The organism is Amycolatopsis sp. NPDC088138, from assembly GCF_044741685.1.
Lineage (GTDB): Bacteria > Actinomycetota > Actinomycetes > Mycobacteriales > Pseudonocardiaceae > Amycolatopsis.
Genome location: NZ_JBIUTB010000006.1, coordinates 308,976 through 363,552 on the forward strand (window position 1 = coordinate 308,976; position 54,577 = coordinate 363,552).

Annotated in this window: 55 protein-coding genes and 1 riboswitch (1 of these 56 running past the window's edge); of the genes, 30 read left to right on the forward strand and 25 right to left on the reverse strand. The window is 71.6% G+C overall.

Going from position 1 to position 54,577, the window contains the following annotated elements; genetic code table 11:
- Positions 1-219 precede the first annotated feature (219 nt).
- Positions 220-1,026 (forward strand): ABC transporter permease, encoded by an 807-nt coding sequence (locus ACIOD2_RS33175; protein WP_392760895.1) that lies wholly within the window; start codon positions 220-222, stop codon positions 1,024-1,026.
- Positions 1,026-1,856 (forward strand): ABC transporter permease, encoded by an 831-nt coding sequence (locus tag ACIOD2_RS33180; protein WP_400547065.1) that lies wholly within the window; start codon positions 1,026-1,028, stop codon positions 1,854-1,856. Before ACIOD2_RS33175 ends, ACIOD2_RS33180 begins: the two co-directional genes overlap by 1 nt.
- 72 nt (positions 1,857-1,928) lie before the next feature.
- Here the strand turns inward: ACIOD2_RS33180 and ACIOD2_RS33185 are convergent, their stop codons facing one another.
- Positions 1,929-3,359: a S8 family peptidase gene (locus ACIOD2_RS33185; protein ID WP_400547068.1), complete on the reverse strand. Its 1,431-nt coding sequence runs from the start codon at positions 3,357-3,359 to the stop codon at positions 1,929-1,931.
- A gap of 540 nt (positions 3,360-3,899) precedes the next feature.
- Between ACIOD2_RS33185 and ACIOD2_RS33190 the strand changes: the two genes are divergently transcribed.
- The 5 genes from ACIOD2_RS33190 (at position 3,900) to proB (ending at position 10,404) form a co-directional block, all read left to right on the forward strand.
- Entirely contained in the window at positions 3,900-6,950 is a 3,051-nt protein-coding gene (locus ACIOD2_RS33190; protein ID WP_400547071.1) for a translation initiation factor IF-2 N-terminal domain-containing protein, read from the forward strand.
- Positions 6,951-7,113: 163 nt separating this feature from the next.
- Positions 7,114-7,428 (forward strand): 50S ribosomal protein L21, encoded by a 315-nt coding sequence (gene rplU / locus ACIOD2_RS33195; RefSeq protein WP_003067132.1) that lies wholly within the window; start codon positions 7,114-7,116, stop codon positions 7,426-7,428.
- Positions 7,429-7,469: 41 nt separating this feature from the next.
- On the forward strand, positions 7,470-7,730 hold the full coding sequence (gene rpmA, locus ACIOD2_RS33200) for a 50S ribosomal protein L27 (protein WP_155545674.1): 261 nt from the start codon (positions 7,470-7,472) through the stop codon (positions 7,728-7,730).
- A 107-nt stretch (positions 7,731-7,837) separates the two neighbouring features.
- A complete protein-coding gene (gene obgE / locus ACIOD2_RS33205) occupies positions 7,838-9,298 on the forward strand; it encodes a GTPase ObgE (protein ID WP_400547075.1) in 1,461 nt (486 codons plus the stop codon).
- A complete protein-coding gene (gene proB / locus ACIOD2_RS33210) occupies positions 9,295-10,404 on the forward strand; it encodes a glutamate 5-kinase (protein ID WP_400547078.1) in 1,110 nt (369 codons plus the stop codon). Before obgE ends, proB begins: the two co-directional genes overlap by 4 nt.
- 533 nt (positions 10,405-10,937) lie before the next feature.
- Here the strand turns inward: proB and ACIOD2_RS33215 are convergent.
- Positions 10,938-11,651 carry an SDR family oxidoreductase gene (locus tag ACIOD2_RS33215; protein ID WP_400547081.1) on the reverse strand — a complete coding sequence of 238 codons (714 nt, stop codon included), beginning with the start codon at positions 11,649-11,651 and terminating at the stop codon, positions 10,938-10,940.
- 58 nt (positions 11,652-11,709) lie between these two features.
- Here ACIOD2_RS33215 and ACIOD2_RS33220 point away from each other — a divergent pair, with 58 nt between their 5' ends.
- A complete protein-coding gene (locus tag ACIOD2_RS33220) occupies positions 11,710-12,291 on the forward strand; it encodes a TetR/AcrR family transcriptional regulator (protein WP_400547084.1) in 582 nt (193 codons plus the stop codon).
- Here the strand turns inward: ACIOD2_RS33220 and ACIOD2_RS33225 are convergent.
- From ACIOD2_RS33225 to ACIOD2_RS33240, 4 genes are all read right to left on the reverse strand, one after another.
- Positions 12,278-12,679: a PPOX class F420-dependent oxidoreductase gene (locus ACIOD2_RS33225; RefSeq protein ID WP_400547087.1), complete on the reverse strand. Its 402-nt coding sequence runs from the start codon at positions 12,677-12,679 to the stop codon at positions 12,278-12,280. The genes ACIOD2_RS33220 and ACIOD2_RS33225 overlap by 14 nt on opposite strands.
- 12 nt (positions 12,680-12,691) lie before the next feature.
- A complete protein-coding gene (gene argS / locus ACIOD2_RS33230; protein ID WP_400547090.1) occupies positions 12,692-14,413 on the reverse strand; it encodes an arginine--tRNA ligase in 1,722 nt (573 codons plus the stop codon).
- A 71-nt stretch (positions 14,414-14,484) separates the two neighbouring features.
- Entirely contained in the window at positions 14,485-15,756 is a 1,272-nt protein-coding gene (locus ACIOD2_RS33235; protein ID WP_400547093.1) for an MFS transporter, read from the reverse strand.
- A gap of 376 nt (positions 15,757-16,132) precedes the next feature.
- Positions 16,133-18,244 (reverse strand): RecQ family ATP-dependent DNA helicase, encoded by a 2,112-nt coding sequence (locus ACIOD2_RS33240; protein ID WP_400547096.1) that lies wholly within the window; start codon positions 18,242-18,244, stop codon positions 16,133-16,135.
- Positions 18,245-18,440: 196 nt separating this feature from the next.
- Here ACIOD2_RS33240 and nadD point away from each other — a divergent pair, with 196 nt between their 5' ends.
- The 7 genes from nadD (at position 18,441) to ACIOD2_RS33275 (ending at position 24,909) form a co-directional block, all read left to right on the forward strand.
- On the forward strand, positions 18,441-19,010 hold the full coding sequence (nadD, locus tag ACIOD2_RS33245; RefSeq protein ID WP_400548866.1) for a nicotinate-nucleotide adenylyltransferase: 570 nt from the start codon (positions 18,441-18,443) through the stop codon (positions 19,008-19,010).
- 59 nt (positions 19,011-19,069) lie between these two features.
- A complete protein-coding gene (gene rsfS, locus ACIOD2_RS33250) occupies positions 19,070-19,465 on the forward strand; it encodes a ribosome silencing factor (protein WP_323335992.1) in 396 nt (131 codons plus the stop codon).
- The gene (locus ACIOD2_RS33255; RefSeq protein WP_400547101.1) at positions 19,462-20,076 is read left to right on the forward strand and encodes a histidine phosphatase family protein; all 615 of its coding nucleotides are present in this window, start codon (positions 19,462-19,464) and stop codon (positions 20,074-20,076) included. The genes rsfS and ACIOD2_RS33255 overlap by 4 nt, the downstream gene beginning before the upstream one ends.
- Positions 20,077-20,079: 3 nt before the next feature.
- Positions 20,080-20,808, forward strand: a complete 729-nt coding sequence (gene octT / locus ACIOD2_RS33260) for a diglucosylglycerate octanoyltransferase (protein ID WP_400547103.1) — start codon at positions 20,080-20,082, stop codon at positions 20,806-20,808.
- Between the two features lie 4 nt (positions 20,809-20,812).
- Positions 20,813-21,676, forward strand: a complete 864-nt coding sequence (locus ACIOD2_RS33265; RefSeq protein WP_400547106.1) for a DegV family protein — start codon at positions 20,813-20,815, stop codon at positions 21,674-21,676.
- A 141-nt stretch (positions 21,677-21,817) separates the two neighbouring features.
- Positions 21,818-22,531, forward strand: coding sequence for a helix-hairpin-helix domain-containing protein (locus ACIOD2_RS33270; RefSeq protein WP_400547109.1), 714 nt, complete (start codon positions 21,818-21,820; stop codon positions 22,529-22,531).
- Positions 22,528-24,909, forward strand: a complete 2,382-nt coding sequence (locus ACIOD2_RS33275; RefSeq protein ID WP_400547112.1) for a ComEC/Rec2 family competence protein — start codon at positions 22,528-22,530, stop codon at positions 24,907-24,909. Before ACIOD2_RS33270 ends, ACIOD2_RS33275 begins: the two co-directional genes overlap by 4 nt.
- A gap of 314 nt (positions 24,910-25,223) precedes the next feature.
- On the opposite strand, the gene thrC is transcribed toward ACIOD2_RS33275, so the two are convergent.
- Positions 25,224-26,489, reverse strand: a complete 1,266-nt coding sequence (gene thrC / locus ACIOD2_RS33280) for a threonine synthase (RefSeq protein WP_323335983.1) — start codon at positions 26,487-26,489, stop codon at positions 25,224-25,226.
- Between the two features lie 12 nt (positions 26,490-26,501).
- Positions 26,502-26,635, reverse strand: a riboswitch (SAM riboswitch).
- Between the two features lie 136 nt (positions 26,636-26,771).
- Here thrC and holA point away from each other — a divergent pair.
- Positions 26,772-27,752: a DNA polymerase III subunit delta gene (gene holA / locus ACIOD2_RS33285; RefSeq protein ID WP_400547115.1), complete on the forward strand. Its 981-nt coding sequence runs from the start codon at positions 26,772-26,774 to the stop codon at positions 27,750-27,752.
- A gap of 55 nt (positions 27,753-27,807) precedes the next feature.
- Here holA and rpsT read toward each other — a convergent pair whose 3' ends face one another.
- Positions 27,808-28,068, reverse strand: a complete 261-nt coding sequence (rpsT, locus tag ACIOD2_RS33290; protein WP_400547118.1) for a 30S ribosomal protein S20 — start codon at positions 28,066-28,068, stop codon at positions 27,808-27,810.
- A 353-nt stretch (positions 28,069-28,421) separates the two neighbouring features.
- Between rpsT and ACIOD2_RS33295 the strand changes: the two genes are divergently transcribed.
- Positions 28,422-29,303 carry a DMT family transporter gene (locus ACIOD2_RS33295; protein ID WP_400547121.1) on the forward strand — a complete coding sequence of 294 codons (882 nt, stop codon included), beginning with the start codon at positions 28,422-28,424 and terminating at the stop codon, positions 29,301-29,303.
- Between the two features lie 23 nt (positions 29,304-29,326).
- Positions 29,327-29,701, forward strand: a complete 375-nt coding sequence (locus ACIOD2_RS33300) for a VOC family protein (protein WP_400547124.1) — start codon at positions 29,327-29,329, stop codon at positions 29,699-29,701.
- On the opposite strand, the gene ACIOD2_RS33305 is transcribed toward ACIOD2_RS33300, so the two are convergent.
- On the reverse strand, positions 29,698-30,318 hold the full coding sequence (locus ACIOD2_RS33305) for a class I SAM-dependent methyltransferase (protein WP_400547127.1): 621 nt from the start codon (positions 30,316-30,318) through the stop codon (positions 29,698-29,700). The two genes, ACIOD2_RS33300 and ACIOD2_RS33305, sit on opposite strands and share 4 nt — an antisense overlap.
- A 115-nt stretch (positions 30,319-30,433) precedes the next feature.
- Between ACIOD2_RS33305 and lepA the strand changes: the two genes are divergently transcribed.
- Complete coding sequence (lepA, locus tag ACIOD2_RS33310) at positions 30,434-32,284, forward strand: translation elongation factor 4 (RefSeq protein ID WP_400547129.1); 1,851 nt, start codon at positions 30,434-30,436, stop codon at positions 32,282-32,284.
- Between the two features lie 132 nt (positions 32,285-32,416).
- Positions 32,417-32,986, forward strand: a complete 570-nt coding sequence (locus ACIOD2_RS33315) for a Uma2 family endonuclease (RefSeq protein ID WP_400547131.1) — start codon at positions 32,417-32,419, stop codon at positions 32,984-32,986.
- On the opposite strand, the gene ACIOD2_RS33320 is transcribed toward ACIOD2_RS33315, so the two are convergent.
- The 3 genes from ACIOD2_RS33320 to ACIOD2_RS33330 are packed head-to-tail and all read right to left on the reverse strand — an operon-like array spanning position 32,966 to position 34,563.
- Positions 32,966-33,487 (reverse strand): PH domain-containing protein, encoded by a 522-nt coding sequence (locus tag ACIOD2_RS33320; protein WP_400547133.1) that lies wholly within the window; start codon positions 33,485-33,487, stop codon positions 32,966-32,968. The genes ACIOD2_RS33315 and ACIOD2_RS33320 overlap by 21 nt on opposite strands.
- Before the next feature lie 20 nt (positions 33,488-33,507).
- On the reverse strand, positions 33,508-34,089 hold the full coding sequence (locus ACIOD2_RS33325; RefSeq protein WP_400547135.1) for a hypothetical protein: 582 nt from the start codon (positions 34,087-34,089) through the stop codon (positions 33,508-33,510).
- A 27-nt stretch (positions 34,090-34,116) separates the two neighbouring features.
- Positions 34,117-34,563 carry a pyridoxamine 5'-phosphate oxidase gene (locus ACIOD2_RS33330; RefSeq protein WP_400547137.1) on the reverse strand — a complete coding sequence of 149 codons (447 nt, stop codon included), beginning with the start codon at positions 34,561-34,563 and terminating at the stop codon, positions 34,117-34,119.
- 95 nt (positions 34,564-34,658) lie between these two features.
- Here ACIOD2_RS33330 and ACIOD2_RS33335 point away from each other — a divergent pair, with 95 nt between their 5' ends.
- A complete protein-coding gene (locus ACIOD2_RS33335; RefSeq protein WP_400547140.1) occupies positions 34,659-35,204 on the forward strand; it encodes a hypothetical protein in 546 nt (181 codons plus the stop codon).
- A 127-nt stretch (positions 35,205-35,331) separates the two neighbouring features.
- Here the strand turns inward: ACIOD2_RS33335 and ACIOD2_RS33340 are convergent, their stop codons facing one another.
- Together ACIOD2_RS33340 and ACIOD2_RS33345 are read right to left on the reverse strand one after the other, a co-directional pair.
- Positions 35,332-35,697, reverse strand: coding sequence for an HIT family protein (locus ACIOD2_RS33340; protein WP_400547143.1), 366 nt, complete (start codon positions 35,695-35,697; stop codon positions 35,332-35,334).
- A 238-nt stretch (positions 35,698-35,935) separates the two neighbouring features.
- Positions 35,936-37,711: a family 20 glycosylhydrolase gene (locus ACIOD2_RS33345; protein ID WP_400547146.1), complete on the reverse strand. Its 1,776-nt coding sequence runs from the start codon at positions 37,709-37,711 to the stop codon at positions 35,936-35,938.
- A 106-nt stretch (positions 37,712-37,817) separates the two neighbouring features.
- On the opposite strand from ACIOD2_RS33345, the gene ACIOD2_RS33350 reads away from it, so the two are divergent.
- The 3 genes from ACIOD2_RS33350 to ACIOD2_RS33360 all read left to right on the forward strand — a co-directional run bounded on the left by ACIOD2_RS33350 (position 37,818) and on the right by ACIOD2_RS33360 (position 39,827).
- The gene (locus ACIOD2_RS33350) at positions 37,818-38,327 is read left to right on the forward strand and encodes a MarR family winged helix-turn-helix transcriptional regulator (RefSeq protein ID WP_400547149.1); all 510 of its coding nucleotides are present in this window, start codon (positions 37,818-37,820) and stop codon (positions 38,325-38,327) included.
- Positions 38,328-38,390: 63 nt separating this feature from the next.
- On the forward strand, positions 38,391-38,747 hold the full coding sequence (locus ACIOD2_RS33355) for a nuclear transport factor 2 family protein (RefSeq protein ID WP_400547152.1): 357 nt from the start codon (positions 38,391-38,393) through the stop codon (positions 38,745-38,747).
- Between the two features lie 30 nt (positions 38,748-38,777).
- Positions 38,778-39,827 (forward strand): nitronate monooxygenase, encoded by a 1,050-nt coding sequence (locus ACIOD2_RS33360; protein WP_400547155.1) that lies wholly within the window; start codon positions 38,778-38,780, stop codon positions 39,825-39,827.
- On the opposite strand, the gene ACIOD2_RS33365 is transcribed toward ACIOD2_RS33360, so the two are convergent.
- The 3 genes from ACIOD2_RS33365 to ACIOD2_RS33375 form a co-directional block, all read right to left on the reverse strand.
- On the reverse strand, positions 39,824-41,278 hold the full coding sequence (locus ACIOD2_RS33365) for an amino acid permease (protein WP_400547158.1): 1,455 nt from the start codon (positions 41,276-41,278) through the stop codon (positions 39,824-39,826). The genes ACIOD2_RS33360 and ACIOD2_RS33365 overlap by 4 nt on opposite strands.
- Positions 41,279-41,367: 89 nt before the next feature.
- A complete protein-coding gene (locus tag ACIOD2_RS33370; protein ID WP_400547161.1) occupies positions 41,368-42,417 on the reverse strand; it encodes an alpha/beta fold hydrolase in 1,050 nt (349 codons plus the stop codon).
- A 150-nt stretch (positions 42,418-42,567) separates the two neighbouring features.
- Positions 42,568-43,533 carry a zinc-binding alcohol dehydrogenase family protein gene (locus ACIOD2_RS33375; RefSeq protein ID WP_400547164.1) on the reverse strand — a complete coding sequence of 322 codons (966 nt, stop codon included), beginning with the start codon at positions 43,531-43,533 and terminating at the stop codon, positions 42,568-42,570.
- A gap of 58 nt (positions 43,534-43,591) precedes the next feature.
- Between ACIOD2_RS33375 and ACIOD2_RS33380 the strand changes: the two genes are divergently transcribed.
- The 3 genes from ACIOD2_RS33380 to ACIOD2_RS33390 are packed head-to-tail and all read left to right on the forward strand — an operon-like array spanning position 43,592 to position 44,645.
- Positions 43,592-43,795 carry a hypothetical protein gene (locus ACIOD2_RS33380; protein ID WP_400547167.1) on the forward strand — a complete coding sequence of 68 codons (204 nt, stop codon included), beginning with the start codon at positions 43,592-43,594 and terminating at the stop codon, positions 43,793-43,795.
- An 11-nt stretch (positions 43,796-43,806) separates the two neighbouring features.
- Positions 43,807-44,280 (forward strand): ribonuclease domain-containing protein, encoded by a 474-nt coding sequence (locus tag ACIOD2_RS33385; protein ID WP_400547170.1) that lies wholly within the window; start codon positions 43,807-43,809, stop codon positions 44,278-44,280.
- Complete coding sequence (locus ACIOD2_RS33390) at positions 44,277-44,645, forward strand: barstar family protein (protein ID WP_400547173.1); 369 nt, start codon at positions 44,277-44,279, stop codon at positions 44,643-44,645. The genes ACIOD2_RS33385 and ACIOD2_RS33390 overlap by 4 nt, the downstream gene beginning before the upstream one ends.
- On the opposite strand, the gene ACIOD2_RS33395 is transcribed toward ACIOD2_RS33390, so the two are convergent.
- On the reverse strand, positions 44,620-45,597 hold the full coding sequence (locus ACIOD2_RS33395) for an Lrp/AsnC family transcriptional regulator (RefSeq protein ID WP_400547176.1): 978 nt from the start codon (positions 45,595-45,597) through the stop codon (positions 44,620-44,622). The genes ACIOD2_RS33390 and ACIOD2_RS33395 overlap by 26 nt on opposite strands.
- 102 nt (positions 45,598-45,699) lie before the next feature.
- Between ACIOD2_RS33395 and ACIOD2_RS33400 the strand changes: the two genes are divergently transcribed.
- Positions 45,700-47,004, forward strand: a complete 1,305-nt coding sequence (locus ACIOD2_RS33400; RefSeq protein WP_400547179.1) for an MFS transporter — start codon at positions 45,700-45,702, stop codon at positions 47,002-47,004.
- Here the strand turns inward: ACIOD2_RS33400 and ACIOD2_RS33405 are convergent.
- Positions 47,001-47,774: an enoyl-CoA hydratase family protein gene (locus ACIOD2_RS33405; protein WP_400547182.1), complete on the reverse strand. Its 774-nt coding sequence runs from the start codon at positions 47,772-47,774 to the stop codon at positions 47,001-47,003. The two genes, ACIOD2_RS33400 and ACIOD2_RS33405, sit on opposite strands and share 4 nt — an antisense overlap.
- A gap of 101 nt (positions 47,775-47,875) precedes the next feature.
- Between ACIOD2_RS33405 and ACIOD2_RS33410 the strand changes: the two genes are divergently transcribed.
- Positions 47,876-48,454, forward strand: a complete 579-nt coding sequence (locus ACIOD2_RS33410; RefSeq protein WP_400547185.1) for an ArsR/SmtB family transcription factor — start codon at positions 47,876-47,878, stop codon at positions 48,452-48,454.
- 87 nt (positions 48,455-48,541) lie between these two features.
- On the forward strand, positions 48,542-49,822 hold the full coding sequence (locus tag ACIOD2_RS33415; RefSeq protein ID WP_400547188.1) for an alpha/beta hydrolase family protein: 1,281 nt from the start codon (positions 48,542-48,544) through the stop codon (positions 49,820-49,822).
- 1 nt (position 49,823) lies between these two features.
- Here ACIOD2_RS33415 and ACIOD2_RS33420 read toward each other — a convergent pair whose 3' ends face one another.
- The 6 genes from ACIOD2_RS33420 to ACIOD2_RS33445 form a co-directional block, all read right to left on the reverse strand.
- Positions 49,824-50,336 carry a DUF3291 domain-containing protein gene (locus ACIOD2_RS33420; RefSeq protein WP_400547191.1) on the reverse strand — a complete coding sequence of 171 codons (513 nt, stop codon included), beginning with the start codon at positions 50,334-50,336 and terminating at the stop codon, positions 49,824-49,826.
- A 54-nt stretch (positions 50,337-50,390) separates the two neighbouring features.
- Entirely contained in the window at positions 50,391-51,023 is a 633-nt protein-coding gene (locus tag ACIOD2_RS33425; protein ID WP_400547194.1) for a cyclase, read from the reverse strand.
- A gap of 193 nt (positions 51,024-51,216) precedes the next feature.
- Positions 51,217-51,960: a sirohydrochlorin chelatase gene (locus ACIOD2_RS33430; protein ID WP_400547197.1), complete on the reverse strand. Its 744-nt coding sequence runs from the start codon at positions 51,958-51,960 to the stop codon at positions 51,217-51,219.
- The gene (locus tag ACIOD2_RS33435) at positions 51,957-53,219 is read right to left on the reverse strand and encodes a sulfate adenylyltransferase subunit 1 (protein ID WP_400547200.1); all 1,263 of its coding nucleotides are present in this window, start codon (positions 53,217-53,219) and stop codon (positions 51,957-51,959) included. The genes ACIOD2_RS33430 and ACIOD2_RS33435 overlap by 4 nt, the downstream gene beginning before the upstream one ends.
- Positions 53,219-54,139 carry a sulfate adenylyltransferase subunit CysD gene (cysD, locus tag ACIOD2_RS33440; protein WP_328451114.1) on the reverse strand — a complete coding sequence of 307 codons (921 nt, stop codon included), beginning with the start codon at positions 54,137-54,139 and terminating at the stop codon, positions 53,219-53,221. The genes ACIOD2_RS33435 and cysD overlap by 1 nt, the downstream gene beginning before the upstream one ends.
- Positions 54,140-54,158: 19 nt before the next feature.
- Positions 54,159-54,577 carry the 3' portion of a phosphoadenylyl-sulfate reductase gene (locus tag ACIOD2_RS33445; protein ID WP_400547204.1) on the reverse strand. The gene runs 277 nt beyond the window's last position, so 419 of the gene's 696 nt are visible here — the last part of the coding sequence; its start codon lies beyond the right edge, outside the window — the gene reads right to left on this strand; the stop codon is at positions 54,159-54,161.

The following is a 54,577-nucleotide window of genomic DNA, read 5'->3' on the forward strand; positions in this document are numbered from 1 at the left end:
GGTCGCAGCCGGCGACCGCGGCTTCGTTCACCTGAGCCATCCAGGGCTGATTCGTGTGGATCGCAGGAGCGCGGCCAGTCGGCCTTGGTCGTGGCCGCTCCCGTGGCCGGGTTCGCCGGTCGCAGCCGGCAACCGCAGCCTCGCTCACCTGAGCCACCCAGCGCCGAACCCCCTACCTCGTCCCGCCCCGAACCTCCGGAACTGCGCAGGGAGGCGGCCATGACCACCGTCGAGTCCTCCGGCCGGGTGGTCGGCCGGTGGCACGGCGCCTGGCTGCGCGTCGAAGGGCACTGGACCTGGTACCGCCGGCACTGGCTGACGACCCTCTACTCCACCGGCCTGCAGCCGGTGCTGTTCCTCGCCGCCATGGGGCTGGGCTTCGGGTCGCAGGTGCGGCCCGGCGCGGTCACCGGCGGGCTCTCCTACCTGCAGTACATCGCGCCCGCGCTGCTCGCCGCCGGTGCCGCGCAGCAGGCGGTCGGCGAGTCGAGCTACCCGGTGCTGTCCGGGTTCAAGTGGCAGAAGGACTACCTGGCCGTCACCGCCACGCCGGTGTCACCCGGGCAGGTGCTCGGCGGCCACCTGATCTGGTCGGCGCTGCGGCTGACGCTGGCCGGCGCGATCTACGCGTTCGTCGCGGTGTTCTTCGGCGCCTGGACCGGGCCGGGCGTGCTGCTGGTGATCGTCGCCGGCACGGTCACCGGGCTCGCCTGCACCACGCCGATGACCGCGCTGGCGGCCCGCACGTCCGACGAGGGTCAGCGGTTCGGCCTGATCTTCCGCTTCGTCGTGATGCCGATGACGTTGTTCTCCGGCACGTTCTTCCCGATCTCCCAGCTGCCCGCGGCGATCCGCTGGCTGGCCTGGCTCTCCCCGCTGTGGCACGGCTCGCAGCTGGCCCGCGGCGTGAGCGTCGGCGGGGTCGGCGGCTGGGCGATGCTCGGCCACTTCGCCGTGCTCGCGGCGCTGTTCGCGGCCGGGTGGGCGCTGGCGCACCGGGCGTTCTACAAGAGGCTGGTGGTCTGATGGTGAGCGTCCAGGCCCCACCGCGGCGCGTCGGGCTGCTGCTGCGGATCCTCCCGCCCGGGCTGTACGCCGGCCGGGCGAGCGCGCTGATCGAGCGCGCGACCATGGTCTACCGCAACAGCTGGCTGATCTTCCTGTCCGGCGCGGCGGAGCCGTTCCTCTACCTGCTGGCGTTCCAGCTGGGGTTCGGCAGGCTCGTCAGCGAGGTCACCGGCCCCGACGGCCGCCCGATGAGCTACGTCGCGTTCGTCGCCCCGGCACTGCTGGCGACGTCGGCGATGAACGGCGCCGTGTTCGAATCGACGTTCAACCTGTTCTTCAAGCTGCGCTACGCGAAGCTGTACGACGCGATGCTGGCGACCCCGATCGGCCCGCTGGACGTCGCACTGGGCGAGATCGGCTGGGCCATCCTGCGCGGTGGCGTCTACGCGGTGGCGTTCCTCGGCATCGCGGCGGCGATGGGCCTGCTGGCGTCGTGGTGGGCGCTGCTGATGGTCCCGGCCGCCCTCCTGGTGGGGCTGGCGTTCTCGGCGATCGGCATGGCGCTGGTCACGTTCGTGAAGTCGACGGCCCAGTTCGACTACATCCAGCTGGTGCTGATGCCGATGTTCCTGTTCTCGACGACGTTCTTCCCGCTGACGGTGTACCCGGAGCCCCTGCAGTGGGTGGTCCGCTGCTTCCCGCTCTACCACGCGATCGAGCTGATGCACGGCCTGGCGACGGGCTTCCTCTCGCCGAGCATGCTGGGCAACCTCGCGTACCTGCTGGTCCTGGGCGGAGTGGGCCTCTGGGCCTCGACCCGCCGCATCGCGAAACTGCTGCTCACATGACGCCGTGTCGACCCTCCGATCACGAGAGTCGACCGCTCCCGTCCATGATCACGCGAGAACCGGGTGGTGACGTCAGCGAGCCGGGTCCGGCCGCCCGCTCCGCGGCGCCACCGCCGCCATCGCGTCCACCATCCCGTGCCCGTAGAAGCCGTTGAACCCCTCGTACCCCGCGCAGTACGCGTCCTGGGTGCCGTCCCCGGTCAGGTCGTAGTCGGCCGGGCACGGCATCGGCGTCGCCTGCCCGTCCAGGATCCGCCGCAGCTGCCGCGGGCCCGCGCCGGGATGCGACGACGCCAGCAGCGCGAGCACCCCGGCGACGTGCGGGGCCGCCATCGACGTCCCGCACAGCGGCGCGTACCCGCCCGGGATCGTCGAGAGCACGCACTGGCCGGTCTCGCCGCCGGGAGCGGTGACGTCGATCACGCCCAGCCCGTACGAGCTGTACCCCGCCTTCACCCGGTCCGCGCCGACGGCCGACACCGCGACGACGTCCCGCAGCCCGGCGGGCAGGGCCTCGCAGCCGGTGCCCGCGCCGGGGGTGCCCGAACGCGCGGAGGGCGTCAGGTCGACGGCCTCGTTGGTCGCCGCCGCGACGTTCAGCGTGCCCGCCGACGTGCTGTACTCCACCGCCCTGGCCAGCACTTCGTGCACCACCCCGCGGTCGTCGCCGCGGATGCACGACAGCGACCACGGGTTGACGAAGAAGCTGCTGTTCGTCAGCTGCATGTGCCGCGAAGCCGCCCACATGAGCCCGCACACGGCGGCCTCCGGGTCGGCGTAACCGCGGTCGTCGATCACCTTGACCGAGGCGACGCGCACACCGGGCGCCACACCCGTGACGCCGTGGCCGTCGTCGGCCGCCGCGATGATCCCGGCCACGTGCGTGCCGTGCACCGACGTCGTCGGTGCCCACGCGCCGCGGTCCTGGTCGGGGGCGCCGGTGAGGCAGCCGGCGGAGTCGTCGCGGTCCAGCGCCGCGGTCAGGTCCGGGTGGGCCGGGTCGATGCCCGAGTCGAGCACGCCGACGACGACGTCGCGGCTGCCGTCGGACACCTTGTGCGCCCAGCCCGCGTTGATCGCCTGCATGTCCCACTGCCGGTCGCTGAGGTCCGCATCGGGGACGCGAGCCGGGTCGGTCGCCGGCAGCGCGGCCCGCGCGGGCTGCGGCTTCACCGGGTCGGTCGCGTGCTGGGCGGCCAGCCGCTCGCCCTGGGCGCTGAACGTCCGGTCCAGCCCGATCCGCGACCCGAACCCCGGATCGCCGGAGGTGGCCACGGCGACGGCGATCTGCGGGTAGTACACGGTCGTGGCGCCACAGGCGCCGGAAATCTCCGAACGTGCGGCGGTCTCGGCCGTGCCGCGGTCGAAGGTGACGACGTAGCGGAGGGTCCGCCCGTGGGCGCAGGACGACTCGCCGGCCGCCGCCGGACCGGCGGTGACGCATCCCGAAAGCACCAGGACGGTGCACACGGCCGCCCGCAGCGGCCGCGCCAGCAGGGACACCTGACCTCCCACCGGATACCGGAACCGCGGGTGCCGGCGCGTGCGCGCCCGGCCACCCCGAGCCGCACGCTAGCCACCGCGCGCCCGGCGGACAAGCTCTTCGGCCAAGTTCGCCCGGCCGGTGCCCTCGCGGCGCGCCCGGGCGGCCTGCCGGAGGTACCGAGTACACCGGCGCAGTCACCGGGTGTGGGATACTGCGGGTGGCCGCTGGGCCGCGGGGCGCACGTGAGAGGTGCTGCCTGCGGAGTGGTGGCCCGGTGAAGTGCATGAATCAGCACCACGCGCGTCGCCGCCCGCGAGCCGGGTGGCTGGACGACGTGGCGGGCGGCCCGGGGGCCGTGAGGCCTGGGCACGCACGCCGCCGAGCAGACCTTTGACCGGGTTGCGCGCCATCGGGAGTCGATGGTGCGGCGCCCGGTCGTCGGGCAAGGATTCCCGCCGCTGGTGACCACCACGGCGGAACGAACAGAAAGGGGCCCCTGCGCGGCCGCGTCCCTGCCGGGTTGAACCGGCAGACGCGCCCGGGGGCGGAGGAGACACATGTCGAACGCGGAAACACCCGCCGAGCACACCGGCGGGAATCCCGCCACACCCACGACCGGGCCGCTGGCCGACCTGCCCGCCCGGATCCGGGTGCACGCACTGGCCAAGCTGCTCGAGTCGCACAGCCGGGACGTCCTCGCGAAGCTGGCCGAGCTGGGCGAAAGCGTCCGCAGCGCGCAGTCGAGCGTGACCAGGGAAGTGGCGCTCAAGGTCGCCGAGGCCTTCTCGGGCGGCGACGTCGAAGCGGCCCCGGCTTCCGGCGGTGACGTCGAGGTCGCGCCGGCTTCCGGTGGCGACGTCGAGGTGGCCCCGGCCGGGCGGACCAAGGCCGAGCCGCAGCGGTCCGCCGCCCCGGCCGTGCCCGAGGTGCCGGCCGCCGAGGCCGAGAGGCCGCGGCCGCGGCAGAAGACCCGCGCGCACCTGCCGGTGTTCGCCGCGCCGTCGCCGGTCTTCCTGCCGCCCGAGCCCGCCGCGACCAAGCCGGCCCGCAAGCCGGCCGACCCGTTCGCGGAGCCGCCGGCCCCGGTGAAGCAGAGGCACCCGCAGCCCGAGCCCGAGGTCGCCGAGGAAGAGGAGGCCGAGGACACCACGCCGGCCACCGACTCCGGTGACGACGACGGTGACGACGCCAACAGCCGCCGCCGTCGCCGCCGTGGCCGCCGCGGCCGCGGCCGCGGCAAGGGTGCCGACGGCAGTGACGAGAACGACGGCGACGACGCCCAGGCCGAGGAGGAGGAGCCGCAGCAGCAGCCCGCGCGCCGCCGCTCCCGCAACGGCAACGCGGACGAAAAGGCCGTCAAGGACGAGCCGGACACCGCGGAGGAGCCCGAAGACGACTCCGACAACGACAGCGACAACGACGGTGAAGGCGGCAGCAAGCGCCGTCGCCGCCGCCGTCGCCGCAAGGGCTCGGACGGCGACGACAGCGGGGACACCGGCACCGACGACCCGCCCAACACCGTCACCCACGTCCGCCAGGCCAAGGCCGAGCAGGCCGAACGCGCCGAGCGCGAGCGCCCGGCGCGCGACGAGGTCCGCAGCGTCCGCGGCTCGACGCGCCTGGAGGCCAAGCGCCAGCGCCGCCGTGACGGCCGCGAGGCCGGCCGCCGCCGTGCTCCGATCCTGTCCGAGGCCGAGTTCCTCGCCCGCCGCGAGGCGGTCGAGCGCACGATGGTCGTCCTCGAAAAGGGCGAGTCGACGCAGATCGGCGTGCTCGAGGACGGCGTGCTGGTCGAGCACTTCGTGACGCAGTCGGGCTCCGGCTCGATCGTCGGCAACGTCTACCTCGGCCGCGTCCAGAACGTGCTGCCGAGCATGGAGGCCGCGTTCATCGACATCGGCCGCGGCCGCAACGCCGTGCTCTACGCCGGTGAGGTCGACTGGGACGCCGCCGGCCTGGAGGGCAAGGCCCGCAAGATCGAGCAGGCGCTCTCCACCGGCGACTCCGTGCTGGTCCAGGTGACCAAGGACCCGGTCGGGCACAAGGGCGCCCGGCTGACCACGCAGATCTCGCTGCCCGGCCGCTTCCTGGTGTACGTCCCCGCGGGCGGCGCCACCGGCATCTCCCGCAAGCTGCCGGAGAACGAGCGCCGCCGGCTCAAGGACATCCTCAAGCGGATCGTCCCGGAGGACGCGGGTGTCATCATCCGCACCGCCTCCGAGGGCATCGGCGAGGAGGAGCTCGGCCGCGACGTCGACCGCCTGAAGGCCCAGTGGGACGTCATCAAGGAGAAGGCCGACGCCGGCTCCGGCCGCAAGGGCGGCGCGCCGACCATGCTCTACGAAGAGCCGGACCTGCTGGTCAAGGTCGTGCGTGACCTCTTCACCGAGGACTTCGCCAAGCTGGAGATCCAGGGCAACCGGTCGTGGGAGACCATCAACGACTACGTCCGGCACGTCGCGCCGGAGCTGGCCGAGCGGGTCAAGCGCTACACCGGCACCGGTGACGCGTTCGCCGACCACCGGATCGACGAGCAGATCACCAAGGCCCTCGACCGCAAGGTCTGGCTGCCCTCGGGCGGCTACCTGGTGATCGACCGCACCGAGGCGATGACGGTCATCGACGTCAACACCGGCAAGTTCACCGGCTCGGGCGGCAACCTCGAGGAGACGGTGACCCGCAACAACCTGGAGTCGGCGGAGGAGATCGTCCGCCAGCTGCGGCTGCGGGACATCGGCGGCATCATCGTGATCGACTTCATCGACATGGTGCTCGAGTCCAACCGCGAGCTGGTGCTGCGCCGCCTCACCGAGTGCCTCGGCCGCGACCGCACCCGCCACCAGGTCGCCGAGGTCACCTCGCTGGGCCTGGTCCAGATGACCCGCAAGAAGATCGGCACCGGGCTGCTCGAGGCGTTCTCGACGCCGTGCGAGCACTGCAAGGGCCGCGGCGTGGTCGTCTCGACCGAACCGCAGCGCACGGCCGGCAGCACGGGCCACTCCCACGGTGGCAACGGCGGCGGCAACGGTGGTGGCAACGGCGGCGGTGGCGGCGGGGAGAAGAGCTCCCGCCGGTCGCGCGGCCGTGGTGGCAAGGGCGAGGAAGCCGCGCCGCAGCCGGCCGAAGCGGTCAAGGACGAGGTGCACGTCGTTCCGCCGCCGGAGAAGCGCGAGTCGATCGCGTCCGCGGTGGCGGCCATGGCGAACGCGTCCAAGGCCGTCAAGGACCAGCCCCACGAGCACGGCGCCCTGAACGGCAACGGGCCCGTCCCCGAGGTGACCGACACGGCGGAAGCCTCCCAGGCCACCGAGACGCCGGACGAGGCCGTCGTGGCCCCGGAACCGGCTGTGGAGGTCGCGGACACCCCCGTGACCACCGAGGCGGACGAGACGCCGGCACCGCTGGAGGAGCCGGCCGTCGAGCGTTCGTCGGCACCCGAGCCGGCGGAAGAGCCCGTCACACAGTCTTCGGAGGCCGCTGAGGCGGTCGCCGAACCCGAGGTCAGCGTGCCCGAACCGGCTGGACGCGCCACCCGGCGCCGTCCGCGCCGGGCCGCGTCCCGCCCGGCCGGTCCGCCGGTCAAGGCCTCGGAGCAGAGCGCTAACTGAACACCAAGGGGACCCCGGTGGTAACGCACCGGGGCACCCCACGTAACCTGTAGTACGGCCTACCACCAGAGTAGGCCGCCTGCGTGAGAGCAGGACCGCCTTTCCGGAGGCGGGCCGATCGCGCGGGGCCCCCACCCATTGTCGAGTAATGCAGGAGACTTCCGTGTCGGCGTACGCGATCGTCAAGACCGGCGGCAAGCAGTACAAGGTTGCCGTCGGCGACGTGGTCGAGGTCGAGAAGCTCGAGGGCGAGCCGGGCACCGAGCACATTCTCCCCGCCGTTTTGTACGTCGACGGTGGCGATGTCACCACGGACGCCGACGCGCTGGCGAAGGTCTCGGTCACCGGCAAGGTCGTCGAGCAGACCAAGGGTCCGAAGATCCGGATCCACAAGTTCAAGAACAAGACGGGCTACCACAAGCGTCAGGGTCACCGGCAGAAGCTGACCCGCGTCGAGGTCACCGCCATCTCCCTGTAAGAACTTCTCCGGATCTGCTTTTTCAGAAAGAGGGCTGAGCCATGGCTCACAAGAAGGGTGCGTCCAGCTCCCGCAACGGTCGCGATTCGAACGCGCAGCGCCTCGGCGTCAAGCGCTTCGGCGGCCAGGAAGTCAACGCCGGCGAGATCCTGATCCGTCAGCGTGGCACCAAGTTCCACCCGGGCGTGAACGTCGGCCGTGGCGGCGACGACACGCTGTTCGCGCTGGCCGCCGGCGCGGTCCAGTTCGGCGAGAAGCGTGGTCGCAAGACCATCAACATCGTCGTGCCGGTCGAAGCCTGAGTTCCGGCTTCGACGAAGACCTTCTGACGAGGGGTGGAGCCGGAATATCCGGCGCCACCCCTCGTTTGTTTTGTGTATCCCCTGCTCGCGAATGAAAGAGGCAAGTCATGGCGTCCCGTTTCGTGGACCGCGCGGTGATCCACCTGACCGCCGGTGACGGGGGCAACGGCTGCGCCTCGGTGCACCGCGAGAAGTTCAAGCCCCTCGGCGGCCCGGACGGCGGCAACGGCGGCAACGGCGGCGACGTCCTGCTGGTCGTCGACCCGAACGTGCACACCCTGCTCGACTTCCACTTCCGCCCGCACGCCAAGGCGGGCAGCGGCAAGCTGGGCCAGGGTGGCGACCGCGCGGGCGCGGCGGGGGAGACCCTGGTGATGAAGGTGCCGTCCGGCACCGTCGTGTTCACCGAGGACGGCGAGATGGTCGCCGACCTGATCGGCCCGGGCACGACGTTCGTCGCGGCGCAGGGCGGCCGCGGCGGCCTCGGTAACCGTGCGCTGTCGTCGAAGGCCCGCAAGGCACCCGGGTTCGCGCTGCTGGGCGAGCCGGGTGAAGCCCGCAACCTCGTGCTGGAGCTGCGTTCGGTCGCCGACGTCGGGCTGCTCGGCTTCCCGTCCGCCGGCAAGTCGTCGCTGATCTCGGTGCTGTCCGCGGCGAAGCCGAAGATCGCCGACTACCCGTTCACCACGCTGGTGCCGAACCTCGGCGTGATCACCGGCGGCGACACCGTCTTCACGATGGCCGACGTCCCCGGGCTGATCCCCGGCGCGTCCGAAGGCAAGGGCCTCGGTCTCGACTTCCTGCGCCACATCGAGCGCTGCGCGGTGCTGGTGCACGTCGTCGACTGCGCGACGCTGGAGCCCGGCCGCGACCCGGTGTCCGATGTGGACGCGCTGGAGCTGGAACTCTCGAAGTACACCCCGGGCCTCGGCGGGAAGCTCGAAGAGCGCCCGCGCGTGGTCGTCCTCAACAAGATCGACGTCCCGGAAGCGGCCGAGCTCGCCGACTTCGTCCGGCCGGAGTTCGAGGCCCGTGGCCTCCAGGTGTTCGAGATCTCCACGGCGTCGCGCAAGGGCCTGCGCGAGCTGACCTTCGCGCTCGCCAAGGTGGTCGAGGAGTACCGCGAGATGCAGCCGGTGCTGGAGCCGGAGACGATCGTGCTGCGGCCCCTCGCCGTCAACGACGAAGGGTTCACCGTCGAAGTCGACCCCGAGGAAGAGGGCGCCTTCATCGTGCGCGGCACGCGCCCGGAGCGGTGGATCCGCCAGACGAGCTTCGGCAACGACGAAGCCGTCGGCTACCTCGCCGACCGCCTCAACCGCCTCGGCGTCGAGGACAAGCTGGCGAAGCTCGGCGCGCGCCCGGGCAGCCCGGTCACGATCGGCGACGTCCAGTTCGAGTGGGAGCCGTCGACGCCGAGCGTCGCGATGCACCTGTCCGGCCGCGGCACCGACGTCCGCCTCGAGAACCACGACCGGATCGGCGCGTCCGAACGCAAGGAAGCCCGCCGGATCCGCCGTGACGGCCCGGACGAGCCGGAAGGCGCCGACGGGGACCTGGACGCGTGAGCGGCACGCGGGAGGCCATCGCCGCCGCCCGGCGGCTGGTGGTCAAGGTCGGTTCCTCGGCGCTGACCACCGCGGGCAGCGGCCTCGACCCGGTCCGGCTCGGCGCGCTGGTCGACGCGATCGCTGCGCGGGTCGCGGCCGACACGCAGATCGTGCTGGTCTCTTCGGGCGCGATCGGCGCCGGCCTCGCTCCGCTGTCGCTGGGTAAGCGCCCGAAGGACCTCGCCACCCAGCAGGCGGCGGCGAGTGTCGGGCAGCTCGCGCTGGCGCACGCCTACGCCGAGTCGTTCGGGCGGTACTCGCTGACGGTCGGGCAGGTGCTGCTCACCTCCGACGACGTCGTGCGGCGGTCGCACTACCGCAACGCGCAGCGGACGTTCTCGCGGCTGCTGGCGCTCGGCGCCGTCCCGGTCGTCAACGAGAACGACACGGTGGCCACCGAGGAAATCCGCTTCGGCGACAACGACCGGCTGGCCGCCCTGGTGGCGCACCTGATCGGCGCCGACGCGCTGATCCTGCTGTCCGATGTGGATGGTCTCTACGACGGCGACCCGCGCGAGGGCGCCACCCGCAAGCTCACCGAGGTCCTGTCGGAGTCCGATGTGGACGGTATCTCGGTCGGGATCTCCAGCTCCGGCCTCGGCACCGGCGGCATGGTGTCCAAGCTGGCCGCCGCCCGCACCGCGGCCGGCGCCGGCATCCCGGTCCTGCTTGCGGCGGCTTCGGAGGCGTCGGCGGCCTTGACGACGGCGTCGCCGGGCACGGCCTTCGCCCCGGCCGACACCCGCCTGTCGGCCCGCCGGTTCTGGCTGGGCTACGCGGCGGACACCACCGGCAAGCTCCGCATCGACGACGGCGCGGTGGCGGCGGTGGTCCGCCGCCGCCGTTCGCTGCTGGCCGCCGGCATCACCGGCGTCGACGGCGACTTCCAGGCCGGCGACGTGGTCGACCTGGTGGACGCGAACGACCGCGCGGTGGCCCGCGGCGTGGTCGCCTTCGACGCCACGGAGCTGCCAGACCTGATCGGCCGCTCAACCCCCGAGCTACCGGCAGAGCAGCGACGCGAGGTAGTCCACGCCGACGACCTAGTCCCCCTACGCCGCTAACCACCGCCCCGCCCCCACCACGCAAGCCGACCCCCCAGACACGCAAGCTGCCCCCCCCAGACACGCAAGCCGCCCCTCCAGGCACGCGACCCGTCCACCTGGGCACGCGTGTCGTCCATCCAGGCACGCGAGCCGACCCCCAGACACGCAAGCCGACCCTCCAGGCACGCGAGTCGTCCATCTGGGTACGCGTGTCGTCCCTCAGGTACGCAGCCGACCTTCCGGGCACGTGAGCCGACCGCCAGGTACGTGAGCCGACCGCCCAGGTACGCGAGCCGACCTTCCAGGTACGCGTGTCGTCCGTCCGGGTACGCAAGCCGACACGTCCAGGTGCGCGTGTCGTCCGCCCAGGTATGCGTGTCAACCGTCCGGGTACGCGAGCCGACCGTCCAGGTGCGCGAGTCGACCGTCCGGGAACGTGAGCCGACCTTCCAGGTACGCGTGTCGTCCGTCCGGGTACGCGTGTCGTCCATCCCGGTACCCGTGTCGTCCGTCTGATCACGCGAGATGCCCCGCGGATCACGCGATCCGGCTCAGCCCACCGAAACCAGGTGCGCCCCGCCGTCGGCCTCCAGGACGGTGCCGCTCAGGTTGGCGTTGGTCGCCGCGAGCGCGACCACCTCGGCGACGTCGTCGGCGGTCGCGACCCGCCGCACCGGCACCTGCGCGGCCGTCTGGGCGAAGAACCCCGCCCGCATCTCGTCCGGGAACCCGCTCCACCACGCCGTGTCGACGACGCCGGGGGAGACCGCGTTGACCCGCCGCGGTGCGAGCTCGACCGCCAGGGGCCTGACCAGGGCTTCGACCGCCGCGTTGAGCGCGCCGATCCCGGCCGTGCCCGGCATCGAGGCCCGGGCGCTGATCGCACCGAGCAGCGTGATCGAACCGTCCGCGGCCAGGTGCGGCAGCACGGCCTGGATCGTCGTCAGGTGCGCCCAGAACTTCGCGTCGAAAGCCCGGCGCAGCATCGCCAGGTCCAGCTCGGCGATCGGCCCCATACCTTCGGCGCCGGACAAGCTCACCACCAGCACGTCGACCGTGCCGAGCGACTCGGCGAGCGCGGCCATCGCCGCCGCGTCCCCGCCGTCGGCCCGGTGTCCGGTCAGGTGCGGGTCGCTCGCGGCGACGTCGTCGAGGCGTTCCTTGCCGCGCCCGGTGATGTGGACGTCGTAGCCCCGGGTGTGCAGCCTCCGCGCGGTCGCCAGGCCGATGCCCGAGGTGCCGCCGGCAACAAGAGCGATACTCATGTTTCCCCATTTCGAACCGGTACGTCTCGTTTCGAAATCGACGGTACCATCGGATCCCATGACCGACCAGTCCCGTCCCGGGCGCAAGCGCAGTGAGCAGAGCAGGCTCGCGATCCTCACGGCGACGCTCGAACTGGCCGCCGAAGCGGGCTACGGCGCGCTGACCGTCGAGGGGATCGCGGCACGCTCCGGCGTCGGCAAGCAGACGATCTACCGCTGGTGGCCGTCGAAGGCCGACGTCCTGCTCGACGCGCTCGCGACGAAGGCGGACCTGCAGGTCCGCATCCCCGACGAGGGGTCGTTCCGCGCCGACCTCGCGCTCTTCCTCGACCGCACCTACGCGATGGGCACGAAGTCCCAGGTCGCGGACACCCTGCGGGCCCTGATGGCGCAGGCGCAGATCGACCCGGAGTTCGGCAAGCGGTTCCGCGAAGACTTCCTGTTCCGCCGCCGCGACGCACTCGGCGAGATCGTCGGACGCGCTCGCGAGCGCGCCGAACTCCCGGCCGGGGTCGGCCCCGGCACGGTGATCGACGTCGTGTTCGGCACGCTCTGGTACCGGCTCCTGGCGACCCGTGAGCCGATCGGCCCGGAGATGGCCGAAGAACTGGTAGCGCTGCTGGCGCCTATGTCGGGTTGATCCGGTCCGGCTTGATCGTCAGCAGCAGCCGCGTCTGGTCGCGCCCGCCCCACCACGGGTACGGGCCGCCGAGGTAGCGCTGCGCCAGCTTCTCGATGTGGTCGACGGCGCCGTCCTCGGTCATCTCGACGACCTGCCCGCGGAACGCGTAGTAGCGCGACGGCCGCTCGCGGTCGGCGACGTTGAGCGCCACCCGCGGGTCACGCTCGATGTTGCGCTGTTTCTGGTGGCCCAGCACGGTGTTCACCAGGATGTGCGTGCCGTCGGTGTCCACCCAGGTCTGGGTGAGCTGCGGCGAGCCGTCCGGCATCGAAGTCGCCAGGAAGCAGAGGCTGGGCTCGCGCAACAGGGCGAGCAGATCGCCGGGCAGTTCCACAGTGGTCTCCAAAGCGGTCTCTCACTACAGCTGGTCGGGCGCTGCGATACCGAGCAGGGAAAGCCCGAGCGCGAGCGTGTTCGCCGTCAGCGTAGTCAACCGCAGCCGGGACGCGCGCAGCTCGGGGGTCGGCGCCTTGAGGACCGGGCAATCGTCGTAGAACCGGGAAAAGGCGACCGCGGCCTCGTAAAGGTACGTACAGAGCTTGTGCGGTGCGTAAGCGTTCGTCGCGGCGTCGAGGGCCTCGCCGAACCGCAGCAGCTTCAGCGCGAGCGCGCGTTCCGCCGGCTCGTCCAGCAGGATCCGCGTGCCGTCGGGCTCGCCACCCGCCTTGCGCAGGATCGACCGCGTCCGCGCGTGCGCGTACTGGAGGTACACCGAGGTGTTGCCCTCCTTCGCGAGCATCCGGTCCCAGGCGAAGACGTAGTCGCGCTCGCGGTCGCCGGAGAGGTCGGCGTACTTGACCGCGCCGATGCCGACGGCCCGGGCGACCTCGGCCTGCCCCGCCGCGTCGAGCTCACTGCGTTCGGCGACGACCACGGTGGCCTGCGTCACGGCTTCGGTGAGCAGGTCGACCAGCTTGATCGTCTCGCCGGCCCGGGTCCGCATCGTCTTGCCGTCGGCGCCCAGCACGGTGCCGAAGCCGACGTGCTCGGCGTGCCCGGTCAGCCAGCCGGCCTTGCGGCAGGCCGAGAACACCATCGCGAAGTGCTGCGCCTGCGGCGATCCGACGACGTAGAGCAGGTCGGTCGCGCCACGCTCGGCCGTCCAATACCGGACGGTGGCCAGGTCCGTGGCAGCGTAGCCGTAGCCGCCGTCACGCTTGCGGACGATCAGCGGCAGCCGGTCGCCGTCCCGGTTGCGGAACCCTTCGGGGAACACGCAGACGGCGCCGTCGCTGACTTCGGTCAGCCCGGCCGCCTCCAGGTCGTCGACGACCGTGGCGAGGTACGGGTTGTAGAAGCTCTCGCCGTAGATGTCCTTGTCCGTCAAGGATATCCCGAGCAGGGCGTAGACCTCGTTGAAGTGCCGGGTCGACTCGTCGACGAGGGTCTGCCACACAGCGAGCGTCTCTTCGTCGCCGCTCTGCAGCAGCACGACGCGGGTGCGCGCCCGCGTCGCGAACGCCTCGTCGCTGTCGAACTTCCGGCGTGCTTCGCGGTAGAAGGCGTCGAGGTCGGCGATCGCGCGCTGGTCGGACGGGACGTCGAGCAGGTGCTCGATGAGCATGCCGAACGGCGTGCCCCAGTCGCCGAGGTGGTTGTGCGGCAACACTTCGTGGCCCGCGAAGCGCAGCAGGCGCGCGAGGGCGTCGCCGATCACGGACGAGCGCAGGTGCCCGACGTGCATCTCCTTCGCGACGTTCGGGCTGCTGTAGTCGAGTGCGATCGTGCGCGGCTCGGCCGTCCGCGGCACGCCGAGGCGTGCGTCGCCGAGCACCGATTCCACCCGGGTTTCCAGCCAGTCCTTGCGCAGCACGAAGTTGAGGAACCCGGGCCCGGCGACCTCGGGCGTCTCGGCGATCCCGTCCAGCTCCAGGGCTTCTGCGATGAGCGTGGCGACCTCGCGCGGTGGCCGGCCGAGCTTCTTGCCGAGGCTCATCGCGAGGTTGGCCTGGTAGTCGACGCCGTCACGCGGCGACGCCTGGATCAGCGCCTGCTCCGGCGTCAGTTCCACGTCCAGGGCCCGGCCGGCGGCGGCGACCACGCGGCGCGCCAGCTCCTCGGTAACGTCGGCGGTGTGCACGGTGTCCCTCCTTCGGGCTCGGTCAGCGGAGCCCGCAGCCTAGCGAGCGGCGCCGGCCGGCGACGAAGGGATTACCCCAGCTCGCTGCCCTTGGTCTCCGGCAGCGTCAGGATCACGGCGAACGCGATCGCGGCACCGGCGGCGACGTACCAGAAGTAGAGCGTCGGCGAGATCGCGCCGAACACGGTGATGAGCAGGGGAGCGGTCCCGCCGAAGATCGCGACGGTCAGGTTGTACCAGGCGCCGATCCCCAGCCCGCGCAGCTCGGTGGGGAACAGCTCGCTCATGATGGCCGGCGCGATCGACGTCATCGCCGTGTACAGCCCGAGCCCGACGCAGAACACGACGAGCAGGCCGCCGAGGTTCGGGCCGATCAAAGTGGACAGTGGCACGATGACGACCGCGGTGGCACCGGACCACACGAGCAGCTGCGGCTTCCGCCCGACGCGGTCCGCGAGCGCGCCCATCGGGTACTGCAGCGCGATGAACAAGGCCGTGCCGACCGAGAGCGCGAGGAACACGGCATCGGCGTCGGCGTGCCGGTTCTTCACTGCGAACGACGTGAGCGCGCTGAAGAACGTGTAGTAGCAAAGCGTCGAGAGCATGGAGAACCCGACGAGCCGGACGACGGCCTTCGGGTGGTGCGTCAACGTGGTCAGCAGCGGCCGCTCGAGTTTCCGCGCCTTGGTCTTCGTCTGCTCGAACAGCTCGGTCTCGGCGAGGCTGCGGCGCAGCCACAGCCCGACCAGGCCGAAGACGCCGCCCAGCAGGAACGGCAGCCGCCAGCCCCAGGACGCGAGCTGCGCCTTGTCCAGCGTCCGCGCGAGCACGAACCCGAGCACGGTCGCGACGAGCACCGCGGAACCGGTCGAGATGTAGAAGAACGCCGAGTACCGGCCCCGCCGCTCCGCCGGCGCGATTTCGCCCAGGTAGGCCGACGCGTTCGACACTTCGCCGCCGAGCGAGAGGCCCTGCGCGATCCGGGCGAGCAGCAGCAGGAGCGGCGCGAGCCAGCCGACCTGCGCGAACGTCGGCAGCACGCCGATCGCCACCGAACCGCCCGCCATGAGCAGGATGGTGAGGATCATGGCCGGCTTGCGGCCGCGGGTGTCGGCGAAGCGCCCGAGCAGGATGCCGCCGAGCGGGCGGAAGAAGAACGCGAGCGCATAGGTGGCGAACGTGTTGATCAGGGCGAGGGTGTCGTTGCCGGAGGGGAAGAACGCCCCGGCGAAGTAGATGCTGAACGTCGCGTAGATCGTCCAGTCGAACCACTCCAGCGCGTTGCCGGCACTCGCCGCGAACAGCTTGCGCACGGGCAGCCGGTGCTGAACCTGCACGGTCATGGCAGCCTCCACGTCCCCCGAAGGTGGACGCGACTTTGCCACATCCCACCCCAGTACGAAAGATCCCCACCATCCCTTTCCGCACCCCACCCCGCCATCCCCAGACACGCAAGCCGACCCTCTAGGTACGCGAGTCGTCCACCTGGGTACGCGTGTCGTCCGCCCAATCACACGTGATGCCCCTTCAATCACGCGAGATGCCCGCTCAATCACGAGTCGTGCCCGTCAAAGCACGCGAGATGCCCGCCCAATCACATGAGATCCGCCCCCGAGCACGCGAGTCCCGCCCTCGATCACGCGCGATCGACCTCCAGCCACGCACGTCGGCCCCGCCCGCCGACGCATCCTGGAGGCGGAACCCGCCGCGCGACCCGGATCAGGCCGTGCTGGCCAGCGCGAACGGGAGCACCGCCGGCGCCCCGGCCCGCCGGAGCAGCCGGGTTGCCAGCGTCATCGTCCAGCCGGTGTCGATGACGTCGTCGACCAGCAGGATCGGCCCCGCCGGCAACGTCGCGGCCAGGTCGGCCGGCATGCTCAGCCGCCGCCACAGGTCGGCCAGCCGTTGCGCGCTGTTCGCCTGCCGCGGTGGCGGGCCGTCCGCGTCGAGCGCGCCGAGGAAGTCCAGCTTGCCGATGTCCGCCAGCCGCGTCGCCAGGCTGTAGACGAGCTTCGGCCGCGTCGACGACGGCACGGCGACCACCGCCACCGGCCGCTCCGACCATTGCCACCCGGCCAGTACCTGGACACACGCCTTGAACACCGAGTCGGGCACGTCCGTGTCCTGTGCCGCCGGGCCGACGAGCTCCCGCAGCCGGTTGCCCCAGCCGACGTCCGTCAGCCGCCCGAGGACCTGGCCCGGCTCGGCCTGGTCGTCGGCGCCGATCCGGCCGGAGACCGGGACGTCCAAAGAGGACATCCCGGTGGGCCACTGCTTCCGCGGCGCGACCTCGACTCCGGGACGCTGCAAGCGTTCCCGCGTCGCGTCGACGACCTCGTCGGCCACCGACGTGTCCCAGTACTGGCCGGTGCAGTTGTCGCACCGCCCGCACGGGGTCGCCTCGGGATCATCGAGCTGGCGCCGCAGGTACTCCATCCGGCAGCCGTCGGCCGCCAGGTAACCGAGCATCGCCTCCTGCTCGCGGTCACGCGCTTCCGCGACCCGCTGGTAGCGGCTGCGGTCGTACTGCCAGTCTTCGCCCGTGCTCTCCCAGCCGCCCTTCACACGCCGGACCGCGCCGTCGACGTCCAGGACCTTCAGCACCATTTCCAGGCGGGAGCGGGAAAGCTCCACCGACGGCTCGAGCGCGGCCGTCGAAAGTGGACGGTCGGCGTAGGCGAGCGAGTTCAGCACCTGCGTCACCCGCAGCTCGTCGGGGAATGCCAGCGACCCGAAGTACGCCCAGATCGCCCGGTCCTCTTCCCCGGGCAGCAGCACGACTTCCGCGCGCTCCACACCACGCCCGGCACGGCCGACCTGCTGGTAGTACGCGATCGGCGACGACGGCGCGCCCAGGTGCACGACGAACCCGAGGTCCGGCTTGTCGAACCCCATGCCCAGCGCGGACGTCGCGACCAGCGCCTTGACCCGGTTGCCGAGCAGATCGTCCTCGGCCGCCTGCCGGTCGGCCGGGTCGGTCTTGCCGGTGTAGGCCGCCACCGGGTAGCCGCGATCCTTCAGCAGCGACGCGACGTCGTGCGCCGCCGCGACCGTCAGCGTGTAGATGATTCCCGACCCCGGCAGCTCCGCCAGGTGCTCGGCGAGCCACGCGAGCCGCGCCTGCGACGTCGGCAGCCGGCACACCGACAGCCGGAGGCTCTCCCGGTCGAGCGTGCCGCGCAGCACGAGCGTGTCGCCGCCGGTGCCCAGGCCCAGCTGCTCGGCGACGTCGGTGACGACCCGGTCGTTCGCCGTCGCGGTGGTCGCCAGCACCGGCACGCCGTCCGGCAGGTCGCCCAGCAGCGTGCGCAGGCGCCGGTAGTCCGGCCGGAAGTCGTGGCCCCAGTCCGAGATGCAGTGCGCCTCGTCGACCACCAGGAGCCCGGTGCTCGCGGTCAGCTTCGGCAGCACGTTGTCGCGGAAGTCCGGGTTGTTCAGCCGTTCGGGGCTGACCAGCAGCACGTCGATCTCGCCGGCCGCGACCGCCGCCTGGACCTGCTCCCACTCCTGCGGGTTCGCGGAGTTCATCGTCGCCGCGTGGATCCCGGCCTTCGCCGCCGCCGAGATCTGGTTGCGCATCAGCGCCAGCAGCGGCGAGACGATCACCGTCGGCCCGCTGCCCTGTTCCCGCAGCAGCGCGGTGGCCAGGAAGTACACCGCCGACTTGCCCCACCCGGTGCGTTGCACGACGAGCGCGCGACGCCGCTGCGCGACCAGGGCCTCGATGGCCGTCCATTGGTCTTCGCGCAGCTTCGCCGAATCGCCGGCCAGGGCCCGGAGGAGGGTCTCGGCGCGTTCGCGGAGTGCTGGGGTGGTGCTGGTCGTGTCCACGCCCCACGTCTACCCCATGGCACCGACGAACCGGGAATCGGCGGCGTCGCGAACGGACCGTTCGTGTCGAATACCGGCCGTAATGTGATCTGAATCACAAACTTCGCACGGTCGGGCGAGGTGTGCTGCTGGACCGGACGGCCCGCGGGTCCGGTGTATAGGCTCGGGTCCCATGTCACCACGGCGGATCGGGGTCATGGGCGGCACTTTCGACCCCGTGCACCACGGCCACCTTGTCGCGGCCAGCGAGGTCCAGTCCCGGTTCGGGCTCGACGAAGTGATCTTCGTTCCCACCGGCCAGCCCTGGCAGAAGACCGACCGCCAGGTCACCAAGGCCGAGGACCGCTACCTGATGACGGTCATCGCGACCGCGTCCAACCCGGTCTTCTCGGTCAGCCGCGTGGACATCGACCGCGCCGGCCAGACCTACACCGTCGACACCCTGCGCGACCTCCACGCCGAGTACCCCGACGACCAGCTCTACTTCATCACCGGCGCCGACGCCCTCGAGCAGATCCTCACCTGGCACAAGGCCGAAGAGCTGTTCGACTTCGCGCACTTCATCGGCGTCACGCGGCCCGGTTACCGGCTCAACTCGCACCACCTGCCCAGCGGGAAGGTGAGCCTCGTCGAGGTCACCGCGATGGCGATTTCGTCCACTGGCTGCCGCGACCGCGTCGAGCGCGGGGAGCCGGTCTGGTACCTCGTTCCCGACGGCGTCGTCCGCTACATCACCAAGAAGGATCTGTACCGGAAGAGCGACTGAAGCACCGCTGGTCGCGGCGGGTACTCTTCTCGGGCGAACCCGATCCGAAAAGGAGCACCGTGACAGCCACGTCCGAGGCACGAGAGCTGGCCGTAGCGGCCGCACACGCGGCGGCGGACAAGAAGGCCAGCGACGTCGTCGTGCTGGACGTGTCCGAGCAGCTCGTCATCACCGACGCCTTCGTCATCGCCTCCGCTTCCAACGAGCGCCTGGTCGGCGCGATCGTCGACAACGTCGAGGAGAAACTGCGGGAGAGCGGGCACAAGCCGGTCCGCCGCGAAGGCGCCCGCGAAGGCCGCTGGGTCCTGCTCGACTACGTCGACGTCGTCGTGCACGTCCAGCACGTCGAGGAGCGCACGTTCTACGGTCTTGAGCGGCTCTGGAAGGACTGCCCGCGGATCGAGGTGGCCGGCCTCGAGGAGCCGCCCGCCGATGAGGACGCGGACGCCCGGTGAGCCCGCGGCGGCTGGTGCTCTGGCGCCACGGCGAGACGGACTACAACGCCGCCGGGCGGATGCAGGGTCACCTCGACTCGGCGCTGACCCCGGTCGGCTGGAACCAGGCCCGCTTCGCCGTCCCGGCACTGGCCCGGTTCTCACCGGACCTGGTAATCGCCTCCGACCTGCGCCGTGCCACCGACACCGCCACCGTGCTCACCGACGCCATCGGCGTCCCGCTGCGCATCGACAAGCGCCTGCGCGAGACGCACCTGGGCGAGTGGCAGGGGAAGACCGGCGCCGAGGTCGACGCCGAGTACCCCGGTGAACGCGCCCGCTGGCGCACCGACGCGACCTGGGCGCCGCCGGGCGGCGAGAACCGCCTCGACGTCGCCGAGCGCGCCGGCGAGGTCGTCTCCGACCTGCAGCAGGCCAACTCCGACGTCGGCGACACCGTCCTGCTGGCCGCGCACGGCGGGCTGATCATCGCGCTCACGGCCGGTCTGCTGAGGCTGCCGGTCGAGATCTGGCCGTCCCTCGGCGGGATCGCCAACTGCCACTGGGTCGAGCTCGGCCTGCGCGACGGCAAGTGGCGGCTGCACGCCTACAACGCGGGGATGACCGGCTAGCCGATGGGGCCACGCCTGCTGGTGTTCGGCGATTCGCTGAGCTTTCACGGCCCCGAGGGGCCCTGCGCCGCGGACGAGCCACGCCTGTGGCCGAACGTCGCCGCCGCGGCCGTCGGCGGCACCGCGGAGCTGGTCGCGGGGATCGGCTGGACCGCCCGCGACGTGTGGTGGTCGCTGACCGGCGACCCGCGCGTCTGGGCCGACCTGCACCACGCGGACGCCATCGTGCTGGCGATCGGGAGCATGGACACGCTGCCTTCGCCGTTGCCGACCTACCTGCGCTCAGGACTGAAGTACCTGCGGCCCGATCCGGTGCGACGCGTGGTGCGCAAGGCTTATCTCGCCGCGCAGCCGCGGTTGTCGGTCGCGTTCCGCGGCCGTCCCAGGGTGCTGCCGGTGAAGCTCACCGTGCAGTACCTCGACAACGCCGTGGAAGCGTTGCGCGTCCTGCGTCCCGAGCTGCCGATCTTCGGGATGCTGCCGTCGGTGCACCGGGCCGCGGCCTACGGCGGGGTGCACACCGCGCGTCCGGCCGCCGAGGCCGCGATGCGGGCGTGGGGCGAGCGCGCCGGCGTTCCGTTGCTGGACTTGAAAGAGGTCGTCGGCGAGCACGTCCTCAGCGGCGCGGGCAACCCCGACGGCATGCACTGGGGCTGGGCGGGACACGCCGCGGTGGGCCAGGCCATGTCCGTGTTGCTGGCGCCGGTGGCGGCCCGCGGCCACGTAGGCTGACGGCGTGTCGGTCGCCGTAGTCACGGATTCCACCGCCCACCTGCCGGAGGGGTTCGCCGAACGGCACGAGGTCCGGGTGGTGCCGCTGCACGTCCTGGTCGACGGCGTGGTGTCGCTCGACGGCGTGGAGACCGGCCCGGCGGCGGTCGCCGAGGCGATGAGCCAGCGCAAGATCGTCACGACGTCCCGGCCGACCCCGGCCGAGTTCGCGAAGGAGTTCCGGGCGGCGTTCGCCGACGGCGCGGACGCGGTCGTCTCGGTCCACCTTTCCCGCGAGCTGTCGGGCACGTGGGAAGCGGCGGTGCTGGCGGCCCAGGAGGTCGGGCCGGACCGGGTGCGCGTGGTCGACTCGCGCACGACCGCGATGGGCCTCGGGTTCGCCGCGCTGCACGCCGCGGACGCCGCGGCAGCCGGAGCGGATCCGAAGGCGGTCGAGGCGGCGGCGATGACCGCGGCCAAGTGCTCGTCGACGTTGTTCGTCGTGGAAACCCTGGAGTACCTGCGCCGCGGCGGCCGGATCGGCCCGGCCGCGGCGCTGCTCGGGACGGCGCTGGCGGTGAAACCGGTGCTGCACATGTCCGACGGCCGGATCCTGCCGCTGGAGAAGGTCCGCACCATGAACCGGGCGATCGCGCGGCTGGTCGAGCTGGCGGCCCGGGCCGCGGACGACGACGACGTCGAGCTCGCCGTCCACCACCTGGCCTCGCCGGACCGGGCGGTCGAGCTGGCGAACCGGCTGGAGGAGGCGGTGCCCCGGTCGGGGGGCTGCGTGGTCTCCGAGCTGGGCGCGGTGATCGGCGCGCACACCGGGCCCGGGGTGCTGGGCGTGGTGGTGCAGCGCACGATCCCGGCCAGGCCGGACGCCTGACCCTCCAGCATCTCATCCGGGTACGACGAAAACGGCCGTACCCGGACCGGGCCGGCGGGATCCATCCACAACACCCCGGTTGTCCACAGGACGCGGCGGCGCCCCTGTCGACGCCTCCCCGCGACCCCTAACGTCGATCGTGTGTTCGAGCAGCCCGCCCGGGATCCGGGCCTCCCCGTCAACGACCGGCTCGCCTGGCTGGCCGACCAGCTCTCGCCCGACGCGAGCACGGTCGGGCCGGGTGGCCGGCTGGTCCGGCGCTGGCTGCCGGGCGGAGCGACCGGCGCGGGCCGTCGCCGCTGGGCGATAGGCGGCGTCTTCGCGGTCGTCGTGCTGCTCGTCCTCGGCTCGGTCGCGCTGCTGGGCGGCCGTCCGGCACCCGAGCCACCGCCTCCGCTGCCGAGCGCGAAACCCGCGGGTGAAGCGGCGCCGCCGCCGAAGGCCGGTCTCGTCGTCAGCGTGATCGGCCGCGTCCGGTCGCCCGGCCTGGTCACCGTGCCCCAGGGCTCGCGGGTCGCGGACGTCCTGCGGGCGGCCGGGGGAGCCGACCCCGGCGCGGACCTCAGCGCGGTGAACCTCGCCCGCAAGGTGACCGACGGCGAACAGCTCGCGGTCGGGATCCCGGCACCCGCCCCGCCACCCGGCGTCCCCGAAGGCGGCGGGAAGGTCGACCTCAACGCGGCGAGCCCGGACCAGCTGGACACGCTGCCCGGTGTCGGCGAGGTGATGGCCAAGCGGATCGTCCAGTGGCGCACGGAGCACGGCGGATTCACGAAGGTCGAGCAACTGCGCGACGTGGACGGCATCGGCGAAAGCAAATTTGAGAAGCTCCGGGGGCAGGTGACGGTCGGATGAACACGCTTCCCGCGACCGACGCCCGGCAGGACATGCGGCTGGTCCCGGCGGCCCTCGCGTGCTGGCTCGCCGCCCTGGCCGGGCTGCTGTTCGGCTGGTGGACGGCGGTCGCCGTCGGGCTCGCGTCGGCGGTCCTGGCCGGCTTGGTGCTCTGGCGGGCCCGTGGCCGGTCACGAGCGCTCGGCGCGGCAGCGGCGCTGCTGGTGCTGGGCCTGGTCGCCGCCGGCCCGGTCGCCTGGCGGATTCGCGACGCCGAGCAGGACGCCCTGCGCGCGGCCGCGGCCCAAGGGCTGCCCGCGACGCTCAGGGTGGTCGTCGCGGAACGGCCGAGGCCGGTGCGGAGCGCGGGCTACGCCGATCAGCAGGCAGGCGCCCGGTCCGTGGTGCTTTCCGCCGACGTGCGTACGGCGTCCGTCGACGGGCAGCCCGTCGGGTCGTCCGGGCGGGTCCTGCTGCTCACACCGGTCGCGGCGTGGGCGAGCATGTTGCCGGGCCAGGAGGTTTCAGTGGCGGGCCTGCTGATGCCGCCGCGTGGGCCGGACCTCACCGTGGCGGTGCTGTCCGTGCGCGGTCCGCCTGGCGAGCCGGGTCCGGCGCCGTGGTGGCAGGAGGTCGCGGCCGGGCTGCGAGCCGGCTTGCACGACCTGAGCCAGACCCTGCCGGAGGAGCCCGCGGGCCTGCTGCCGGGCCTGGTCCTGGGCGACACGAGCGCGTTGTCACCCCGGGTCGAGCAGGAGTTCGTCACGGCGGGCCTCGCTCACCTGACCGCGGTCAGTGGCGGAAACCTCGCCGTGGCGTGTGGTGCGGTCCTGCTCCTGCTGCGAGTGCTACGGCTGGGCCCTCGGTTGTCGGCCGTGGCGGCCGGGCTGTGCCTGGTGGGATTCCTGGTCCTGGTCGGCCCGGAACCGAGCGTGCTGCGTGCCGGGGTCATGGCGGCGGTCGCGTTGCTCGCCTTGGCACTGGGACGGCGGGGTTCGGCGCTGCCCGCGTTGGCCTTCGCGGTGTGCGTGCTGGTGGTGGCGGATCCGGCGATGGCCACGGACTTCGGGTTCGCGTTGTCGGTCTTCGCCACGGCCGGGCTCGTTCTGCTGGCCCCGCGCTGGGCCGGGGTGCTGGTCCGTCGTGGCGTCCCACCGGGTTTCGCCGAAGGGCTGGCGATACCGCTCGCCGCCTTCGTGGTGACGGCGCCCGTACTGGCGGGGATGGCCGGCACGGTGAGCCTGGTGTCGGTGGTGACCAACATCCTCGCCGCGCCCGTCGTCGCCCCGGCCACGGTCCTCGGGGTGCTGGCGACGGTCGCCGGGCCCTGGTGGCCGGGCGCAGGGACGTTCCTGGTGCACCTCGCCGGTCCGGAGGCCGAGTGGCTGATCTTCGTGGCGCGGCACGGCGCGAGGGCACCGGGCGCGGTCGTGGCCTGGCCCGGCGGCTGGACGGGTGCGCTGCTCGCGGCGGCGGTACTCGCGGTCCTCGTGTTCGCGGTGCGGTACCGGCGGATCCGGGTGTTCCTGGCGATCCTGGTCGTCGGTGCGCTGCTGGTGTTCGTGCCGGTGCGGGTGCTCGCACCAGCGTGGCCGCCGCGGAGCTGGGCAATGGTCGAGTGTGACGTCGGCCAGGGTGACGCGGTCGTGCTGGCGACGTCGGAGCCGGGGCGGGCGGTCGTGGTGGACACCGGGCCCGAGCCGGGGCCGGTGGACGAGTGCCTGCACCGGCTGTCGGTCGACCGGATCCCGTTGCTGATCCTGAGTCACCTGCACGCCGACCACATCGGCGGGCTCGCGTCGGTCTTCGACGGCCGGTCGGTCGGCGGCATCGCCGTCGGGCCGGGGCGTGCGCCGGACTGGGCGTGGCGGCAGGTCGCCGCGGAGGCGTCCCGTGAAGGGGTGCCGCTGGTGGAGCTGAGCCCGGGAGAGCGGGTCGACCTACCCGGTCTGGTGCTCGACGTGCTCGGGCCGCGCTACGTGCCGTCTCGCTCGGCTGTCCAGCAGGACGGCACGACGATCAACAACAGCTCGGTCGTCCTGCGGGCGGAGACGGCGGCCGGTCGCGTGCTCATGACGGGTGACGTCGAACTGGCGGCCCAAGCCGATCTCCTGGCCGATGTCGGCGACCTGAAAGCGGAGGTTCTCAAGGTGCCACACCACGGTTCGCGCTACTCGCTGCCGGCGTTCCTCGCCGCGGTGGCCCCTCGGACGGCGCTCATCAGCGTGGGCGCGGGCAACTCCTACGGCCACCCGAGCAAGTCCACAGTGGACACACTGACGGTGCTGGGAGCCCTGGTTACCCGGACCGACGTGGACGGTGACACAGCTGTGGTGCCGGACCCGTCAGGTCCGGCGATAGCCCGCCGGGGTGAGCCACGCGGCCCGCCTCACCGCTGACTTCCGTTGTCCCGCAACGCGTTCCCGCCGAGGCTGGCCCTGTGAGCGATTCAAGTGGCTGAGCGCCAGGTTCGCAGCCGCGGCTCTGGGCCCGCCGGCCAGGCGTGGTGAACGTGCGGTGCGCCCATCGCCGATCCCGGCGGGTCGTGGTGCTGAGACGAGTTCCCGCCTCGGCAAGCGGTGGCTCTCCGAGCGTGGGGTGCCAGTGGCTGAGCGCCAGGTTCGCAGCCGCGGCCAATATGACCCGCGACCGGGACCGTCAGGCCCGGCGACAGCCCGCCGGGGCAAGCCTGGCTCGCCCCGGCGGGGAGACTTCAGTAGCCGAGGGCCTCGTTCACGGCCGCGGCCGACGCCGGCACGGTCGCCTTCGGGCCCACGTGGTTCTCGATGGCGTCGAGGGTCTTGAGGCCGTCGCCGGTGATGAGGAGCACCGTCTCGGCGTCCGGGTCCAGCTTGCCCGTCTCGACCAGCTTCTTCGCCGTGGCGACGGTGACCCCGCCGGCCGTCTCGGTGAAGATGCCCTCGGTGCGGGCCAGCAGCCGGATGCCTTCGACGACCTCTTCGTCGGTGACGTCTTCGATCGAGCCGCCGGTGCGGTTGACGATGTCGAGCACGTACGGGCCGTCGGCCGGGTTGCCGATCGCCAGCGAGCGGGCGATGGTGTCCGGCTTCACCGGCTGGACGACGTCGTGGCCGGCGCGGAACGCGGCCGAAACCGGCGAGCAGCCGGTGGCCTGGGCGCCGAACACCTTGTACGGGCTGGCGTCCACGAGGCCGAGCTGGCCCAGCTCGCGGAAACCCTTGTCCACCTTGGTGAGCTGCGAACCGGAGGCGATCGGCACGACGATCTGCGGCGGGATCCGCCAGCCGAGCTGCTCGGCGACCTCGAAGGCGAGCGTCTTCGAGCCCTCGGAGTAGTACGGGCGGACGTTGACGTTCACGAAGGCCCAGCTCGGGTGCTCGCCGGCCAGTTGGGTGGCGAGGCGGTTGACGTCGTCGTAGTTGCCGTCGACGGCGATCAGGTCGCCGTCGTAGACCGCGGTGGTGAGGATCTTGGCGCGCTCGAGGGTCTTCGGGATCAGCACGACCGACTTCCAGCCCGCGCGGGCCGCGGCGGCGGCGACCGCGTTGGCCAGGTTGCCGGTCGAGGGACAGGCGAGCACCTCGAAGCCGAACTCGCGGGCCGCGGCCAGCGCGACGGCCACGACCCGGTCCTTGAACGAGTGCGTCGGGTTGCCGGTGTCGTCCTTGACCCACACGCGCTTGAGGCCGAGCGCCTTGGCCAGGCGGTCGGCGCGGATCAGCCGGGTGGCACCGGGCTCGGTGTTCGGGATCTCTTCGACGTTGGACGGAACCGGGAGGAGCTTCTTGTAGCGCCAGATGTTCTTGGGGCCGGCCTCGATGTCTTCGCGGCGGACGCGGCCGAAGTCGTAGGCGACTTCGAGCGGCGAGAAGTCTTCGGCCGAGACGAACTCGGGGGCGAGCGGCTGCCGGTGGCCCTCTTCCTTCGACACCAGTTCGACGGCCGGTCCGAGATCCGGGGTCTTGGTGGTGGAGGTCGTGCCGAGGGTTGCGGTCATCGCGAGGTTCCTTCCTCATCTGCCCCGCCGAAGCGGGCCGGAATTGGCACCGTGGTCGTCAGCTATCCCGCGATCGCGGGATGACAGGCTGTACGCCGGTTGCCGGGGCTTCGTCGGGCCGTTCCCTCTGCCCCTCTGGATGAGCGGTATTCAGTTGTCGGCGCGCACCGGAACGAGCGCTGCCTCGAAGACACCGTACGACATGGCACTCGAGCCGTGCCATGGTGCCCGCTCGACATCACCGGAGCGGGCGCACGATTGCGCAAGTGAGAGGATTCCGGGGTGACCGCGCAAGCCACCGCCCCGGCCCCGCTGCACCTGGTGCTGGGTGAGGAAGAACTGCTGATCGAGCGGGCCGTCCGCGACACGCTCGCCGCCGCCCGCGCGATGGACGCGACGGCCGAGCTGACGCGGGCGCGGGTGTCCGATCTCACAGCGCCTGAGCTGGCCGAACTGGTCAGCCCGTCGCTGTTCAGCGAGGGCCGGGTGATCGTCCTCGAGTCGGCGCAGGACATCTCGCAGGAGCTGTCCGACGCCGTTTCGTCGTACCTGAAGGACCCGGCGGACGGCGTCGTGCTCGTCGTCGTGCACACCGGCGGCGGGCGCAGCAAGGCGGGCAAGACCCTCCCGGCGGTGCTCAAGAAGGCCGGCGCCGAGGTGACGGAGTGCCCGAAGATGACCAAGCCCGCCGAGCGGGAGCAGTTCGTCCGCCACGAGGTGCGCCGGGCGGGCGGCAAGATCGACCCGGCCGGGGTCGCCGCACTCATCGACGCCGTGGGCTCCGACCTGCGGGAACTGTCTTCCGCGGCCACGCAGCTCGTGGCGGACGCGGGCGGCGTCGTGGACGCCGACGCGGTCCACCGCTACCACCGCGGCCGCGCCGACGTGACCGGGTTCGCGGTGGCCGAGAAGGCGGTGAGCGGTGATCGTTCGGCGGCGCTGGAGTCGCTGCGCTGGGCGATGCAGCTCGGTGTCCCGCACGTCCTGGTCGCCGACGCGCTGGCCGACGCGGTCCGCACGATCGCCCGCGTCTCCGGCGCGGGGCGCGGCAACCCGAACCAGCTGGCCGGTGAGCTGGGCATGCCGCCGTGGAAGGTCCGCAAGGCCCAGGGCCAGTCCCGCGGCTGGAACCAGGACGGCCTCGCCACGGCGATGCGGGTGGTCGCCCGGCTGAACGCCGAGGTCAAGGGCGTCGCGGCGGACCCGGGCTACGCGCTGGAGCGCGCGGTCCTGCAGGTGGCGGCGGCCAAGGGCGACCGCTGAGCATGAAGAAAGCCCCGGCCGAGGCCGGGGCTTCTCCAGAAATCAGTCGGTCAGCTCAGAGCGAGTTGACGCGCTTCGCGATCGCCGACTTCTTGTTGGCGGCCTGGTTGGCGTGGAGGACGCCCTTCGAGACGGCCTTGTCCAGCTTCTGGGCGGCGTCGCGCTGCAGCTCGACGGCCTTGGCCTTGTCACCGGAGTCAGCGGCTTCGCGGACCTTGCGGATCGCGGTCTTCACCGAGGACCGGATCGCCTGGTTGCGCTGACGCGCCTTCTCGTTCGTGGTGATGCGCTTGATCTGCGACTTGATGTTGGCCATGAGGCGCTCCTGCTTTCACTCGGTGAGATCCGCCGCCGCGCTCGAGTGGCCCCGCGAAAAGCGGGTTTCCTCCATGACGGAATGCCGCACGGCAACGAGCGTCAACCTTAACAGCCCAGCTCGGACCGCCCGCGACCGCGTCCGGCGAGGCGCGGATCACCGGGGGTACGGTGGACGGCGGTAGTGCCTAGGGTTCCGTCACCGGTCCGCCCCAGCCAGCAGGACAACCAGGAACCGGTGGGTCTGGTCCGAGCGGCACCATCGGCGGGTCCGGAAGGCCTGCCGTTCATCTGACGGGACAAAAGCCTGGAGGACCCGGGTTTTCGCGCGCGTGAAAACCCGTAAGGGGTCCTGTGAACACCACCGCTCTGTCCTTCGTCGTCGTCGCGGCCGTCGTGCACGCCGCGTGGAACCTCGCCGCCAAGCGGATCCAGTCCGGCGGCACCCAGTTCGTCTGGCTCTACTACACGGTTTCCGCCGTCGCCCTGCTGCCGGTGACGGCCGTGCTGCTGGTCGTCGAACCGCAGCGTCCACAGTGGAGCTGGCTGCTGGCCGCGGCGGGCACGTCGGTGCTGCACGTCGCGTACGGCATCGTGCTGCAGCGCGGCTACCGCGTCGGCGACCTCTCCGTCGTCTACCCCGTCGCGCGGGGCACCGGGCCGCTGCTGTCGGTGCTGGCCGCCGTCCTGGTGCTCGGCGAACGGCCCGGCTGGCTCGGCCTGCTGGGCGCGTTCCTGGTGATCACCGGGGTGCTCGTGATCAGCACCGGCCGCCGGGGCGCCGCCGCCCACGACCCGGCCGCCGCCAAGGCCCGGCGAGCCGGGATCTTCTACGGCGTCCTGACCGGGGCCGTCATCGCCGGCTACACGCTCTGGGACGCGCACTCGGTGACCGGTATCGGCATGCCGCCGATCGTCTACCTCGGCCTCGGCACGCTCATCCAGAGCGCTCTGCTGCTGCCGAGCGCGCGGTCCGGCCGTGCCGAGGTGACGCGGCTCTGGCGCGACCAGCGCCGCGAGGTGCTGATCGTCGGGCTGCTGTCGCCGATCGCCTACATCCTCGTGCTGTTCGCGCTGACGATGGCGCCGGTCAGCCTGGTCGCGCCCGCCCGGGAGCTGAGCATCGTGCTCGGCGGCCTCGCCGCGTGGCTGGTGCTGGGCGAGCGGGACGCCGTGCGGCGGCTGGCCGGGTCGGTCATCGTGCTGTCCGGCATCGCCGCGATTGCGGCGGCCTGAGCACCTCGGGTAGGGATGGTCGGATGGAAGTCCTGAAGAGCAGGCTGCTGATCCGCCCGCGGGACGTCGAGGCGACGACCGCGTTCTACCGCGACACCCTCGGCCTGGCCGTGGAGCGTGAGTTCCCCGGCGGCACCGTGTTCTTCCTCGGCCACGGCTCGGTGGAGGTCTCCGGCCGGGGCGAGGCGGGCGCGTCACCCGATCTGGTGCTCTGGCTGCAGGTGCGGGACCTGGCCGGCACGCTGGCCGAGCTGAAGGCGAGCGGCCTGACGCCGGTGCGGGACGCCCAGCGCGAACCCTGGGGCCTCGACGAGGCCTGGATCGCCGATCCGGACGGCACGCGCATCGTGCTGGTCGAGGTCCCGGAGGGGCACCCGATCCGCACGGACACCCGCTAAGCGGGCTTGACGGCGCGCAGCTGCGCGGCGAGCGCGGCGAAGCCGGGCGGTTCCCAGGTCCACGTCTGCAGGTCGGCGAAGCCCGCTTCGGCGGCTTCGTCGGCCAGGACGTGCCTGCTCACGGGCAGCCACTTCTCGTGGGCGGACAGCAGCAGCCGCCCGCCGGGGCGCAGGACGCGGAACAGCTCGGCGAAGCCGGCCGCGCGGTCGTCCCAGAGCATGACGTTGTTCACGGTCAGGACGACGTCCACGGACCCGTCGGGCTCGCCGGTGCCCGCCGCGGACCCCTCTCGCAGCTCGGCCCGGTCGCCGCAGCGCTCGTGGCACAGGGCCAGCATCTCGGGGGAGGGGTCGACGCCGATCGTGCGCCCGGCCAGCAGGGCGGCGGCGTGCAGGCCGACGCCGGGGCCGGGCCCGACGACCAGGACGGTCTCGTCCGGCTCGAGTTTCGCCAGGTCGACGACGCGGTGTTCGGTGGCGGAGTTGCCGCGGGCCATGACCCAGCCGCCGAGGCGGCCGAGCACGCCCGAAGGGTGACCGAAGGCACGGTCGAGGACACGGCTGAAACCGTCCGGATCCGGCTGGGGAGGTGGTGCCGGCTGGTGCGAAGTGCTCATACTTCGAGGGCACCACGGATCACGTGGGCTCGCATCGGGGATGACCCCCACCCGCACCCGGAGCGCCATGGGAGCATAGACGTGGCCATCCCCGACTTTCCGAGGACTCATTCGAGTGACAGCGCTCAACAAGTTCGCCGACACCACCTTCACGCCTCCGGAGCTCATCCGGAACTTCTGCATCATCGCGCACATCGACCACGGCAAGTCCACCCTGGCCGACCGCATGCTGCAGCTCACCGGCGTCGTGGAAGAGCGGGCCATGCGCGCGCAGTACCTCGACCGGATGGACATCGAGCGCGAGCGCGGGATCACGATCAAGGCCCAGAACGTCCGCCTGCCCTGGCAGGTCGACGGCAAGGACCACGTCCTGCACATGATCGACACCCCGGGCCACGTCGACTTCACCTACGAGGTCTCCCGGGCTCTTGAGGCGTGCGAAGGTGCGGTCCTGCTCGTCGACGCCGCGCAGGGGATCGAGGCCCAGACCCTGGCCAACCTCTACCTGGCGCTGGAGAACAACCTCCAGATCATCCCGGTGCTCAACAAGATCGACCTGCCCTCGGCCGACCCCGACAAGTACGCGGGTGAGCTGGCCCACATCATCGGCTGCGAGCCCGAGGACGTGCTGCGGGTCTCGGCCAAGACCGGCATGGGCGTCGGCGCGCTGCTCGACGAGGTCGTGAAGATGGTCCCGGCGCCGCAGGGCGACGCGGACGCGCCGGCCCGCGCGATGATCTTCGACTCGGTGTACGACACCTACCGCGGCGTCGTCACCTACATCCGGGTGGTCGACGGCAAGATCACCCCGCGCGAGCGCATCAAGATGATGTCCACCGGCGCCACCCACGAGCTGCTGGAAGTCGGCATCATCTCGCCGGAACCGAAGGCCAGCAAGGGACTCGGCGTCGGCGAGGTCGGCTACCTGATCACCGGCGTGAAGGACGTCCGCCAGTCCAAGGTCGGCGACACCGTGACGTCCGAACGCCACGGCGCCAAGGACGCGCTGGCCGGCTACCGCGAGCCGAAGCCGATGGTCTACTCCGGGCTGTATCCGGTGGACGGGTCCGACTACCCCGAGCTGCGCGAGGCGCTGGACAAGCTCCAGCTGAACGACGCCGCGCTCGACTACGAGCCGGAAACGTCGGTGGCGCTGGGCTTCGGCTTCCGCTGCGGCTTCCTCGGCCTGCTGCACCTGGAGATCACGCGCGACCGGCTCGAGCGCGAGTTCGGCCTCGACCTGATCTCCACGGCGCCGAACGTCGTCTACGACGTGGTGCTGGACGACGGCAAGGAAATCCACGTCACCAACCCGTCGGACTGGCCGACCGGCAGCAAGATCGACAAGGTGCTGGAGCCGCTCAGCAAGGTCAGCATCCTGGCGCCGTCGGAGTTCATCGGCACGATCATGGAGCTGTGCCAGAACAAGCGCGGCCAGCTGCTCGGCATGGACTACCTGTCCGAGGACCGGGTCGAGCTGCGGTACAACCTGCCCCTGGGCGAGATCATCTTCGATTTCTTCGACACGCTGAAGTCGCGTACGCGCGGTTACGCGTCGCTGGACTACGAAGAGGCCGGCACGCAGGCCGCGGATCTGGTCAAGGTGGACATCCTGCTGCAGGGCGAAGGTGTGGACGCGTTCTCCGCGATCGTGCACAAGGACGACGCCTACGCCTACGGCAACCGCATGGTGAACCGGCTGCGCGAACTGATCCCGCGGCAGAACTTCGAGGTGCCCATCCAGGCGGCCATCGGTGCCCGGATCATCGCGCGCGAAACGATTCGCGCGATCCGCAAGGACGTTCTGGCGAAGTGCTACGGCGGTGACATCTCGCGTAAGCGCAAGCTGCTGGAAAAGCAGAAGGAAGGCAAGAAGCGGATGAAGACCGTCGGCCGGGTCGAGGTCCCGCAAGAGGCTTTCGTCGCCGCACTGTCCACTGAGGACTCCGGCAAGAACAAGAAGTAAGTGTTCCGCTGATGTGACGCCGGCGCCGGTATTCACGCCTTCGAGTGAATACCGGCGTCGAACCCGCGTTCGACGCGGTTTCCGTCGGTGCTGTCTGGTTCGCTCTGGTGCGAAGAGTGAAAGGAGAGCACCATGACGGTCATGGCAGAAATCGAGCATCCCGCCGATTCGGGTCCCCTGACGGTGCAGGACCTCGAGGGGATGCCGGGTGACGGGCGAAGATACGAACTCATCGACGGGGTGCTCGTCGTGAGCCCCGCGCCGGGAAGACGACACCAGTCGATCGTCGCGAGACTGTGGAGGGTCCTCGAAGCCGAGTGTCCGCCTCGGTTCGACGTGGTTCTCGGCCCGTTCGCGGTGCACTCGGGCGACAAGATCGAACTGCAGCCGGACGTCCTGGTCGGCCGGGACGAGGACTTCACCGAGAAGGATCTCCCGGCGCCTCCGCTGCTGGCCGTCGAGGTGCTGTCGCCCAGCACGGCGATCTACGACTGGAACCTCAAGAAAGCGATCCACGAGCGGCTCGGCACGCACAGCTTCTGGGTGATCGACCCGGTCGAGCCGGCGCTGACGGTGTTCGAGCTGGACGTGGACGGGAACTACCAGCAGGTGGCCAAGGCCGCGGGTGACGAGGTCTTCGAAGCCGAGTGGCCGTTCCCGGTGCGGATCGTGCCGCGGGAGCTACTGGGCCGGCTCGGCTGAGCCCGGCTGCTCCTGGGCCTGGCGCACCGCGTCGCGCAGCTCTTCGACCACGCCGGCGAACTCGGCCGGTCCGAGCTTGAGCCAGCGGCGGGTGCTCACCCGCTCGCCCTGCGACGGGTGGTCATAGCGCACCACCTGGGTCTGGATCCGCTCGTCGGCGGCGGTGACGATCCAGAGCGCGGTGTACGACGTGTCGGCGCCGAGGTGCTGCGCGGGCGCGGTCGTGACGTCGGCGACTTCGGACCACGGCAGCTCACGGACGGTCAGGAGCCGCCGGAGGCGAAGCCCGGCCGGGCCTGCCTGGATCCCCGAGAGGGCGTTAAGTGCCATCACGACGCCGGCGACGGCGATGAAAACGAGGAGGAAGATGGCCTGAGGGACGTGACCCAGGGAGTAGGACACCCAGATCAGGGCGAGTCCGATGGCGCCGAGGACGACGGCGTTGCGCTTCGCGAGATGCCGGTGCGCCTCGGGAGGTGAGATGCGCTGCCATTCGCTCATGGCGGAAGTATGCCTGAGCGTCAGCGGCGCCGGAGGCGGGGTTCGCCGCGGGTGTCGGCGTGCAGCCTGCGGTGGCGCAGCTCGCGGCGGAGGCGGTCGATCACGGCGTCGAACAGGGCGGGATCGAGGATCGCGGTCTGCTCGAACTGCCGTCTTCGGGCCGGTGCCGGCTCGAGGCGCTTGCGCGGCGTGAAGCACTGCACCGAGCTCTCGACGCCCTCGCCGGTGACCAGGTCGAGCCAGATCGCGTCGCGCAGGTAGCCGTCGCCGAAGCGGGCCGAGCGGCGGGCGGTGACGTCGGCGATCTCCGCCCACGGCACGAGCCGGGTGCTCATCGTGCCCGCGGGCAGGCGGATGCCCTCGTCGCCGAGGGTGAGGTCGCGCAGCCCCTCGAAACCCCGCTTGAGCACGCGGGCCCGGGAGACCCGGTAGACGAGCACCGCGAGGAGCACCGTCGCCGCGTAGGCGCCGGCGGTCAGCCAGATGGACAGGCCGCGCACCAGTCCGAGGGCGAGAGCCGCACCGAAGCCCGCGTCGATGACGACGAGCAGGCCGATGAGGACCTTCGCCGGGATGGTGAGGCGGGGCGGGGACTCGGACAACGGGACGGCTCCTGCGCTGGACGGGGTTCAGCGGTTGCCGATTATCCGGTCCGCCGTCACGAACACGGCAACCCGCCGTTCGTCGGCCATCACGCGGTCGTACTCGTCCCAGTCGTCGTGGGTGCCGGTGGCGGCGATGAAGACGTCGCGAAGCAGCTTCGGCAGCCCGGCGGCGTCGAAGGCCGGGTCCGGGTCGTCCGGGCCGATCAGGTGGGTGGCGCCGGTGACGGAGTGCCAGTTCCAGCCGCGCCGGAACGTCACGGTGGCGTGCCCGGCCCGGCGCAGCAGCGCGAGCTTGTGCGCCTTGCCCATCGCGACGAAGGCGACGCCGGGTGCACCGGTCACCGGGTTCTCGAACACCCCGGCGTTGACCACGGAGGAGTGGACGGTGCCGTCCGCGCGCGTCGTGGAGATGGTGGCGAGGCCGTTTTCCTGCAAGGACAGCGTGCGAACCTGCTCGAGATCAACGCTCATGCCCCAAGCTAACCCGGTAGCCGCGTCCGGTGTTCCGGTTTCACCGGGTGGAGTGCGGCCTTGACTGTCCGCAGTGGCCGGGGAAACCTCGGTCCATGCGGCTCGGCATCGCGCACCACTTCGGGTGGGCAGTGGCAGTGACGGCGACGGCCGACCACCGGGTGGCGGACCGACGGCGGATCGAGCTGGTCGAGCCCGGGGTGGCGGCGGCCCCGATCCACCACGACGGCAAGGACCTCGACGACAACGCCGCGGCGGCCCTGGTGGCGAAGGTGCGCGCGTCGGCGGCCCGGGCGGCGTCGGCCGAGCTGGACCGGCTCGCCGCCGCGCTGCCCGAACCGATCGTGTCGATGTCGCTGAGGGCCTGGCCACCGGACTTCCCGGCCGACCTCGCCACCCAGCGCCGGGTGCCGTACGAGGCCCGCGCCGACTCGGTGATGTACCGCCAGGTCCTGGCCGAACTGGCCGAGGTCCGCGGCTGGGCGGTCCACCTGTACGAGGCCAAGGACGTGGAACACCAGGCGGCGGCCGTCCTGGGCTCGCGGGCCGACGAGGTCCTGTACGGCCCCCGGGCGGCGCTCGGTCCACCGTGGACCAAGGACCACCGGATCGCCTTGGCCGCGACGATCATGGCCGGGTGAGAAGCAAGGCCTCAGGCGCCCGCACAAGGCAGCCGGACCACACCGCGCGACGAGAATGGCTGGCTGGAGGGGGCTCAAGCGCCCTGCACAACGTGTCCGGGCCGTTGCGCGCCCCTCGCCGCGACGATCATGGCCGGCTGAAGTGCGTCCTCAGCCGGCCGCACAGCGCGGCCGGATCGCCGTGCGGTGCACCTGGCCAGTCGACGTCCAGCCAGCCACGCTCGGGCGGCGTGCCCCGGTGCCGGACGAACACGTGCTGGTGGAAGTGGACCTTGGCCGCCGCTCGCCCGGCGACGAAGGTGTGCACGGACTCCACATCGAGCTCGGCCCGCAGCGCCCGCGCGGCGACCCAGACCGTGCGAGCGATCGTGAGCGCCTCGCCCTCGGTGAGCTCGTCGAGACTCGCGACGTGCCGCCGAGGCTCGACGAAGAGATAACCGAGCAGATCACGTGCGGCCTGATGAGTGACGACGACCTGCTCGTCGGACCACACCTCCGGACACGCGAGCGGCCCCTCACCCCGGTGTTTGGCACAGATCGGACACGGCTCCGGCATGACCGCAGACTAGCTGCGCCCACCGGAATCGCCGCGATCCACAGGCAGAGCCGAATGTGGACAACTCCGCCCGCGGACCGCGCTCCGGCCGGTCCTGTCGGTGACCGCCGATAAACTGGACCTGGGGACGCCCCCCAGGGAAGGGCGGGGGGAGTTCGCGCTCGGGTGGGGTGGCTCAGCAGGGGCCGTTGTCGGTCCACACTCCCCACTGGCCGGTTGTTCCCGGCTCCTCGCCCTGGGTCCACCACTTGGCCGTCCACTTGTGGCCGTTGTGGGAGACCGCGGTGCTGCCTGTATACGCCTGCGACGCGGTCCACGCCGGGGCCGTGCACGTGCCCGGGTTGCCGGAGTCCGCGCTGTCCCACGCGACCTGCGACGAGCGGTAGAAGGTGATCGACTGGGCCACCCAGCGCGGTGCCTGGGCGCCCAGGCGGGTGCGGAACGCCGTCCAGTCGTGCGTTGACCACGGGGACCAGCCCAGCTCCGCGTGCGCCGCCAAGCGGGGGAACGCCAGGTAGTCGATGTCCGCCGGGGTGACCACCGTTTCCGCCCACAGCGGGGATTCCACGCCGCGGACCGCGGACTCGCCGACGCCCGACAGGTAGGCGCCCGGGTTCCAGTTGTACGCGTCCTGGACCTCGATGTAACCCGCCCACGACAGGCCGATCGGGGACGAGCTGTTGTACTTCATGTCCAGGTACGCCTTGTTCGCCGGCGACAGGATCACCTTGCTGCCACGGGAAACCGCCGCCGACACCCCCGCGTCCGACGTGGAGGTTCCCCAGAACTGCGGGGACGCCGACGCCGGCAACACCGCCTTCGCGATGTCGTGCCAGCCGATCGCCGTCTTGCCCGTGGCCGCCACCAGGGGGAGGACCTTGTTCACGAACGTCACGTAGTCCGCCGCCGACGTCGAGGACGCCTCGTCGCCGCCGATGTGCAGGTATGGGCCCGGGGTCAGGGCCGCCAGCTCGCGCAGGACGTCCGCGATGAACGTGTACGTGACGTCCTTCGAGATGCACAGCGAGCTGTAGCCGACCGCCGTGTCCGTCCGCAGCGCCGGCGCGACGCCGTTGCAGTTCAGCTCCGCGTACGACGCCTGCGCCGCGTTCACGTGCCCCGGCATGTCGATCTCCGGGATGACCGTGATGTGCCGCGAGAGCGCGTAGTTCACGATCTCCGTGTACTGCGCCTTCGTGTAGTAGCCGCCCGCGCCGCCGCCGACCTGCGTGCTGCCGCCGTACGTCGTCAGCCGCGGCCAGCTGTCGATCTGGATGCGCCAGCCCTGGTCGTCGGCCAGGTGCAGGTGCAGGTTGTTGATCTTGTACTGGGCCAGCTGGTCGATGTACCGCTTCACCGTCGACACGGGGTGGAAGTGCCGGGCGACGTCGAGCATCGCGCCGCGGTAGCCGAACCGCGGGTAGTCCACGATCGTCGCGCCCGGGACGCTCCACGGCCCTGGCTGCGCCGACGCGCTCTCGATGCTGCCCGGCAGCATCTGCCGCAACGTCTGGACGCCGGCGAAGAGCCCGTCCGCCGTTTGCGCCCGCACGGTGACCGATGACGCCGTCGACACCAGCTGGTAGCCCTGGGCCCCGACGCTGGACGGCGCGCCGTTGAGCAGCAGCGCGATGCTGCCGGCGGGCACGGACGCCGGGGCGTCGGACACCGGCAGCGCGTAGCCGGTCGACCGGCGCAGGACACCGCCCAGGTAGTCACCGACGTCCTTGGTCGGCGACGAGCCGGCTTCGGTGACGATCTTCGTCGTCGCGACCAGCGGGAAGGTGATCCCGGCCGCCGGGGTCACCGACACCGGCACAGGCACGATCGACTGCAGCGCGGGGGTGGCCGCCGTGGCGACCGGGGTGAGCTGGGCGGCCGTCGTGGTGGCCCCGACCAGGGCCAATACGGCGAGAGCGCGGCCGAGGCGCCGCGTACGGGATGTCTTCACCGGGTCCTCCTGGCGGGAAGGGCGCGACATCACCGTCGTGCCTGCCCGGATCGTCGCATTTCTGCCGACGATGGTCTAGACCAAAGTGGGTGGTTAAGCTCGCGCCGTGCCGCGGGACTTCGAGCCGGGATCGCCGTTCGCGCTGCTTTCCGGCGGCGAGACGGCCGTCTGGTACGCGTACATGAAGGTGCACCTCCGCCTGGAGTACGAGCTGAACCGGCAGCTGCGGGAGGACAGCGGCATCTCCCTTGCCGACTACCACGTGCTGGTCGCCCTGACGAGCGAGCCCGGCGGCCGGATGCGGGTCACCGACCTCGCGATCCGCATCGGCTGGGAGCGCAGCCGGCTTTCGCACCACCTGAAGCGGATGCGCGAGCGCGAGCTGGTGGAAACCGGCGCCAACCCGGACGATCGCCGGGCCGTCGACGTGGTGCTCTCCGAGGCCGGCTGGGAGACGCTGCGCCAGGCCACGCCGGACCACGTGGAGTTCGTGCGCGAGGCTTTCCTGGACGCACTCGAGCCCGGTGAGATGGCGCGGCTGGCGACCTCGCTCGAGCGGGTCTTCGACGCGCTCGTCGAGCGCGGCAGCCTGCCCCGGCCGGCGGACCACCCCTGATCCCGATTGCGTGATGTTTCACGTAATGTGGCGCTCGATCCGCTCGAGAAAAAGGGGTGCGCAATGGCGACGGTGGCCGAGCTGATGGAAGCCAACCTGCTGCAGGTGTTCAACGAACGTGACGACGAGCGGCGCGCCCAGGCGATCGCCGCGACCTACGCGGCCGACGTCACGTTCGCCGACCCCGAAGGGGTGGCGACCGGGCACGGCGAACTGGACGCCAAGGCCAAGGGCCTGCTGGACCAGTCGCCGGGGTTCGTGTTCGCCGTGGCCGGTCCGGTGCTGGTCAACCACGACCTGGGGCACCTGGCCTGGGCTTTCGGCCCGGAAGGCGCGCCGCCGGTGGTGCGGGGGATCGACGTCGCCCTCGTCGAGGACGGGCGCATCAAGAAGCTCTACACCATGCTGCTGCCGAACTGAGACACGACTGGGGCGATTAGGCTCGGAGGCATGTTCGACGAGCTGACGTTCCCGGTGATCGCCGCGCCGATGGCCGGTGGCCCGACCACTCCCGAGCTGGTCGCCGCGGTGACCGAGGCCGGCGCCTTCGGCTTCCTCTCGGCCGGCATGCTCACCCCCGCGGTCCTGGCGGCGCAGATCGACCGGACCGCCGAGCTGACCACCGGTGCCTTCGGTGTCAACCTCTTCGTCCCGCAGCCCGACACCGGCGCCGATCTGACGGCCTACCGCGAGCGAATGCTCGCCGTCGCCCGCGAATACGACGTCGAGCTCGGCGAAGCGAAGTGGGACGACGACGCGTACCCCGCGAAGCTGGACGTCGTGCTCGAGAAGCGCGTCCCCGTGGTGTCGTTCACCTTCGGGTCGCCTTCGCCGTCGGACGTCGTCCGGCTGCACGAGGCCGGCAGCAAGGTGCTCGTCACCGTCACCACGCCGGAAGCGGCCGCACGCGCGGCCGATCTCGGCGCTGACGCGCTCGTCCTGCAAGGTTTCGAGGCGGGTGGGCACCGGTCGCTGTTCACTGACGACGCCGGCCGGCCCGGCGGCGGCGCGGAGTACGGCGTCCTCGCGCTGCTGCGCCTGGTTGCCGCGCGCGTGGACGTGCCGCTGATCGCGGCCGGGGGCCTGGTCCACGGCGGCGACGTCGCGGCCGTGCTCGTCGCCGGCGCGGTGGCCGCCCAGCTGGGCACGGTCTTCCTGCGCGCGGACGAGGCGGGCACCTCCGAGGCGCACCGCAAGGCCCTGGTCCTCGCCGACCGCGAGACGGCGTTCACCCGCGCCTTCAGCGGACGCCCGGCGCGCGGGCTGGTCAACCGGTTCATGGACGAGCTGTCCGACGGCGCGCCCGCCGCGTACCCGCAGATCAACCGGATGGCCGGGCCGGTGCGCAAGGCGTCGGCCGAAGCCGGTGACCCGGAAGCGATCTCGCTCTGGGCCGGCCAGACCTACCCGCTCGCCTACGACGCTTCGGCCGCCGTGATCGTCGAACGGCTGAAGGCCGAGGCGCGCGAAGCCGCCGCACGCCTCGACCGGATCCGCTAGTCCCGCGGCGCGGAATCGCCGCGGTTCATCAGGGAATGCCGCTTGCTGTAGGCGAAGTAGATGATCATGCCGATGAGGAACCACACGGCGAACCGGATCCAGGTCGCCGGCTGCAGGAACGTGATCAGCCAGATCGAGAACACGACGCCGATCGCGGGGACCACCGGCATGCCGGGCGTCTTGAACGTGCGCTTGAGGTCCGGCCGCTTGTAGTGCAGCACGATCACCGCGACGCAGACCACGACGAACGCGAGCAGGATGCCGATGTTCGTCAGCTCGGCGGCCTCACCGATCGGCAGCACGCCGGCGATGACCGCGGACGCGCCGCCGAGGATCCAGGTCATCCGGCTCGGCACCTGGGTCTTCGGGTGCGTCTTGCCGAACCACGGCGGGAGCAGGCCGTCGCGGCTCATCGAGTAGCCGACACGGGTGGCGCCCATCAGGAACGTGAACAGCACCGTCAGGATGCCGATGATCGCGCCGATCGCGATCACCGTGGCCAGGCCGTCGAGGCCGACCGACTTGAACGCCGTGGAGAAGCCGCTCTTCGGGTCGATCTCGGTGTACTTCTGCATGCCGGTCAGCACCAGGCAGGCCAGCACGTAGAGCACCATCGAGATGGCCAGTGAGTAGATGATCGCCTTCGGCATGTGCCGCTGCGCGTCCTTCGACTCTTCCGCGGCGGTGCTCATGGCGTCATAACCGAACACGGCGAAGAACACCGTCGCGGCGCCGGTGACCGCGCCGCCGAAGCCGGCCGGGGCGAACGGCGTGTAGTTGCCGGTCTTGACGTAGAAGAAGCCCACCAGGATGACGACCAGCACGATCAGGACCTTGATCCCGACCATCACCGTCTCGAACCGGGCGGCGCTGCGGATGCCGCGGTTGAGCAGGTACGCGATCAGCAGGCACAGCAGCGCGGCGAACAGGTCGACCTTGTGGCCGGGCCCGGTGCCGGGCGCGCCCAGCATCCACGCCGGCAGGTCGAGCCCGAGCTGGCCGAGCAGGAAGCTGAAGTAGCCGGAGATGCCGATCGCCACCACCGACACGATCGCGGTGTACTCCAGCAGCAGGTCCCAGCCGATGAACCAGCCGACGACCTCACCGAGCACCGCGTAACCGTAGGTGTAGGCCGAGCCAGCCTTCGGGATCAGGCCGGCGAACTCGGCGTAGGAGAACGCCGCCGCGGCGCTGGCGACGCCGGCGATGAGGAACGAGATCAGCACGGCCGGGCCGACGCCGGGGATGCCCGCCGAGTCGTCGCCGTGCGCGACGCTGCCGGCGAGGGCGAAGATCCCCGCGCCGATGATGCCGCCGATGCCGATGGCGGTCAGCTGCCACAGGCCCAGGGTGCGTTTCAGGCCCGCGGCTTCGGAGGTGTCGGGGATCTGGTCGATCGGCTTGCGCCGGAAGATGCCGGAGCTGCTGCCCAGGCCTCCTGGAGCGGACATCATCGTCTCCCGAACGTCGGTGAACGGCCCGGATCACGGGCCCAACGGGGGAACCTACCGCCAACCCCGCCGGGCTACAGCGCGAGCGCTCAGCCCGCCGCGGTGTCCTCGGCCACGCCGTCGGCGGCGCTCGCCGCGGCGCGCTTCGCCTGCGTGGTCCGGACCGCGCTCGCGGCGAAGTAGGTGAGCAGCTCGGCGATCTCCTCGGGGTCGTCCAGCTGCGGGCAGTGCCCCCAGTCCTCGCGGACCAGCAGCCTGCTGTGCGGCACCAGCGTGTGCAGCTGCCGCCCCGACGCCGCGGTGACGAGCTTGTCCTTGCCGCACGCGACGACCAGCAGCGGCACCTTCACCGAGTCGAGCCGGTAGGCGTCGGCCAGTTCGGCGACGAGCTGCCGGGCCTGCTCCAGGCGGCTCTTGGTGGCGCGGTAGTCGGGGAAGAGCGCGGTGAAGCGCTGCACCTGGCTCGCGTCGGCCGAGGCCGCGTTGGCGTAGAGGAGCCGCGGGACGAGCTGCTCGGCGACCTTGCGCACCAGGAAACCCGGCACCGGGACCGGCAGCGACGAGTACAGCCGCAGCGGCAGCGGGTAGCGCGCCATCGTGCGGATCAGCCACGAGTCGACGAAGCCGGGCGCGGCGATCGAGACGACACCCGAGATCGGCAGTCGGCTGTTCTGGGCGGCACGCAGGCTCATGGTGCCGCCCAGGGAGTTCCCGGCCAGCACGACCGAGCCGAGCACGGCCTGCTCGCGCACGACGGCGGTGGTGAACGCGTCGAGCTGCGGCAGCATCGGGCCGGGCCGCAGTGGCTGGGCATCGCCGAATCCGGGGAGGTCGACGGCGATCGCCGGGATCCCGGCGGCCGCGAGCTGCTCCAGGGCGGGGCGCCAGGTGTCGGCGCTGTCGCAGTAACCGTGCAGCAGCACCAGTCTCGGCGCGGACGGCCGCACGTGCGGTGCGGCGGCCCGGCGGCGCAACGAGCGTCGCGAGGCGGACTGCTCCGGGTCCTGGACGGGATCGCCGACCTCGAGGACGCGGGTGCGGACTCCGGCGTAGCGCCGGAAGGAGACCCGGACGGGGTCCGAGTCGCTGCTGGGCCGGCCGCCCGGTACAGCCGGAGCGGGCCGCTTCGTCGCGGTCATGACTACAGATTAGCTGGCCACAGTGGAGTTCCGGTGGAACTTTGGTGCTAACGACCAGATCTCGATAAGAGTCCGTTGACAATTCACGAACTAGCCGGTACAAGCGGTGACCTGGGCGGGCTGCGGGCGCATCCGCCCAGGTCACGGCGGTCAGCGGGTGAAGACGATCTTCCCGGCGGTGTCTCCGTCGAGCATCGCCTGGAAGCCCTTGGCCGCCTCGGTGAACGGAAGTTCCGCGCCGATCTGCGGTCGTACGCCGGTCAGGTCGAGGTACGCGAGCAGATCGGCGAGCTCGTCACGGGTGCCCATGGTCGATCCGGAGACCCGCAGCTGCAGGAAGAAGACCCGCTGCAGCTCCGCGTTCGCGTCCGGGCCGCTGGTCGAGCCGGACACCACGATGATCCCGCCCGGCTTGAGCGACTTCACCGAGTGCGACCAGGTCGCCTTCCCGACGGTCTCGAACACCGCGTCGACCCGCTCGGGCAGCCGCGCGCCCGACTCGAACGCCTGGTGCGCGCCGAGACTCGTGGCCAGCGCACGCTTCTCCTCGCTCCGGCCGGTGACCCAGACGCGGAACCCGGCCGCGCGGCCGAGCTGCACCAGCGCCGTCGCGACGCCGCCGGAGGCACCCTGCACGAGCATCGTCTGCCCCGGCCGCAGCCCGGACTTCACGAACAGCATCCGGTAGGCGGTCAGCCAGGCCGTGCCCATCGTGGCCGCCTCGGCGAAGTTCAGCCCGGCCGGCTTCGGGACGACGTTGCGGGCCGGCACGACGACCTGGTCGGCGAAGGTGCCCTGGTGCTTCTCGGTGAGCAGCGTGCGCTTCGGGTCGAGGGTGTCGTCACCCTGCCAGCCCGGCGCGTTGATCACCGAGTGGACGACGACCTCGGAGCCGTCGTCGAGGGTGCCGGCGCCGTCGCAGCCGAGGATCATCGGGAACTGGTCTGGCTTGATCCCGACCCCCCGCAGGGTCCAGAGGTCGTGCATGTTGAGGCTCGCGGCCTTGACGTGGACGCGGACCCAGCCGTCCGGCACGTCGGGTTCGGGACGCTCGCCGACGACGAGCGAGTCCAAGGGGCTTTCGGCGTTGGGTTCCTGCGCGTAGACGGCGAACATGCCCAGAACGTACCGCCCCTGAGACGCGGGGGCAGCAGAGCGCGCGTAGGCTCACACCGTGTTCAACGGGCTTGCCGACTGGTGGGACGGGGTCGAGCTGTGGCTCGCCCAGGCGTGGTTCCCGGTCCAGTTCGTGCTGGTGATGGTGGTCGTCGTGCCGCTGTGCCTGGCCGCCGCCTGGGTCCTCGACAAGCTCGTCGGGCTCTTCGCCAAGCGGCTCACTCCGGGGCGTGACGACGACCGGTCCGACGGGTCGGCATAGGGTCGCGAACCATGTTCAACCGAAGGCGGATCACCGCCGCGCTGATCGGGCTCCTCGTGCTGGTGCTGGGGGGCTGGCTGGTCAAGGACAACCTCGGCGGCTCCTCGAACTCTTCGAACTCCTCGACCGCACCCACCACGAGCGCCGGGTCCGCCGCGCCCGCCAAGGGCGGCTCGGCCCTGCCGGGCACGGACTCCGGCCTGCCGGTCAAGGGACTGTTCACGCTGCCGCCGCAGGTGGCCGACACGTGGAAGCTGATCGAGGCGGGCGGCCCGTACCCCTACCCCCGCAACGACGACGTCGTGTTCGAGAACCGGGAGAAGCGCTTGCCCCGCAAGCAATCCGGCTACTACCACGAGTACACCGTGAAGACGCCGGGCAGCGCCGACCGCGGCGCGCGGCGGCTGATCTCCGGCCAGGCGCACGAGCTGTTCTACACTGGCGACCACTACGCGTCGTTCGTCGTCGTGGACCCGGTCCGATGACCGCCGGGGAGCAGGCGAAGGACGCCGCCGAAGAGGCTTTCGCCCGCGGCGCGTACCCGCACCTGGTGAACTCGCAGCCGACCGTGGACAAGGACGGCACGCTGAGCGCGTTCGCCGCGGCACTGTCCTTTCCGGACTACTTCGGCCACAACCTCGACGCGCTCTACGACTGCCTGACCGACCTGTCGTGGCTGCCGCCGGGCGAGCACGTGCTGATCTGGCCGGGCTCGGAGGCGCTGCGCAAGGCCGAACCCAAGACCTACCTGGCGATCCGCAGCGTGCTCTCGGACGCGCAGCGCGCGCTCGGGCCGAGCGGCCCGAGCGCCGGCTCGTGGCGGCTCACGGTCGTGCTGCCGGACGCCTGAGCGGCGTCCCGGCCCGTTTGACCGTCCGGATCACCGACGCGCTTTCGAGCGTCCGGACCCCGCGGATCCCCGCGACGCGATCGGTGAGGTAGCGGTACAGGTCGCGCCCGTCCCGGCAGTTCACCATCGCCGTGAGGTTCGTCGTGCCCGTGGTGGCGACGGCGAACGACGTCTCGGGGTGGCTCGCCAGCGTCTCGCCCGCCTCGGCCAGCCGCGCGGGCGAGACGGCCAGCCAGAGCCGCGTCTCCGACCGGAAGCCGAGGCGGGCCGGGGAGACGTCGAGCTGGTAGGTCAGCGTGCCGTGCCGCCGCAGCACCTCCATCCGGCGCCGGACGGTCGAGTCCGACCAGCCGGTGGCCGCGGCCAGCGCGGTGTAGCTCGCCCGGCCGTCGGCGGCGAGTGCGTCGAACAGCGCCTGGTCTTCCGGTTCCGGCCGGACGCCGGTGCCGTCCGGCGGCGGCGGTCGCAGCCGCGCGACCTGCTCGGGCGTCAGGCAGTGCAGCCCGCTCCAGCCGTCCGGCAGGGCGAAGGTGTGCAGCAGTTCGTGCGCGGAGACGGCGGTGACGCGGCTCGCCCGCGGCAGCTTGTGCAGCAGCAGGTCGTCGCGCCCGGCCGAGCCCGGGGCGTGCACCGTGCAGGAGATCTCCGTGCCGCCCGAGAGCAGGTGCACCCACGACACGTCGGCGCGATCGGCGAGCGCGTCCGCGACGGCTGCCCCGGCGTCCGGTGTCGTGCGCAGCCGCAGAGTCCACGTCGTGTAGCCGATTTCGCCACCCGTGACCGCGCCGGTGACGCGCAGGACGCCGGCCTCCCGCAGCCGCCGGTAGCGCCGGGCGACGGTGTTCTCCGACACCCCGAGCACCTCGCCGAGGGTGCGCATCGGCGCGCGGCCGTCGACCTGCAGGGCGTGGGCCAGCCCGCGGTCGACGTCGTCGAGCGTGACGGTTTCCATGCGTCGAGGCTAGTGCCTGACGGTATCCGGCGGATTTATCGACTTTCCTGGTGGTGATCGACGCCGCGACCGCACTCTTCGGGGCAACCGAAGGGAGTTTCGATGCGCAAGTGGCTGCCGTTGATCGCCGTCTGTGCGGGCTCGTTCCTGTTCCTGCTGGACACCACCGTCGTGACGGTCGCGCTGCCCCGGATCGGCGCCGATCTGTCGGCGTCGGTGGGGCAGCTGCAGTGGGTGCCGGACGTCTACACGCTGGTCCTGACCGTGCTCATGCTCGCGGCGGGCTCGCTGGCCGACCGCTGGGGCCCGCGGCGGACGTTCCTGGCCGGGCTGGTGGTGTTCGGGCTGGCCTCCTTGGCCTGCGGGTTCTCCCCGGACATCGGGATGCTGATCGCCGCCCGCGGGGTGCAGGCGATCGGCGGTGCGGCGCTGGCCGTGACCGGGTTCGCGCTGCTCGTCGCGCACTACGACGGCCGTGAGCGGGGGACCGCGATCAGCGTGTTCTTCGCGGTCAACGGGCTCGGTGCGGCCGTGGGCCCGCTGGCCGGCGGTGTGCTCACCGAGTACTTCGGCTGGTCGGCGATCTTCTTCGTCAACGTCCCGCTCGTGGTGCTGACGGCCGTGTTCACGGTCTTCGCGCTCGGGCGGGACACCCCGGCGCGGCGCGGACGGTTCGACCTCGCGGGCGCGGCGTGGTTCGCGCTCGGCGCGGCGAGCCTGGTGCACGGGCTGACGCTCGGCGGCGAGGGCCGGTGGACGTCGCCGGTCACGGTGGGGGCCCTGGTCGTCTCGGTGGTCGCGTTCGCCGCGTTCGGCTTCGTCGAGAGGCGCCCGGAACCGCTGCTGGACCTGCGGTTGTTCCGTGACGGCGGGTTCACGACGCTGGTGGCGTGCGCGGCGGCCTCGACGCTCACGTTCGCCGCGCTGGTCTACGTGTCCCTGTGGCTGCAGACCGGTCGTGCGCTCGGGCCGGTGGCCGCCGGGCTCGAACTGGCGCCGCTGGCCGTGGCGTCGTTCCTGACTTCGACGCTCGCCGGTCGCGTCCTGCACCGGTTCCCGCCACGGGTGCTGCTGGGCGCCGGCGTGCTGCTGGGGGCGGCGGGCTGCCTGCTCCAGCTGGGTCTCGCGGTGCCTGCCGGGCTCGCCGTGACGGGGATCGGCGTCGGGATCGCCGGGCCCGCGACGGGCGCGGCGATCGTGGCGGCCGCACCGCCGGGGCGGGCGGGGATGGCCGCCGGGATCCTGACGACGACCCGCCAGTTCGGCCAGACGCTCGGGGTCGCCGTACTCGGGATCGCTTACCAGGCCGGGGGATTGGCGCCGGTGTACGTCGTGGCCGCGGGGTGCGGCGGGGTGACGGGCCTGCTCGCGCTCGTGCCGCGCAAGCAGGCCCGCGTCACCACCTAGTCCTGCGGGACCCAGTTCGGCTTGCGCTTCTGGGCGAAGGCCAGGATGCCCTCCTGGCCTTCCTCGCTCGCGAAGAACTTGGCCGACAGGCCGAGCATGTCGTCGAAGCCGTCCGACGGCGTCGCCGGGCGGGGACGGCTCAGCAGCGCCTTCGTCGCGGCCAGCGCGTTCGGGCCGCCCTGGGCCAGTGCCTTGACGAACCGGGCGACCTCGCCGTCCAGTTCCTCGGCCGGGACGGCGGAGTTGAGCAGGCCGATCTCGACCGCGCGGCGTGCGTCGAACGTGTCGCCGGTGAGGAACAGCTCGTGCGCGGCGCGCGCGTTGAGGCGCGGCAGCACGGTCAGCGAGATGACCGCCGGGACGACGCCGATGCGCACCTCGGAGAAGGCGAACGTCGCCTCCGGCACCGCCACCGCGATGTCGCACGCGGCGACCATGCCGATGCCGCCGGCCCGCGCGGGCCCGGCCAGCCGCGCGACGACCGGTTTGGGGCTGCTCCACAGCTGCTCGAGGATCTTCGGGAACTCGTTGACGCCCTGGTCGCCCGCACCGGCGCCGCGGGCCTCCTTCAGGTCCATCCCCGCGCAGAACACCGGCCCGGTGTGGGTCAGCACGACCACGCGGACGGCGTCGTCGACGGCGGCCTTCACCAGGGATTCGGACAGTTCTCGGCGCAGTTGCGCCGAAAGCGCGTTGCGGTTGTGCGGGGAGTCCAAGGTGATCGTGGCGGTGCCGCCCACCACGTCGTAGTGCACCAGTTCGTCAGCCATGACCGACACCTTTACACACCCCGGGCCGCGCGGCCGCTGTGGCGCCGGGCACTTGCACGAAAATACGTGCACGAAAACTCGTGCAAGGCTACGGTGGCGGTATGCCCGAACCGCGGACCGCCGATCTCAAGGCGTTGAAGGCCCTCGCGAACCCGCTGCGCCAGCGGATCCTCGAACTGCTCACGGCCGGCGGCCCGGCGACGTCGACGACGCTCGCCCAGCAGCTCGGCGTCACCAGCGGCGGTACCAGCTACAACCTGCGCGTGCTCGCGGAAAACGGCTTCGTGGCGGAGATCCCGGAGCGCGCGCACGGCCGGGAACGCTGGTGGCGCGCGGTCGAGCACGACGTCCGCCTGCCCCCGGCCGGCGACCAGGACGACCCGGCGAAGGCCGCGATCGGCGAGCTGCACCGGCTCTGGCTCGCCGGGGACACCGAGCTGTACGAACGCTTCGAGCGGGAACGGCCGGAGCTGGGCGAATGGGCCGACGCCGTGCCGTACTCGCGCGGCGCCATCCGCGTCAACCTCGAGGAGCTCGCCGACTTCTTCGAGGCCTACCTCGCGCTCCTGAAGCGCTACCAGCGCCCGGACGGCGAAACCCCGCCGGACGCGCGCCGGGTCGAGACCCGGCTGCTCGCGTTCCCCGCGCCCGCCGCCGAGAAGGAGGCCGGCCTGGGCTGACGAGGAAGGCCCTGGGTGCCGAGCGGCCACTCGGCACCCAGGAAACGGAAAACCGCTCACGATCTCCCGAAGCTAGGAGAACACTTCATGCTGCCCTGGGGCAAATCGCGGCTCGCCGCCGCGATCCTCGTGCTGGGCGCGGTCACGCCGGGAACGGCGTCCGCCCAGCCACCGAACGACATCACCTTCACCGGCGCCGGCGGGATCCCGTTGCACGCCACGGTGTTCCGCCCGGCCGGCCCGCCGAAGTCCGCGATCGTCCTGCAGGGCGGGTCGGACTGGCAGGTGCGCGACGACCTGCGCGTGCAGGCCGAGATGTTCACCAGTCTCGGCGTCACCACCCTGGTCTACGACCGCCGCACGATCGGGTACTCGAAGACCAGCCGCGACTACGGGATGCTGGCCGACGACCTCGTCGCGGCCGTCGGCGCGCTGCGCACCCAGCCGGGGGTCGACCCGGCGGACGTCGGCGTCTGGGGCGTCAGTGAAGGCGGCTGGGTCGCCCCGCTGGCCGCCACGCGCTCGCCGGCCGTCTCCTACGTGATCACCGAGGGCTCGGCCGGCTTCGGCGGCGGCCGCCAGACGTCGTGGTACTGGGGCAATGTGCTGCGCCACCAAGGGATCTCGGGTTCGCTGCTGCGGACGTTGCCGGTGCAGGGCACCCGCTTCGCCGTCGGCGCCGGGCTGTTCCCCGAGGCGTACTACGACCCGGTGCCGGTGCTCGAACGGCTGAAGCAGCCGATGCTGGCGTTGTGGGGCGACCTCGACATCAGCCACGCGCCGGTGGAGAGCTCGCGGATCTTCGCCGACGCCCTGCGCGCTAACCCGGACCACACCATCCGGTTCGTCCCCGGCGGCGGGCCGGATCTCTACGCGACCACCGACGCCGGGTTCGACCGGCTGCCGCGCGTCGTGCCCGGCTACCCCGCGGCCGTCGCGGCGTGGCTGGCCGACCGGCGCGGCGTGCACGTCGAGACGCCGTCGTTCACCCAGCGGCCGTCCGAGCCGCTCGCGCCCCTGGCGTGGTGGGAGTCGGTGTGGGCACAGGGAATCGTGCTGCTGGTGCTGCTCGCCGGGTTCGTGGTCGCGCTGGTCCGGCGGGCTCGCTGGCTGGGCGGGCTCGGCCTGGTGACCGTCGCCGGGTTCCTCGGCCTGCTCGGCTGGGCGCAGGCGTCGGGGATGAAGGACTTCGGGCCGGTGCTGCTCGGCCGTCCGCTGCCGTGGCTGGCCTTGCAGGCCTTGGCCGTCGCGACGGTGGTGGTGTTCGGCTTCACGGTGGCGAAACCGGACGGCCGCCGGGTGCTCCCGGTGGCCGCCGGTCTCGTCTTCCTGCCGTGGGCCTTCTACTGGGGACTGCTGCTGCCCTGACTCAGGCCGGGCAGAGCCAGCCGGGGTCGCCTTCGCGGGCTTCGACGACGGCCGCGTCCGGGGCCGGGAAGTGCTGCTTCAGCGTGAAGACCTCGGGCGTCGGGCCGTGGACACGCAGGTGCCGGATCTTCTCCTCGGCGTCGGCGGGGGTCGGCCGGTAGCCGGCCGGCACCCACCACAGCGCGGTCATCACGTCCTTGACGTGGTGGAACCACTCGCGCCGGCGCTTCATGATCGCCAGGTGCCCGGGGGAGTAGACGAAGGCGGCCAGCGTGTCGACCGACGTCCAGACGGACATGTTGATGAGGATCCCGGACGTGCCGCGGACGTCCCATTCGAAAGCGTGGATCGAGGTCGCGTCGCCGTCCTCGGTCTGCAGGCGCCACACGAAACCCGGTGCGGCGTCGGCGAGGGCGTTGACGGGTTCGAGCCCGTCCACGAAGTCCTTGAAGGACGGGTCGTCGAGCGGTGTCTTCATCCGGCTGATGTTCACTTCTGCGAGTTCGTACCCCATGCGGCCACCCTACGGACGGTTCGCCGTCCGCAGGGTGGCCGTTTCACGCGGTGGTCAGCCGATGGTCGTTGTCGTGAAGACCGGGCTGGGGTTGGGGAAGCAGGAGGTGGGCGCGGTGATGTCGCCGATGATGGTGCCCGCCACCGCCTTGAAGGTCAGGCCGGGGTCGCTGTAGCTGGTGCCCGACAGCTTCGTCTCGATGGTGCCGGACGCGCCCGCGGTCAGGTGCGCGGTGATGGTCGGCAGCTCGAAGGTGGCGCCGCCGGCGATCGGGCCGGGGAAGCTCAGGGTCGCGACACCGCCGGAGACGGCGATCGTCGGCGCGGTGTCACCGAGGCCCGAGCCGCCGGCCAGGTCGGCGCTGACGTAGGTCGAGTTCGCCGGGATCGGGAACTTCAGCGCGAAGGTGTTGATGTTCTTGACGGTGTTCCCGCTGACCTCGCCGGGCACCTCGTTCGGCGCCGGGTCGATGACGACGTCGAAGGCGCCGCCGGGCGCGACGGTGGCGGGCGCGGTGACGTCGGCGTCCTGGTTGAGCGACACCTGCTGCGGCCCGATGATCGGGGCGTCGGCCTGGCAGTCGAAGGCGATGGTGGTGGTGGCCGCTTGGGCCGGGACGGCGAGAGCGAGCGGGAGGGCCGCGGCCGCGGTCAGAGCAGCCAGCCGGGAAAAGTGAAGCGCTTTCATCTGTATCCACCTACCTGCGGTTTTGGAGGGGAGGAAAGAGAGCTGCGCAGCGCTTAGATAGTTACCGGCAAGTTAACTAGACCGTCAAGGATTTACCATTCCCAGGCACGCTGGGTAACAGAAATGTGAATAAGACTCGCCTTTTGGCGGTGGTGATCTTCGCGGATGATCGTTCCGGACCACCGAGAGTGGCCTAGACGTGGGCTCCGGCGCGGAGCAGTTCGGTGACCGCGGTGGCGTACCGGCCGATCACGACGTCCGCGACGCGCGGGTCGTCCGCCAGGGGGGCGGCGATGAACGCGCTCGGGTCCGCTTCCCGGGCCAGCCGGGCGATCCGGTCCGGCAGCAGTCCCGGCGCCAGGAACCACGACGCCACGACCAGGTGCTTCACCCCGCGCTCCCGCAGGCGGGCGGCGGCCGCGGGGATGTCCGGCTGGGTCGCCGACGCGAACGCCTCGCTCACCGGCAGACCCAGCTGCGACTCCCAGCGCGCGGCCATACCGGCCACGACGGCGTTCGCCGAGGCGTTGGACGAGCCGACCGCGCTCAGCAGCACACCCGTGCCGCGACGTCGAGGGGCCGACGAAAGCCGGTCCAGGGCGACCGCCTCCAAAGCCGGGTCCGCGCCGAGCACGTCCGACACCCGGACGCGGAAACCGGGGCACTCGGCGGTCACCGCGGACACCAGCGCCGGCAGGTCGACCCGGGCGTGGAACGCGCTGCCCAGCAGCAACGGCACCACGACCGCCGTCCGGTGCCCGGCCGCGTACAACGAACGCAGCACGTCCGTCACCCGCGGCGCCGACAAGTCCAAAAAGGACTCGTGCACCGAAAGACCTGGCGCCCGGTCGCGGACGACGTCGACCAGCGCCCGCACGGTCGCGGCCGAGCGGGGGTCGCGGCTGCCGTGCGCGACGGCGACCAGGGGAGGTGTCACGAGAACCGCTCACCCACCAGTCCGGCGGCCAGGGTGTCGCCGTCCTTCGGGTCGATCACCAGGAACGCGCCGGTGCGCGGGCTGACGCCGTAGTCGTCGACGCTCAGCTCTTCGGCCAGCGTCAAGGTGACCAGCCCGATGTCGTTCAGCTCCAGCGAACCGGGCGCGGCGACACTGGCCAGCTTCTGCTCGTCGAACCGCGCGTGCAGCTCGCCGACGAGCGCCTGCACCGTGCGGGCACCGTGCTTGACCAGCACCCGCGCGCCCGGCTTGAGCGGCTTCGACGACAGCCAGCACAGCGTGCCGGTGATCTCGTCGGTCACCTCCGGCGGCGAGTCCGCGGCCGCGATCAGGTCGCCGCGGGAGATGTCGATGTCGTCGGCCAGCAGCAGCGTCACCGACGTGCCGGAGCCGGCCTCCTCGAGCGGGCCGTCGGCGGTGTCGATCCGCTCGACGCGGCTGCGGATCCCTTGCGGTAGAACGACGATCTCGTCACCGGGGCGCACGGTGCCCGCGGCGATCTGGCCCGCGTAACCGCGGTAGTCCGGGTACTCGGGCGTGCGCGGGCGGATGACGTACTGCACCGGGAACCGCAGCGCCGAGTCGTGCGGGTCGGGCGCGACCGGCACGTCTTCGAGGTGCTCCAGCAGGCTCGGGCCGGAGTACCACGGCGTCCGGTCGGAGCGCGTCGCGACGTTGTCGCCCTCCAGCGCCGACACCGGGACCGCGAGCACCGAACCCCGCGGGTAGCCCAGGGATTCGGCGTGCGCGGCGAATTCCTCGGCGATCACGGTGAACGTCGCTTCGTCGTAGGCGACGAGGTCGATCTTGTTCACCGCCAGCACGAGCTGCGGTACGCCGAGCAGCGCCAGCACGGCCGCGTGCCGCCGGGTCTGCTCGATGACGCCCTTGCGCGCGTCGACCAGCAGCACGGCCAGCTGCGCGGTGGAGGCGCCGGTCACCGTGTTGCGCGTGTACTGCACGTGCCCCGGCGTGTCGGCCAGCACGAACGACCGCTTGGGCGTCGCGAAGTAGCGGTAGGCGACGTCGATGGTGATGCCCTGCTCCCGCTCCGAGCGCAGGCCGTCGACGAGCAGGGACAGGTCCGGTGTGGACAGTCCCTTGTCGACGGACGCGCGCGTGACGGCGTCCAGCTGGTCGGCCAGCACGGACTTCGTGTCGTAGAGCAGGCGCCCGACGAGCGTGGACTTGCCGTCGTCGACGCTGCCCGCCGTCGCGAGCCGCAGTAGGCTGGACATCAGAAGTACCCCTCACGCTTGCGGTCTTCCATGGCCGCCTCGGACATCCGGTCGTCGGCGCGGGTCGCGCCGCGCTCGGTGAGCCGCGAGGCGGACACCTCGGCGATGACCTCGTCGACGGTGCTCGCGGTGGACTCGATCGCGCCGGTGCACGAGCCGTCGCCGACGGTCCGGTAGCGCACGGTCCGCTCGGTGACCTCTTCGCCCGGCCGCGGGCCGCCCCACGGGCCTTCGGCGAGCCACATGCCGTCGCGCAGGTACACCTCGCGCTGGTGCGCGTAGTAGATCGACGGCAGCTCGACCTTCTCGCGGGCGATGTAGTTCCAGACGTCCGCCTCGGTCCAGTTCGACAGCGGGAAGACGCGGACCTGCTCGCCCGGGCGGTGCCGTCCGTTGTAGAGGTTCCACAGCTCGGGACGCTGCCGACGCGGCTCCCACTGGCCGAAGGCGTTGCGGAGGCTGAAGATCCGCTCCTTGGCCCGGGCGCGCTCCTCGTCGCGGCGGCCGCCGCCGAACACCGCGTCGAACTTGTTCTCCGAGATCGTGTCGAGCAACGGCGTGGTCTGCAACGGGTTCCGCATGCCGTCGGCGCGTTCTTCCAGGCGCCCGTCGTCGATCCAGTCCTGGACCTTCGCGACGACCAGGCGCAGCCCGTGCTGCTCGACGACGCGGTCGCGGAACTCGATGACCTCGTCGAAGTTGTGCCCGGTGTCGACGTGCAGCAGCGGGAACGGCACCGGCGCCGGCCAGAACGCCTTGATCGCCAGGTGCAGCAGCAGCGTCGAGTCCTTGCCGCCGGAGAACAGGATCACCGGGCGGTCGAACTCGCCGGCCACCTCCCGGAAGATGTGGATCGCTTCGGATTCGAGCGCGGCCAGGTTGTCCTGCGCCGCGTCGGCCGCGGGTTCCAGTGTCGTCATGCGTCCCTCGTGATTGACATCAGCCGTGCAGTCCGCACTCGGTCTTGCTCTGCCCGGCCCAGCGGCCGCTGCGCGGGTCCTGGCCCGGCGCCACCCGGGCCGTGCAGGGCGCGCAGCCGATCGAGAGGTAACCGATCGAGACCAGCGGGTTCTCGAGGATCCCGTGCTCGTGGATGTAGCCGTTGAACTCGTCGTCGGTCCACGCCGCGATCGGGTTGATCTTCACCAGGCCGTTGCGGTCGTCCCAGGTGACGATCGGGGTGTTCGCGCGGGTCGGCGCGTCGACCCGGCGGACGCCGGTGACCCACGCCGAGTAGTTGCCCAGCGTCTTGCGCAGCGGCACGACCTTGCGCAGGTTGCAGCACAGCGTCGGGTCGCGGTCGTGCAGCTTCTCGCCGTACTCGGCGTCCTGCTCGGCGACGCTCTGCTCGGCCTGCG

Excerpts from the sequence above, each read along its gene's own strand:
- ACIOD2_RS33175 (WP_392760895.1), top strand. The coding sequence starts at position 220 with ATGACCACCGTCGAGTCCTCCGGCCGGGTGGTCGGCCGGTGGCACGGC.
- ACIOD2_RS33180 (WP_400547065.1), top strand. The coding sequence starts at position 1,026 with ATGGTGAGCGTCCAGGCCCCACCGCGGCGCGTCGGGCTGCTGCTGCGG.
- ACIOD2_RS33190 (WP_400547071.1), top strand. The coding sequence starts at position 3,900 with ATGTCGAACGCGGAAACACCCGCCGAGCACACCGGCGGGAATCCCGCC.
- rpmA (WP_155545674.1), top strand. The coding sequence starts at position 7,470 with ATGGCTCACAAGAAGGGTGCGTCCAGCTCCCGCAACGGTCGCGATTCG.
- obgE (WP_400547075.1), top strand. The coding sequence starts at position 7,838 with ATGGCGTCCCGTTTCGTGGACCGCGCGGTGATCCACCTGACCGCCGGT.
- ACIOD2_RS33215 (WP_400547081.1), bottom strand. The coding sequence starts at position 11,651 with ATGAGTATCGCTCTTGTTGCCGGCGGCACCTCGGGCATCGGCCTGGCG.
- ACIOD2_RS33220 (WP_400547084.1), top strand. The coding sequence starts at position 11,710 with ATGACCGACCAGTCCCGTCCCGGGCGCAAGCGCAGTGAGCAGAGCAGG.
- ACIOD2_RS33235 (WP_400547093.1), bottom strand. The coding sequence starts at position 15,756 with ATGACCGTGCAGGTTCAGCACCGGCTGCCCGTGCGCAAGCTGTTCGCG.
- nadD (WP_400548866.1), top strand. The coding sequence starts at position 18,441 with ATGGGCGGCACTTTCGACCCCGTGCACCACGGCCACCTTGTCGCGGCC.
- octT (WP_400547103.1), top strand. The coding sequence starts at position 20,080 with ATGGGGCCACGCCTGCTGGTGTTCGGCGATTCGCTGAGCTTTCACGGC.
- ACIOD2_RS33275 (WP_400547112.1), top strand. The coding sequence starts at position 22,528 with ATGAACACGCTTCCCGCGACCGACGCCCGGCAGGACATGCGGCTGGTC.
- thrC (WP_323335983.1), bottom strand. The coding sequence starts at position 26,489 with ATGACCGCAACCCTCGGCACGACCTCCACCACCAAGACCCCGGATCTC.
- rpsT (WP_400547118.1), bottom strand. The coding sequence starts at position 28,068 with ATGGCCAACATCAAGTCGCAGATCAAGCGCATCACCACGAACGAGAAG.
- ACIOD2_RS33300 (WP_400547124.1), top strand. The coding sequence starts at position 29,327 with ATGGAAGTCCTGAAGAGCAGGCTGCTGATCCGCCCGCGGGACGTCGAG.
- ACIOD2_RS33305 (WP_400547127.1), bottom strand. The coding sequence starts at position 30,318 with ATGAGCACTTCGCACCAGCCGGCACCACCTCCCCAGCCGGATCCGGAC.
- ACIOD2_RS33315 (WP_400547131.1), top strand. The coding sequence starts at position 32,417 with ATGACGGTCATGGCAGAAATCGAGCATCCCGCCGATTCGGGTCCCCTG.
- ACIOD2_RS33320 (WP_400547133.1), bottom strand. The coding sequence starts at position 33,487 with ATGAGCGAATGGCAGCGCATCTCACCTCCCGAGGCGCACCGGCATCTC.
- ACIOD2_RS33330 (WP_400547137.1), bottom strand. The coding sequence starts at position 34,563 with ATGAGCGTTGATCTCGAGCAGGTTCGCACGCTGTCCTTGCAGGAAAAC.
- ACIOD2_RS33335 (WP_400547140.1), top strand. The coding sequence starts at position 34,659 with ATGCGGCTCGGCATCGCGCACCACTTCGGGTGGGCAGTGGCAGTGACG.
- ACIOD2_RS33355 (WP_400547152.1), top strand. The coding sequence starts at position 38,391 with ATGGCGACGGTGGCCGAGCTGATGGAAGCCAACCTGCTGCAGGTGTTC.
- ACIOD2_RS33360 (WP_400547155.1), top strand. The coding sequence starts at position 38,778 with ATGTTCGACGAGCTGACGTTCCCGGTGATCGCCGCGCCGATGGCCGGT.
- ACIOD2_RS33365 (WP_400547158.1), bottom strand. The coding sequence starts at position 41,278 with ATGTCCGCTCCAGGAGGCCTGGGCAGCAGCTCCGGCATCTTCCGGCGC.
- ACIOD2_RS33370 (WP_400547161.1), bottom strand. The coding sequence starts at position 42,417 with ATGACCGCGACGAAGCGGCCCGCTCCGGCTGTACCGGGCGGCCGGCCC.
- ACIOD2_RS33375 (WP_400547164.1), bottom strand. The coding sequence starts at position 43,533 with ATGTTCGCCGTCTACGCGCAGGAACCCAACGCCGAAAGCCCCTTGGAC.
- ACIOD2_RS33385 (WP_400547170.1), top strand. The coding sequence starts at position 43,807 with ATGTTCAACCGAAGGCGGATCACCGCCGCGCTGATCGGGCTCCTCGTG.
- ACIOD2_RS33390 (WP_400547173.1), top strand. The coding sequence starts at position 44,277 with ATGACCGCCGGGGAGCAGGCGAAGGACGCCGCCGAAGAGGCTTTCGCC.
- ACIOD2_RS33395 (WP_400547176.1), bottom strand. The coding sequence starts at position 45,597 with ATGGAAACCGTCACGCTCGACGACGTCGACCGCGGGCTGGCCCACGCC.
- ACIOD2_RS33400 (WP_400547179.1), top strand. The coding sequence starts at position 45,700 with ATGCGCAAGTGGCTGCCGTTGATCGCCGTCTGTGCGGGCTCGTTCCTG.
- ACIOD2_RS33405 (WP_400547182.1), bottom strand. The coding sequence starts at position 47,774 with ATGGCTGACGAACTGGTGCACTACGACGTGGTGGGCGGCACCGCCACG.
- ACIOD2_RS33410 (WP_400547185.1), top strand. The coding sequence starts at position 47,876 with ATGCCCGAACCGCGGACCGCCGATCTCAAGGCGTTGAAGGCCCTCGCG.
- ACIOD2_RS33415 (WP_400547188.1), top strand. The coding sequence starts at position 48,542 with ATGCTGCCCTGGGGCAAATCGCGGCTCGCCGCCGCGATCCTCGTGCTG.
- ACIOD2_RS33420 (WP_400547191.1), bottom strand. The coding sequence starts at position 50,336 with ATGGGGTACGAACTCGCAGAAGTGAACATCAGCCGGATGAAGACACCG.
- ACIOD2_RS33425 (WP_400547194.1), bottom strand. The coding sequence starts at position 51,023 with ATGAAAGCGCTTCACTTTTCCCGGCTGGCTGCTCTGACCGCGGCCGCG.
- ACIOD2_RS33435 (WP_400547200.1), bottom strand. The coding sequence starts at position 53,219 with ATGTCCAGCCTACTGCGGCTCGCGACGGCGGGCAGCGTCGACGACGGC.
- cysD (WP_328451114.1), bottom strand. The coding sequence starts at position 54,139 with ATGACGACACTGGAACCCGCGGCCGACGCGGCGCAGGACAACCTGGCC.